This window comes from Candidatus Enterococcus moelleringii (assembly GCF_017377575.1).
In the GTDB taxonomy this organism is placed as follows: Bacteria; Bacillota; Bacilli; order Lactobacillales; family Enterococcaceae; genus Enterococcus_A; species Enterococcus_A moelleringii.
Map to the genome: position 1 here is coordinate 113,127 of NZ_JAFREM010000002.1, position 47,292 is coordinate 160,418.

General features: G+C 41.0%; 42 protein-coding genes and 1 pseudogene (1 of these 43 cut by a window edge). 25 read left to right on the forward strand and 18 right to left on the reverse strand.

The window, feature by feature from the left end; translation table 11 throughout:
* A protein-coding gene (locus tag JZO70_RS01045) for a sensor histidine kinase (RefSeq protein WP_207671669.1) crosses the window boundary here: on the forward strand, positions 1–787 show its 3' portion. The gene continues 101 nt to the left of window position 1, outside the view; the window shows 787 of its 888 coding nt (coding positions 102–888); its start codon lies beyond the left edge, outside the window; the stop codon is at positions 785–787.
* A gap of 46 nt (positions 788–833) precedes the next feature.
* On the opposite strand, the gene JZO70_RS01050 is transcribed toward JZO70_RS01045, so the two are convergent.
* Positions 834–1,370 (reverse strand): PadR family transcriptional regulator, encoded by a 537-nt coding sequence (locus JZO70_RS01050; protein ID WP_207671670.1) that lies wholly within the window; start codon positions 1,368–1,370, stop codon positions 834–836.
* A gap of 116 nt (positions 1,371–1,486) precedes the next feature.
* Here JZO70_RS01050 and JZO70_RS01055 point away from each other — a divergent pair, with 116 nt between their 5' ends.
* Both JZO70_RS01055 and JZO70_RS01060 read left to right on the forward strand, forming a co-directional pair.
* Entirely contained in the window at positions 1,487–2,863 is a 1,377-nt protein-coding gene (locus JZO70_RS01055; RefSeq protein ID WP_207671671.1) for an MATE family efflux transporter, read from the forward strand.
* Positions 2,864–2,966: 103 nt separating this feature from the next.
* Positions 2,967–4,124, forward strand: coding sequence for a Gfo/Idh/MocA family protein (locus JZO70_RS01060; RefSeq protein ID WP_207671672.1), 1,158 nt, complete (start codon positions 2,967–2,969; stop codon positions 4,122–4,124).
* Between the two features lie 44 nt (positions 4,125–4,168).
* Here the strand turns inward: JZO70_RS01060 and JZO70_RS01065 are convergent, their stop codons facing one another.
* The 3 genes from JZO70_RS01065 to JZO70_RS01075 are packed head-to-tail and all read right to left on the reverse strand — an operon-like array spanning position 4,169 to position 6,588.
* Positions 4,169–5,185, reverse strand: a complete 1,017-nt coding sequence (locus tag JZO70_RS01065) for a Gfo/Idh/MocA family protein (protein WP_207671673.1) — start codon at positions 5,183–5,185, stop codon at positions 4,169–4,171.
* Positions 5,186–5,195: 10 nt separating this feature from the next.
* Positions 5,196–5,681, reverse strand: coding sequence for a hypothetical protein (locus tag JZO70_RS01070; protein WP_207671674.1), 486 nt, complete (start codon positions 5,679–5,681; stop codon positions 5,196–5,198).
* A 10-nt stretch (positions 5,682–5,691) separates the two neighbouring features.
* Positions 5,692–6,588 carry a helix-turn-helix transcriptional regulator gene (locus tag JZO70_RS01075; RefSeq protein WP_207671675.1) on the reverse strand — a complete coding sequence of 299 codons (897 nt, stop codon included), beginning with the start codon at positions 6,586–6,588 and terminating at the stop codon, positions 5,692–5,694.
* Between the two features lie 182 nt (positions 6,589–6,770).
* On the opposite strand from JZO70_RS01075, the gene JZO70_RS01080 reads away from it, so the two are divergent.
* From JZO70_RS01080 to JZO70_RS01115, 8 genes are read left to right on the forward strand one after another with little or no spacing between them, the layout of a single operon-like run.
* Positions 6,771–7,232 (forward strand): hypothetical protein, encoded by a 462-nt coding sequence (locus tag JZO70_RS01080; RefSeq protein WP_207671676.1) that lies wholly within the window; start codon positions 6,771–6,773, stop codon positions 7,230–7,232.
* Positions 7,232–8,203 (forward strand): Gfo/Idh/MocA family protein, encoded by a 972-nt coding sequence (locus JZO70_RS01085; RefSeq protein WP_207671677.1) that lies wholly within the window; start codon positions 7,232–7,234, stop codon positions 8,201–8,203. The genes JZO70_RS01080 and JZO70_RS01085 overlap by 1 nt, the downstream gene beginning before the upstream one ends.
* Before the next feature lie 14 nt (positions 8,204–8,217).
* A complete protein-coding gene (locus JZO70_RS01090) occupies positions 8,218–9,081 on the forward strand; it encodes a sugar phosphate isomerase/epimerase family protein (protein WP_207671678.1) in 864 nt (287 codons plus the stop codon).
* Positions 9,082–9,095: 14 nt separating this feature from the next.
* Entirely contained in the window at positions 9,096–10,118 is a 1,023-nt protein-coding gene (locus tag JZO70_RS01095; RefSeq protein WP_207671679.1) for a Gfo/Idh/MocA family protein, read from the forward strand.
* A gap of 40 nt (positions 10,119–10,158) precedes the next feature.
* Positions 10,159–11,424 (forward strand): sugar ABC transporter substrate-binding protein, encoded by a 1,266-nt coding sequence (locus JZO70_RS01100; protein WP_207671680.1) that lies wholly within the window; start codon positions 10,159–10,161, stop codon positions 11,422–11,424.
* 18 nt (positions 11,425–11,442) lie between these two features.
* Entirely contained in the window at positions 11,443–12,390 is a 948-nt protein-coding gene (locus JZO70_RS01105) for a carbohydrate ABC transporter permease (protein WP_207671681.1), read from the forward strand.
* A 15-nt stretch (positions 12,391–12,405) separates the two neighbouring features.
* Positions 12,406–13,233: a carbohydrate ABC transporter permease gene (locus tag JZO70_RS01110; RefSeq protein ID WP_207671682.1), complete on the forward strand. Its 828-nt coding sequence runs from the start codon at positions 12,406–12,408 to the stop codon at positions 13,231–13,233.
* Between the two features lie 46 nt (positions 13,234–13,279).
* The gene (locus JZO70_RS01115; RefSeq protein ID WP_207671683.1) at positions 13,280–14,383 is read left to right on the forward strand and encodes an ABC transporter ATP-binding protein; all 1,104 of its coding nucleotides are present in this window, start codon (positions 13,280–13,282) and stop codon (positions 14,381–14,383) included.
* A gap of 83 nt (positions 14,384–14,466) precedes the next feature.
* On the opposite strand, the gene JZO70_RS01120 is transcribed toward JZO70_RS01115, so the two are convergent.
* The 4 genes from JZO70_RS01120 to JZO70_RS22665 all read right to left on the reverse strand — a co-directional run bounded on the left by JZO70_RS01120 (position 14,467) and on the right by JZO70_RS22665 (position 19,402).
* Positions 14,467–17,061 (reverse strand): ABC transporter permease, encoded by a 2,595-nt coding sequence (locus tag JZO70_RS01120; protein WP_207671684.1) that lies wholly within the window; start codon positions 17,059–17,061, stop codon positions 14,467–14,469.
* Between the two features lie 12 nt (positions 17,062–17,073).
* On the reverse strand, positions 17,074–17,736 hold the full coding sequence (locus tag JZO70_RS01125) for an ABC transporter ATP-binding protein (RefSeq protein ID WP_207671685.1): 663 nt from the start codon (positions 17,734–17,736) through the stop codon (positions 17,074–17,076).
* Positions 17,737–17,819: 83 nt separating this feature from the next.
* The gene (locus JZO70_RS01130) at positions 17,820–18,731 is read right to left on the reverse strand and encodes a sensor histidine kinase (protein ID WP_207671686.1); all 912 of its coding nucleotides are present in this window, start codon (positions 18,729–18,731) and stop codon (positions 17,820–17,822) included.
* Positions 18,728–19,402 (reverse strand): response regulator, encoded by a 675-nt coding sequence (locus JZO70_RS22665; RefSeq protein ID WP_207671687.1) that lies wholly within the window; start codon positions 19,400–19,402, stop codon positions 18,728–18,730. Before JZO70_RS22665 ends, JZO70_RS01130 begins: the two co-directional genes overlap by 4 nt.
* A gap of 165 nt (positions 19,403–19,567) precedes the next feature.
* Between JZO70_RS22665 and JZO70_RS01140 the strand changes: the two genes are divergently transcribed.
* The 3 genes from JZO70_RS01140 (at position 19,568) to JZO70_RS01150 (ending at position 22,341) form a co-directional block, all read left to right on the forward strand.
* Positions 19,568–20,728, forward strand: a complete 1,161-nt coding sequence (locus JZO70_RS01140) for an MFS transporter (protein WP_207671688.1) — start codon at positions 19,568–19,570, stop codon at positions 20,726–20,728.
* A 181-nt stretch (positions 20,729–20,909) separates the two neighbouring features.
* Entirely contained in the window at positions 20,910–21,641 is a 732-nt protein-coding gene (locus JZO70_RS01145; RefSeq protein ID WP_430748877.1) for a putative ABC transporter permease, read from the forward strand.
* A 31-nt stretch (positions 21,642–21,672) separates the two neighbouring features.
* Complete coding sequence (locus JZO70_RS01150) at positions 21,673–22,341, forward strand: TVP38/TMEM64 family protein (RefSeq protein WP_207671689.1); 669 nt, start codon at positions 21,673–21,675, stop codon at positions 22,339–22,341.
* A gap of 73 nt (positions 22,342–22,414) precedes the next feature.
* Here the strand turns inward: JZO70_RS01150 and JZO70_RS01155 are convergent, their stop codons facing one another.
* Together JZO70_RS01155 and JZO70_RS01160 are read right to left on the reverse strand one after the other, a co-directional pair.
* Positions 22,415–23,461 (reverse strand): hypothetical protein, encoded by a 1,047-nt coding sequence (locus JZO70_RS01155; protein ID WP_207671690.1) that lies wholly within the window; start codon positions 23,459–23,461, stop codon positions 22,415–22,417.
* A gap of 470 nt (positions 23,462–23,931) precedes the next feature.
* Entirely contained in the window at positions 23,932–24,150 is a 219-nt protein-coding gene (locus tag JZO70_RS01160) for a helix-turn-helix domain-containing protein (RefSeq protein ID WP_207671691.1), read from the reverse strand.
* A 97-nt stretch (positions 24,151–24,247) separates the two neighbouring features.
* Here JZO70_RS01160 and JZO70_RS01165 point away from each other — a divergent pair, with 97 nt between their 5' ends.
* A complete protein-coding gene (locus JZO70_RS01165; protein WP_207671692.1) occupies positions 24,248–24,565 on the forward strand; it encodes a hypothetical protein in 318 nt (105 codons plus the stop codon).
* A gap of 496 nt (positions 24,566–25,061) precedes the next feature.
* Here the strand turns inward: JZO70_RS01165 and JZO70_RS01170 are convergent, their stop codons facing one another.
* From JZO70_RS01170 to JZO70_RS01195, 6 genes are all read right to left on the reverse strand, one after another.
* Positions 25,062–28,889: an albumin-binding GA domain-containing protein gene (locus JZO70_RS01170; RefSeq protein ID WP_207671693.1), complete on the reverse strand. Its 3,828-nt coding sequence runs from the start codon at positions 28,887–28,889 to the stop codon at positions 25,062–25,064.
* Positions 28,890–29,020: 131 nt separating this feature from the next.
* The gene (locus tag JZO70_RS01175; RefSeq protein WP_207671694.1) at positions 29,021–30,013 is read right to left on the reverse strand and encodes a DUF4767 domain-containing protein; all 993 of its coding nucleotides are present in this window, start codon (positions 30,011–30,013) and stop codon (positions 29,021–29,023) included.
* 22 nt (positions 30,014–30,035) lie between these two features.
* The gene (locus tag JZO70_RS01180) at positions 30,036–30,698 is read right to left on the reverse strand and encodes a hypothetical protein (protein ID WP_207671695.1); all 663 of its coding nucleotides are present in this window, start codon (positions 30,696–30,698) and stop codon (positions 30,036–30,038) included.
* A 71-nt stretch (positions 30,699–30,769) separates the two neighbouring features.
* The gene (locus JZO70_RS01185; RefSeq protein ID WP_207671696.1) at positions 30,770–31,768 is read right to left on the reverse strand and encodes a helix-turn-helix transcriptional regulator; all 999 of its coding nucleotides are present in this window, start codon (positions 31,766–31,768) and stop codon (positions 30,770–30,772) included.
* The gene (locus JZO70_RS01190) at positions 31,743–32,354 is read right to left on the reverse strand and encodes a hypothetical protein (RefSeq protein ID WP_242703706.1); all 612 of its coding nucleotides are present in this window, start codon (positions 32,352–32,354) and stop codon (positions 31,743–31,745) included. Before JZO70_RS01190 ends, JZO70_RS01185 begins: the two co-directional genes overlap by 26 nt.
* A gap of 233 nt (positions 32,355–32,587) precedes the next feature.
* A complete protein-coding gene (locus JZO70_RS01195) occupies positions 32,588–33,430 on the reverse strand; it encodes an aldo/keto reductase (protein WP_207671697.1) in 843 nt (280 codons plus the stop codon).
* Positions 33,431–33,813: 383 nt separating this feature from the next.
* Between JZO70_RS01195 and JZO70_RS01200 the strand changes: the two genes are divergently transcribed.
* The 4 genes from JZO70_RS01200 to JZO70_RS01215 are packed head-to-tail and all read left to right on the forward strand — an operon-like array spanning position 33,814 to position 38,906.
* Positions 33,814–34,473, forward strand: a complete 660-nt coding sequence (locus tag JZO70_RS01200) for a TetR/AcrR family transcriptional regulator (RefSeq protein ID WP_207671698.1) — start codon at positions 33,814–33,816, stop codon at positions 34,471–34,473.
* 26 nt (positions 34,474–34,499) lie between these two features.
* Positions 34,500–36,848: an ATP-binding cassette domain-containing protein gene (locus JZO70_RS01205; protein ID WP_207671699.1), complete on the forward strand. Its 2,349-nt coding sequence runs from the start codon at positions 34,500–34,502 to the stop codon at positions 36,846–36,848.
* Between the two features lie 12 nt (positions 36,849–36,860).
* Positions 36,861–38,708 carry an ABC transporter ATP-binding protein gene (locus tag JZO70_RS01210; protein WP_207671700.1) on the forward strand — a complete coding sequence of 616 codons (1,848 nt, stop codon included), beginning with the start codon at positions 36,861–36,863 and terminating at the stop codon, positions 38,706–38,708.
* Positions 38,709–38,735: 27 nt separating this feature from the next.
* Complete coding sequence (locus JZO70_RS01215) at positions 38,736–38,906, forward strand: hypothetical protein (protein ID WP_207671701.1); 171 nt, start codon at positions 38,736–38,738, stop codon at positions 38,904–38,906.
* A gap of 161 nt (positions 38,907–39,067) precedes the next feature.
* Here the strand turns inward: JZO70_RS01215 and JZO70_RS01220 are convergent, their stop codons facing one another.
* Both JZO70_RS01220 and relB read right to left on the reverse strand, forming a co-directional pair.
* Positions 39,068–39,334, reverse strand: coding sequence for a type II toxin-antitoxin system RelE family toxin (locus JZO70_RS01220; protein ID WP_207671702.1), 267 nt, complete (start codon positions 39,332–39,334; stop codon positions 39,068–39,070).
* Positions 39,334–39,549 carry a type II toxin-antitoxin system RelB family antitoxin gene (gene relB / locus JZO70_RS01225; protein ID WP_207671703.1) on the reverse strand — a complete coding sequence of 72 codons (216 nt, stop codon included), beginning with the start codon at positions 39,547–39,549 and terminating at the stop codon, positions 39,334–39,336. Before relB ends, JZO70_RS01220 begins: the two co-directional genes overlap by 1 nt.
* Positions 39,550–39,698: 149 nt before the next feature.
* Between relB and JZO70_RS01230 the strand changes: the two are divergent.
* The 6 genes and pseudogenes from JZO70_RS01230 to cas3 all read left to right on the forward strand — a co-directional run.
* Positions 39,699–39,896: pseudogene (locus JZO70_RS01230) on the forward strand (ABC transporter ATP-binding protein); the annotation flags it as partial.
* Positions 39,897–40,475: 579 nt separating this feature from the next.
* Positions 40,476–41,222 (forward strand): CRISPR-associated endoribonuclease Cas6, encoded by a 747-nt coding sequence (gene cas6 / locus JZO70_RS01235; protein WP_207671704.1) that lies wholly within the window; start codon positions 40,476–40,478, stop codon positions 41,220–41,222.
* The gene (locus JZO70_RS01240; RefSeq protein ID WP_207671705.1) at positions 41,212–42,732 is read left to right on the forward strand and encodes a hypothetical protein; all 1,521 of its coding nucleotides are present in this window, start codon (positions 41,212–41,214) and stop codon (positions 42,730–42,732) included. Before cas6 ends, JZO70_RS01240 begins: the two co-directional genes overlap by 11 nt.
* A gap of 54 nt (positions 42,733–42,786) precedes the next feature.
* Complete coding sequence (gene cas7i / locus JZO70_RS01245; RefSeq protein ID WP_207671706.1) at positions 42,787–43,767, forward strand: type I-B CRISPR-associated protein Cas7/Cst2/DevR; 981 nt, start codon at positions 42,787–42,789, stop codon at positions 43,765–43,767.
* 12 nt (positions 43,768–43,779) lie between these two features.
* Positions 43,780–44,598: a CRISPR-associated protein Cas5 gene (gene cas5, locus JZO70_RS01250; protein ID WP_207671707.1), complete on the forward strand. Its 819-nt coding sequence runs from the start codon at positions 43,780–43,782 to the stop codon at positions 44,596–44,598.
* Between the two features lie 12 nt (positions 44,599–44,610).
* Positions 44,611–47,055, forward strand: a complete 2,445-nt coding sequence (gene cas3 / locus JZO70_RS01255) for a CRISPR-associated helicase Cas3' (protein WP_207671708.1) — start codon at positions 44,611–44,613, stop codon at positions 47,053–47,055.
* Positions 47,056–47,292: the final 237 nt, after the last annotated feature.

Consider the following 47,292-nt stretch of genomic DNA (forward strand, 5'->3'; position numbering starts at 1 on the left):
GGAACTGATGGAACATTTTGCCGAAGATACCAACGTTCTTTTGAGCACTTCTACTCGTGATGTTCACGTTCGACAGCTGACGGCTGAATTAAATCAGCAGTTGCGGCTGCTGCGGGAACAACGGCAGAAATATTTAACCGGTGATCGTGAGCTGAAGATGGCGGTGACCAATATCTCCCATGATTTGCGGACCCCGTTAACAGCGATCTTTGGGTATCTGGAACTGTTGGAGCAGGAAGAAAAGTCGCCGGCAGTCGCCGACTATTTGTCGGTGATTGAGAATCGGGCGGAAGTGTTGAAGCAGTTGACTGAGGAATTTTTCTACTATTCGGTAGCTTCGACCCCGGAAAAACAAGCGGTAAAAGAAAAAGTAGTTCTGAATCAGCTGCTGGAGGAAAGCTTGGCGGGGGCCTATGCGGAATTAATGGTGCATAATATTACACCGGTTGTCCAAATGCCGGAGCAAAAAGTCGTTCGCTGGCTGAATCCTTCTGCTGTTTCCCGAGTATTTGCTAATTTGATTGCGAATGCTGTGAAATACAGTGACGGTGATTTGGAGATTACTTTGACGGAAGCTGGGGAAATCACCTTCACCAATACAGCCAGCCAGCTGGATGACGTTCAAGCCGGTAAGCTGTTTGATCGTTTTTACACGGTGGAGACCGCCACTAAATCCACCGGCTTAGGTCTGACGATTACCCGCGCACTGGTGGAGCAGTTGGGCGGAAGCATTACTATGAGTTATGAAGATAAGCAGTTAAGTATTCGAGTAAAGTTGCCGGAATGAAATAGGAGCGAAGATTTACTATAAAGTAGATCTTTGCTCCTGTTTTTTATTGTTCGGCTTTAAAACCAGCTTTCACTTCTTGTATCCAACCTTCAATTGCTTCTGCCAAAACCATTTGCTGCTGAAGAACCGCCAACCCAGTTTTGGGAATCTCAGTGGCGTGTTCTTTGGCAGCCAAGTTTTCGGTCAGGTTTGCCTTTAGCTGAAGGACGTTGTGCTCGATATTTGCGATACACACTTTCTGCTCTTCAGGCGGCAGACTGCTGAGGTTGACCATGACAGCATTAAAGTCCAGAAAGATATGAATCGGCTGTTGAGAGATTTCCAGCATCAATGCTTCAAATTCTTTTTGTCCCTCAGCAGTCAAAGAGTAAATTGCTTTCTCAGCTTTGTTGCCTTCTTGAACAGATGAGCTGGTGAGATAACCCTTTTTCTCCAGCTGAATAACTTTTTTATAGATAGAAGGAGTACTGATCTTGACCCAACGGGAAATGTTGCGGTATTCCACTAATTTTTGAATATCATAGGCGCTCATCGCCTGTTGTTTGACCATGCCCAATACAATTAAATCGATCGTTGCCATAAAATCCTCTCTTTCTGTGCTTGACTACTACTATAAATTATAGTAGCATCTCTACATTGATATAATTTATAGTAATGTTGTTTAGATCAGGTGTCAATAGACGAGGAGTGAATGTAATGGAAAAACGCAACAAAAAGATGGAACTGCTGGCAAGTGTACCGGTGCCGAAAGCTCTTTTGGCAATGGGGATTCCAACGATGATCGGTATGATGATTAATGCTTTATACAACATTGTGGATGCTTATTTTGTGGGGGCTTTGGGAAGCAGTCAGATGGGTGCGATCTCGGTGGCTTTTCCGCTGGGGCAAGTAGTAGTAGGGTTAGGTCTGCTATTTGGGAATGGTGCGGCTTCCTATATTGCTCGTTTATTGGGAAATGGCGAAAAGGAGAAGGCCAATCAGGTTGCCAGTACAGCACTTTACAGCAGTTTGCTGGTGGGTGGAGTAATTATTTTACTAGCTGTTCTGCTTTTGAAGCCGATTCTGATAATTCTGGGGGCGACAGACAGTATCCTACCTTATGCGATGAGTTATGGACGTATTTATATTCTATTTTCTATCTTTAATGTTTTTAATGTGACGATGAATAATTTGGTTACAAGTGAAGGAGCAGCGAAAACGACGATGTCCGCTTTGCTGATTGGGGCACTGCTGAATATTGTTTTAGATCCGATTTTCATTTATACCTTTGGACTAGGTGTCGCTGGAGCAGCACTTGCAACAGCTATTTCACAGGTAGTTTCTACGTTGGTTTATTTACGCTATGTCTTCAGTAAGAAAAGTGTCTTTAGCTTCAGCCCGAAAGCTTACCATCCCTCTAAGGAAATCATGAGCGAGATTTTGAAGATTGGCATTCCAACCTTGATTTTTCAAGTCTTAACCAGTTTAGCAATCACTTTGACGAATCTGCAAGCAAAAACCTATGGCGATTCGGTAATTGCAGGAATGGGTGCAGTTACACGCATTATTTCTTTAGGCAGCATGATGATCTTTGGCTTCATTAAAGGCTTTCAGCCAATTGCCGGTTACAGCTATGGTGCGAAAAAGTATGATCGCTTGCAGGAAGCCATCAAGACTTCGGTTCAGTGGTCAACGATTTTTTGTGTGGTATTTGGGTTGATAATGGTCTTATTCCCGGGAGTGATTATTTCTCAATTTACCAATGGCGATCTGGAATTGATCCACGTTGGTCAGCGGGCGCTGCGTGCTAATGGACTTTCCTTTATGTTGTTTGGCTTCTATACAGTGTATTCTTCTTTGTTCTTAGCGTTAGGAAAAGCGAAAGAAGGCTTCTGGCTGGGAGCTTGTCGCCAAGGTGTTTGCTTGGTGCCGGTGATTTTGTTTTTACCGCTGGCCTTTGGGTTAAACGGCATTCTTTATGCTCAACCTGTTGCGGATGTTCTTTCGGCGGGAATTGCTCTGGTTATGGCGTTGCAGTTGCGGAAAGAGTTGTTGGTTGAAAAAAGGGGCGTGTCTTTGCCGGTAGAACGTTAAGTAACTAACTCTGTGAGAAATCAATTATAAAAAATCGACACCCCATTGCTTTTTTCGAATCCGTTTTCTAAAATGAAGCGTATACAAAATTTGGAGGTGCACTATGTCAATTGGTTTTGGAATTATTGGATTAGGCAATAGAGGCTACAAATATGCGTTGCATACCATTATGAAAAGTAAAGAGTGCCACATCGAAATGGTCTGTGACGCACATGGTAATCATTTTGATCAATTTCCGGGTATCTCTAATACAAAGGAGTTCACCGAAGTTTTAGAAAATCCCAAGGTAGATGCCGTTTTTATCGCTACACCTGATGATACTCATGCAGAAATTGTAATCCAAGCTGCTAAACACAAGAAGCATATTCTTTGTGAGAAACCATTGGAGATTAGCCGTGAGAAGGTACAAGAGATTCAAGTAGCCTTAAGAGATTTTGAGGGGGCTTTCGAAGTAGGCTATGTATTGCGTTACGCTCGATTATTTCAAAAGGTTAAGAGTTATCTGATTAGTGGTGCAATAGGAGATCTTCATATGATCAACGTGATGGATCATATTCCGTATGGTGGATATGCTTATTTCCATGATTGGCATAGAAAAAGAGAAACTTCTACTAGTTTATTATTACAAAAGGCTACTCACTCGTTAGACATAGTTAATTGGTATGTTGATGCTAAACCGCGAGAGATTGCTGCTTTTGGTAGACTCTCAACAATGGGAAAACCTGGAGCATTGAAAAAATTTGGTAAGGAAGTAGCAAGCGATCTACATTGTCGAACCTGTGTAATCAGTGATAGCTGTGAAGAGAGCATTCAAAACATTTTAAAAGAAAAGAAAATCAGCTGGTCTGAAAATTGGCCGGATAGCTGTGTTTTCAATAGTGAGATCGATGTTGATGATCATCAAACGGTCATGGTCCAGTATGAGAATGGAACACAGTTGGCCTATCAGCTTTGCTTGTTCGGGGCTTATTACAAACGAGAGTTCCATATTTTTGGCTCTGGTGGAGAATTAAGGTTTGATGATGTGTCTAACGAAATTACGATTTATGACCGATTGAGGAATGAAACTGTCACTTATAAAAATGATTACGCGGAAGAGCAAATGGAGCCGGGGGATGAAGAGCAGCTGCAGGATTTCATCTTGGCAGTTCAGACAGGTAAAAAGCCAATTTCTAATTTAGAATCCAGCATTACTGCAGCATTGTTGGCAATCGATGCTCAAGCATCTATTGACCAGAAAAAAATGATTAAAAGCGACTGAACATACTCCGCCCCCAAAAATCCTAACTTTTGGGGGCGGTAGTTTTAAGGTGTATGCTTTGAAACTAGCGGCTGATCTAACAATTCTTCAAATTCATGTCTATAAATTACTCTGTCCATTTTTAACGAAAGATAGGCTAAGGTAGCAATTTGAACGGTGTATAGGCCATCCAAACCGTTTACAGGTTCGGACTGATCTTGATTGATACATTCAATAAACGACTGAATCATTACAGAATCCATGCTGGGTTCAAAATTTAAATAACTGTAATTGTCGTCTCGAGTGTAAAAATCTACTTTTCGCCCGATTGCATCGACAAAAGTAAATCCTTTTTCACTAATAATCTCTAACGTAACATCTCCCCACACTGGGTAATTTAAGGGACGATTCCAAGAGGTGTCCAAACTTAAAATGGCTCCATTAGTGAAAACAATATTGATCAATCCGGCATCTTCGATTTCATTATTGGCTCGTCGTTGTGCTCGGGCAACAATCGAGGCAATTTCAAACTGGAATAGCCATCGAGATAAATCGATTAAGTGAACCATATGATCAAGAATAGCACCCCCTCCTGATAATTCTTTGTCTAAGAACCAACCGCCTGGATTCTTCCCTCGGTTTGTACAATTCATCGCAATAATATTGCCTAAATTCCCTTGACTGTATTCGTCTTGTAAATCCAAGATTGTTTTAGAAAACCGAATCGGATGTGCCACTAATAATTTAACTTTTGCTTCCCGACATGCAACGATCATATTTAGCGCGTCACGAGTGGTTAAGGCTAAAGGTTTTTCTACAATTACATGCTTTTTATGCAATGATGCTGCAAGAGTGTAGTCAAAATGGAGCGAGTTTTCTGAACAGATCAAAACCGAGTCAATATCAGTACATAGAATTTTTTCAAGGCTTTTAAAAAAAGGTAAATCATATTTTTTGGCGAATTGGCTGCCTCTCAGTAAATTGTGGTCGTAGATACCGATGATTTCAACCTTCTCTTTAATAAATTCCTCTGTATACGAATTTGCTTGCATATGTGCGCAGCCAATAATTCCAATTTTCATAGGCTCTCCTCTATTTCATCAGTATATTTTGTTTACTGCTTTGTTTGATACTTTGCAACAATTCATCCAGCCAAATATTATCTAAAACTGAACTGTAAAAGCAGGGATCATAAGGTCCAGAGATTAAGAAGTTTGAATAAAATGCACTATGTTGACCGCTATGGTATTCATAAATACCGTCACTGCCTGAAATTTCAAATTTTTTAATGTACGAATCGGAATCTGAAAAGGTGAAGTCCAAGAAAATATTGCTTAGAGAGTCATTTAGAAACTGCAAAGAGATTAAGAAAACAGTTTCTTCGGCATTGCTTGAAGCATAAAGACTTTTAATTTGATTTTGATGTAAAGAGCGCACGAAGCTCAAATTTTCCTTAATGATCTCCTCTTTTTTAATTTCTGAATTACAGCTTGTGGAGATTGTGATCCGAGTAAAATCAATTTCCCCTAGTTCTCCCTGTTCGGCTAAGGATAATGCGTGAATATTTTCTGCGTGCATAGTATGCCTCCTAACTTAATTCATTCATTTTCTGATCAACGGCTTCTTTTGATTGCTTATACTTAGTCGGACTTAATCCAGTATATTTTTTGAAAGTATTCGAGAAATGATGAATGCTGTCATAACCCAATTCTAATCCGATTTCTGTGAAGCTTTTTTCATTTGATAAAATTAGTTCCTTCGCTTTTTCAATTTTGAGGATTTTATAGTAATTAATCATGCTGTAGCCTGTGTATTCTTTGAACACTTTTTTTATGTGGGAAGCGCTTATATAAAAATGGTTAGCAAATTCTTCTATAGTGATATTTTTGTCTAGATTTTCTTCCATATAAGCCATTATTTGAGAGATTAAGTCATGTTTATGGATTTTTGGTGACACATGCTCCTTTTTAGCAGTAAGTCGTCTATGGTCTTGAATCATAGAATAAACTAACTCTGAAAAATGCAGGTACAAAATTTGTTCATCAATAGGGTCTGCATCTCGAATGAGTTGCCGAAGATTAAACGCGTTTTCTGACATCTGTGGATAAACCAACGCTGCTCTATAGAAAATGGCGCGAACCAGATGTTTTTGATGCTCAGACAAATGTAGAATTTGTTTGTTTAAAGGATCTAATGGTGAATATCCTGTAAATGAGTCAAAGGTAATCATTGTCACTTGTGTTGTTTCTTTTTGGGAAGTCGCAAAGGAATGCTGTTCACCATTGGGAAGTATAATGCAGTCTCCAGCTTCTAGATACAGGCTTTCTTTTCCGATGAAAAGGGTAATGGTACCAGAATTAATCGAATAGAAAATCCAGTGATAAAGTTTGTTTATTTGATGCTTCGTATCAGGCTTAAATGAGAACAAGGATAAGTCACTAATCTCTTTAATCGGAAGAAGCTTGATATCGGGATCCAGTTCCAATAAAGTCACCTCGCAAATGACGTTTTTTTTATTATTTCATATTTTCTAAGGTTAAAAAGTATTTCTGAAGCAGAATGTCTTTTTTTGCAAGTGAAGAATATTTTTTTCTAAATCTTATCTGCATAGACATCTAGTATTCTAATTGTAATCAATGAAAACGCATACTTCAAGGGGTGGTATACTTGCAATTTAAAAAAAAGCTCATAGAAGCTTGTAAAAAAAGCTCAATTGATAAAGTGAATTTTCTACGTTTGAGCTGTTATCAGTTAGCCGGCGAAGATGATATCGAGAGGATTGCTCAACAAGGACTGCAATTTCTTTTGGATATCAAAAGGGCAACTGATCCTCAAGTAACAATACAACGGATAATTCCACAAAGAAATGCGCAGGCTGTTTTGATTGCAGGTTGTTTTAGTGATGGGTCATTATTCAATCTTTCATTAGCTTTGCTGGATTCAAAACAAGAGGCGTTGTTTAGAGTTGAAGTTGTCGGAGATCTGGGTATGGTGCAATATGATTCTTCTTCAGATAGTGCTTTTACTATTTATGGTTATCCCTTCAATTTCTTTAGTACAGAAGAAATTGACGAACAGATTAAGGCGCTGTTTAAACAGTTAGCAATTTCGAAAGAGAGGGTTTCTTGATGCGGGTTGGAATTTTAGGAGTCGCGCACATCCATGCAGCCAGTTATGTGTCTGAATTAAAGAGGGCAGAAATCTCGATTACCGGTGTTTATGACAGGAATTCTGAAAAGGCCGAACGATTTTGCTTTGAAGAGGGTTTGCGGAATTTAGAAAACCCAAAAGCCGTTTTTGATAGCGGCTGTGATACGGTTTTAATTTGTTCAGAAAATGTTTTTCACAAAGAATTGGCTTTACAAGCAGCGTCAGCCAAAAAGCACATCATTGTTGAAAAACCGATGGCTTTAAGCGCTAAAGACTGCGAGGAGATGATTGCTGCAGCGAAAGAAAACCAGGTAAAACTGATGGTGGCACACCCTGTTCGTTTCAGCCAAACGATTCAAGATATCAAGCCGGTAATTGAAGCGAAAGAGTTAGGGGAATTACTTGCCATCAATTCTTCCAATCATGGAAAAAATCCTGGTGAATGGTTCATACAACCAGATTTGTCTGGCGGAGGCGCTTTGATTGATCATACTGTTCATATTTTAGATCTGGTCAATTATTTATTTGGTTTAGAAGTAAAAGAGATTTCAGCTTTTATCAGTAAAACGGATGAGACGCTAGCGGTCGAAGATACAGGTTTGGTCCTGTTGAGCTTTGAAGGTGAAGTCATCATGTCCTTGGATACTTCGTGGAATCGCCCGGAAACCTATCCGATTTGGGGAGATGCGATTTTAGAACTGGTTTTTGAGAAAGGGTACTTAGTCGTCGATGGTTTTGGGAGGAAAATGAATCTATTCGATGATCAACGTCAAATTGTGGAAAGCTTCTATTATGAAGAAAATATGGATCGGTTGATGATGGAAGCATTCATTGACGCGATTGACCATGATTTATCAGCTCCTGTATCGGGTGAAGATGGGTTATACACCGTGCGAATAACTGAAGGTGCTTTTGAAGCTGCTCGTTTGGAAAAAACAATCAAAATCTAAAAGGAGGAATTTTTTTGAAGAAAGGAATGAATGTTTGGTCTTTGCCTAGCGACTTGTCTTTAGAAGAGCAGTTTAGAGTTACGAAAGAGGCAGGCTTCGACACGATCGAATTGAACGTGACAGAAGCTGAAATTTCGGAGACTATTGTCTCCAAAGATTTAGCATTGGCCGAAAAGTTAGATTTAACTTTAGAAGCTAGTGAAGATGATTTAGCGAATATTAAAAGATTGTCTGAAAAATATCAGCTGCCAATCGAAAGCCTGTCTACTGCTCTGCATTGGAAATATCCATTGAATGCTGAAAAAGAATCAGATCGCGAAAAGGGAAAATACATCGTTAAGAAAATGATCGATTTTTGTCAGTATTTAGGCGGGGATACAATCTTAGTCGTTCCTGGCGTTGTTAGTGCAGGTCGCCCATATGACGAGTGCTACAGCTTTGCCAAAAGTGCGCTGGAAGAATTAGCTCCTTATGCTCAAGAACGTCAAGTGGTGATTGGCATCGAAAATGTTTGGAATAAATTTTTGTTGTCTCCGTTAGAAATGCGGCAATTAATCGATGAAATTGATAGTCCATACGTTGGAGCCTATTTTGATGTAGGGAATATTTTACAATATGGATTTCCAGAGCAATGGATCAGCATCTTAGGTAAACGTATTGCAAAAATTCATGTAAAAGATTTTAAGACATCAATTGGCAGTATTCAAGGCTTTACTAATTTATTGCAAGGCAATGTGGATTGGCAGGCAGTCGTGACAGCTTTAAATGACATTGGATATAAAGGCCCGCTGACTTGTGAGTTATCTCCTTATACAACAAACGGTAAGCAATTGGCCACAGATACTTCTGCAGCTTTGGAATACATTACAAAACTATAATTGGAGGAATTTAGATGTTAAAAGTTGGTTTAGTTGGCTTAGGGTTTATGGGGAGTTCACATTTAGGAATTTATAAACGCTTGATGGATGAAGGTTACCCGCTTGAATTAGTTGCTATTTGCGATGTAGATGAAAAAAAGAGAACCGGTGAATTAACTCAAGGAAATATTGATGTCAGTGATAAAAGTATTGATTTTTCTCAATTCAATTTCTATACCGATATGGAAGAAATGATCGACAAAGAAAATTTGGACTATGTGGATCTTTGTCTGCCAACTTACTTGCATGCACCATACAGCATCAAGGCAATGGAAAAAGGTTTACATGTCTTTTGTGAAAAACCAATGGCGATTTCTTCTGCTGCTTGTCAGGAAATGATTGATGCTAAAACTAAGTATGATCGTTACTTAATGATCGGCCAAACGTTACGCTTTTTCCCATCCTACCGCTATATCAAAGATACTTTAGACAGCGGCCGCTATGGAAAACTGAACGAAGTTGCTTTGTTTAGAGGCGGAACAACTCCTCTATGGTCTTGGGACAACTGGCTATTGGATAATGCTCGTTCTGGCGGTTGTTTATTAGATCAGCATATTCATGATGTCGATACGATCAATTGGCTGCTGGGTACACCTAAATCGGTTAACAGCATTGGGAAAGTGTATTTTGAAGGCAGTGGCTATGATATGGTTTCTACCAATTATGAATTTGATGATGTAGTAGTAAATGCACAGGATAATTGGACGATAAATAATAATGATTTTGGTTTTGAAATGCGTTTCCGTTTTTCATTCCAAGAAGGCACGATTATTTTGGAAAAAGGTAAACTAGTTGATTATCCTAACAACGAAGACTCCTTTGAACCTGATATTGACTCAGAGAGCGGCTACTATATCGAAATTAAGCATTTTGCGCAATCAATAATCGACGGTAAAGATCCGCAGGAGGCCGCACCGTTAGCAAGCACAATGGAAACAATTCGTATTGCAGAAGCGGAAGTAGCATCGGCAGATCAGAAAAAGACAGTCACTTTGTAAAAAGAAATTGATTTTCTAAAAAATAAAAGGAGATAGACAGATGAATAAAAAACTATTGGTGGGTATCACAGGTATTTTAGCTGTGGGTGTTTTAGGTGCATGTGGTGGAGGTTCAACTACGAATGATTCAGGCGGCGAAGCTCAGAACGGTGATCAAGTAACTATTTCTTATGGCCTTTGGGATAAACAGCAAGCACCGGTTTTTGAAGAAATTGCGGCCGATTTTGAAAAAGAAAATCCAGATATTAAGGTAGAATTCCAGGTTACACCTTGGGCTCAGTATTGGACAAAGCTTGAGACAGCGGTAACTGGTGAAAATGCACCTGACGTGTTTTGGATGAATATCCCTCGTGCAATCGACTACATCGACAATGGGGTTCTAGAACCTTTAGACGACATTGAATTTGATAAAGATAAAATTCCGTCTCAATACCAAGAATCTTATACTCAAGAAGGTAATTTGTACGGTATACCGAAGGATTATGATACCAACGCTTTGTGGTACAACAAAAAAATGTTTGATGAAGCAGGGATTGATTATCCAGATGAATCTTGGGATTGGGCGAAACTGCAAGAAGTAGCAAAACAGTTAACGAAAGAAGATGAAGGCGTTTATGGTCTAGCTACTCCTCCACAATGGGAAACTGGCTACTATCAGACTATCTATCAAAATGATGGTCGTCCTTTCAGTGAAGATGGAAAAAAATCTGGCTTTACTGACAAAGCAACCATTGAAGGTGTTCAATACTGGTATGATTTTGTCGAAAATGGTGGAGGCACACCGGTTGAAGTAACTGGGAATACAAATGCAACCGACTTGCTGATTTCTGGAAAAGTAGCAATGATCATTGATGGCTCGTATCAAGCGCCGGTAGTGTTCGAAGATGAATACGGTAGCGCAAATGTTGATGTAGCACCTCTGCCAAAAGGCAAGGAACGAGCAACGACCTCCAACTCTTTAGCAAATGTTGTTTATGCAGGTTCAAAAAATAAAGATGCAGCTAAAAAATGGGTAGAATTCTTGTCTAAAGAAGAACAAATGAAACATGTAGCTGAATCTGGTACTGTTATCCCGTCTTATGAAGGAACAGCAGATGCTTGGGTACAAGCATATCCAGAAAAAAATCTACAAGTATTTGTTGATGCAGTAGATTATGCAATTCCATTTTCTAATTACAAAAATTCTTCGGCAGCAACTGCGGCAGAACAGGATATTATGAATGAAGTTTGGGCTGGAAACAAGACAGTTGAAGAAGGCTGTAAAGAAATTGCTGAGAAAGCCGATGAAATTTTAGCGAGAAAATAATTATTAGGAGGAATTCGCATGGAGTTGAAACAAGCAAATAAAGTAAGCGAATCTCGGAAAAAATCTCCTAATATTATTTTTAAAAAGTACAAAAAGGATCAGGTAATTACAGCGGGGCTATTTATAGCCCCACTGTTTCTCGGAATTATTGTTTTCTACTTGATTCCTTTGTTTCAAAGTATTTTTTATTCTTTTACTAAGTGGGGGATGTTCGGCGGATATGAAGTGGTCGGTCTCGAAAACTATCAACGCTTGCTGGGAGATACTGAATTAATACAAGCCCTTAAGAATACGTTACTTTATGCCGTGTTTACCGTTCCAGTGGCAATCATCATCTCCGTTTTTATCGCTGTATTGTTAAATTCAAAAATCAAAGGAAAAAGTTTTTACCGAGTGATTTACTTTTTGCCAGCTGTAACAATGACTTCGGCCGTTGGTATGATTTGGCGCTGGATGTTTAATTCTGATTTTGGGATTATTAATCAGGTGTTGAGTTTGGTAGGGATTCAAGGACCTGATTGGCTGAATAGTTCTCGCTGGGCGATTGTAGCATTAATTATCGTGGGTGTCTGGAGTTCTTTGGGAACTTCTATTGTCATCTTTTTATCAGGATTGCAAGGTATTCCAAGCACCTATTACGAAGCTGCAGAAATTGACGGTGCAGGTCCGGTCAAAAAATTCTTTAGTATTACTGTTCCGTTGCTAAGCCCTACCGTATTTTTCCAATCAATAACGACCTTAATAACTGCTTTGCAGGTTTATGACTTAATTTATATGATGTATTCTCAAACGAACCCGGCATTGCGAAGTGTTCAGTCAGTCGCGTATCTATTTTATCGAAATTCTTTTGTCTTTAATGATAAAGGATACGGTGCTGCAATTGTAGTTGTTCTACTGGTGATTACATTGCTTATTACGATTGTAGAGTTTGCTCTACAGAAAAAATGGGTTCATTATTCATATTAGAGAGGAGTCAACAAGATGCAAAAAAGTCGAACTACCAACAAAATACTTGTCCATCTATTGTTGATTCTTGGATCAGTGATGATGGTCTTCCCGTTCATTTGGATGATTTTAACCTCGCTAAAAACTAGAAGCGAAGCAATTAAAGTGCCGCCAACAATTTTGCCTGAGGTACCGCAATGGGAGAATTACCGGCGAATTTTCGAGATTTTCCCTTTCGGTAATTTCTATTTCAATACGTTTGTTTCCACACTAATGATTGTCGTTGTTCAAACATTGCTTTGCGCATTGGCGGCGTATGCCTTTGCTCGCTTGGAATTTCCTTTTCGCAATTTCCTGTTTGTCTTGCTGCTGTCTATTTTGATGGTTCCAGGTCAAATTTTCTTGATTCCACAATATTTAGTTATTCAGAAATTAGGCTTGTTAAATACAATTCCAGCTTTATTCCTACCAGGTCTTTTTTCAGCATTTGGAACATTTTTATTGCGACAATTCTTTATGACGATACCAAAAGAGGTCGAAGAGGCAGCGATCATTGATGGCTGCTCTCGGGTTCGAATCTTCTTCACCATTATTTTGCCGCTATCTAAATCTGCTTTGATTTCTCAAGGGATTTTTGCCTTGTTATTCGGGTGGAATTCACTACTTTGGCCGTTAATCATCAATACTTCTACCGAAAAAATGACATTGACTGCTGGATTAGCAACCTTGAACGGACAATATGGAACAACTGATTTTCCGTTAATTATGGCTGGATCGTTTTTAGCTTGTATACCATTGATTATTGTATTCTTAATCTTCCAAAAACAATTTATCGAAGGTATTGCTATGTCTGGAGGAAAATAATTGCTGAAGGTTGATAATAAAGAAAACAAGAGAAGGATGTAGTGCCATGACACAACTTACGTTAAATCACATTTATAAAAAATATGATAATGCTGAAGACTATTCAGTGACCGATTTTAACCTAGAAATCGATGACAAAGAATTTATCGTTTTCGTGGGCCCTTCCGGGTGCGGAAAATCTACTACCTTGCGAATGGTTGCAGGACTGGAAGATATTACTGATGGGGAATTGAAAATAGGGGACAAAGTGGTTAATGATTTGCCGCCAAAGGATCGAGATATTGCAATGGTCTTTCAGAACTACGCGTTATATCCCCATATGACTGTCTATGATAATATGGCGTTTGGCTTAAAGTTGCGAAAATATGAATCTGAGGAAATCAAACGCAGGGTGGAAGATGCCGCGAAAGTACTAGGCTTGTCTGAGTATTTGAAACGAAAACCTGCTGCTTTATCTGGTGGCCAACGTCAGCGGGTGGCATTGGGTCGAGCAATCGTTCGAGACGCTCAAGTCTTTTTAATGGATGAACCATTATCCAATTTGGATGCGAAATTACGGGTGTCGATGCGGGCGGAAATAGCTAAGCTGCACCAACGTTTGGGAACTACGACAATCTATGTGACGCATGATCAAACGGAAGCGATGACAATGGCCGATCGAATCGTAATTATGAAGGATGGGCTTGTTCAGCAAATCGGTACCCCTCAAGAAGTTTACGATACTCCGGTGAATATTTTTGTGGCTGGTTTTATCGGCTCGCCAGCAATGAATTTCTTTGATGTTAAATTGCAGCAAGGAATTATTAGTAACAATCATGGTCTGAGTTTGAAGATCTCTGACGGCGAAAACAAGCTTTTAGTTGAAAAAGGTTATGAAGGAAAGAATATCTGCTTTGGTATTCGACCAGAAGACATTCATAGTGAACAAATAGCGATTGATTCGTCAGATGGTGCTGTGGTAACAGCAGAGGTGATGGTTTCTGAGCTTTTAGGAGCGGAATCACTGTTGTACACAAAAATTGGTGATACTGAATTTGTATCCAAGGTTGATGCAAGAGATTTTCATAAACCTGGTGAGAATGTCCAGTTAGCCTTTAACTTGAGTAAAGGGCATTTCTTTGATAAAGAAACTGAGTTGGTCATTAAGTAAAAAACGTTTTGAAGAAATTTTTGCTAGTTTAGTGAAAAAATCTTCAAAACGTTTTTTTCTAACGCTTTTTTACTGATTGCTAGTTACTCCACCTTATCCAGCTCTTCCAAAATATTTGAATGGTGCAAGTCCTTTGCCAGCAGCAGGCTGATAATAATGCAAAAGCCTAAAGTCAGAAGGACTAACACTAGGGTCTGAACCACGGGATACTCATAGCTTTTGCCTAGCAAATAAATCTGCGCCTGCTGATACTGAAGGCGGGTGACCGGGAGTGAAAGCAGGATCGCTGACGCAGCTGAAGTCATGCCGAAGATTAGATTTTCGAAAATAATCATCTGTTTGGTCTCGGCCACTGTCAGGCCTAAAGCTTTCAGCAAAAACAGTTCACTTTTGCGGGTTTCGATCCGGTATTTAAAGGTTTTGCTGAGATTCATGACCACCAGTACCAACACGACGGCGGCGATGCCGATGACATAGACCATTTCTTTGCGATAAATGGAATGCAGCTGTTCTTTTTCCTCAATCATGCTGCGGGCGGTCACCTGCTGATTTTCCACCGCTAGGGCGATCAGTTCTTTTTCGATTTGCGCCTGTTGCTGTTTAGTAGTTCCTTCTGCGGCCGTAAGATTGATGGTTTCAAAGGTTGGTTCCGGCACGACTTTTTGAAAGTTTTCCTGACTGGTGATTAGCAGCGGATAGGCTTGCTCCAGCAGGGAGACCTCAGGCATATAGGGATAATAGGCAATCGCTGCAATTGTTAGTTTTTTCTCCGTGTAGGAGCCGGTATCGGACATCTGCCAATAAGCGTCATCGGCAGTTTTTAAATCACTCGGATATTTTATGGTCAATTGGTCGCCAATCTGATAGTCCATCACAGTCTGGCCCTTTTTGAAGAAGCCGGTCATGCCTTTCGACTGCCCGTATTGACTAGTGGTAGGCATTGCCACAATGATTTCATTTTCTTTCAGTCCAGCGGGATCAAAGTCGCCGCTGACGAGATAGCGGCGCAGCTGATTTAAGGCAGCGTGATTGTAGCCTTTGTATTTTGTGTGAAAAACCGCGTCGCTCTGCTGCTGGCCGGTAAGGGAGAAGCCGTAGTCCCGTTGCACGTAGTGGTTTCTCGAATCGAAAAATTCCGTGTTGCGAGTGACGCCGGTGTCCACTACCTTAACTGGCAGGGCGGCCTGGGTTTCGATCTGGGTCACGTTTTTAAGCCGAGCAATCTTTTCAAAGGTGCTCTGGCGGATGCCGAAGCTGGTATCTTGATCATTGTAAGTGCTCATCAGATAATCGCTGTTGTGAAAATTAGTGGTCAGGCGGATTTGCTGATTTTCCTTCGCCAAAATTGCTTGGTAGCTTAAGCTGATAAACAAGGTGCAGGCCATCACCAGCGACAGGACCACAAACAGGGACGTTTTGATGTCGCGGAACACATATTTTAATCCGATCTGCTGGCTGATTCCCAGCAGCTTGCCTTTATCCTTCAAATGAATAATTTGCAGGGACTTTTCTGACGAATCCTTTTCACCAAAAATGATTTCGGTAATCGAGCCGTCGTTGACTTTGCGGGAGCCGATCAAACCAATCAGCAAAACCGACCCTAGCAAACCGATCAAACAAAGCACAATCGGCAGCACTGGAATCACTAAATCGAAGGGATCAGCTTGGCCCCAAAAGTAGATTTGATTTTCCAAGTCCTTTGATAGATAGGCCACGCCGTAGGAAAACAGCCAGCCTAGCAGGACCCCCAGCGGCAAACTGACGAAAAATAGCAGTAGTAATTCGCTTAAAATAATGCGGCGGACCTGTCTTTCAGTCAATCCTAGAGCCCGCAGAACGCCGAAATGCTCTTTTCTCACCATTAGCGCAATGCGATGAATGCCGTAAATGACCAAGGCGCAGACAACGATCAGCAAAATGCCCATCTGAACATCCAGCGCCAACAGCTCATCGGTATTTTCCCGCCAGACATTTTGTTGGATTTGTTTATCCTTTAACTGCAGCTTGGACTGAATCTCGTCGATTTGCTTGTTGCCGCCTTTGAAGGTCACGGTGGCAATTAGGGAATCATCTTGGACAGCAGACAAATCTAAGGCGGTGGTCATTGAGACCAGGCCGGCTCGTTTGTTAAAGGTTAAGTCATTGATAATCCCCACTAAGGTAAAGGTTTGCGGCCTGGTTTCGTTAGAATCAGCGGAATCCCGTACCGGCAAGCTGAAGCTTTGACCGACTAACGGATTGACCCCCAGATTCAGCAATGCCCATTTTTCCGCTACTACCTCCTGATTGTTTCGGGGCATTCGGCCTGACAGCAGAGTAGAGACGGCTAAAATATCCGATTCGTTGGCGGCCCACAGCCGGCCTTCTTGGTGATCAGGCGTTTCGATGGTTTTAGAAAACATCTGGCTGACCCCCAGGTGTTGAATACCTTCAATTTCCTCCAGCTGCTGGACCTGTTCCGCCGAAAGGCCGCTGAGTTCGTAATCAATCGCGGTATAGATAAACAAATTTTGCTTGGCGGTAATACGGTGATTGGTGTGCAGCAGCGTCAGCATGCTGAAAATTAAGCCCACCGCTAAAACGAGACTGAAAATCAGCGCCACGGTATTTTTCCGATAGCTGGTGATAAAGCGCCAGGTTAAGCTCGTCAGCGGGCGGCGGGTAGATAGTTTGCTCATAGCGCAGCCCTCCTAGACAATTTCTCCATCTTCTAAACGAATGATCCGATCGGCTAGCTGCGCCACTTCTTCATCGTGGGTAATGATGACCATGGTTTGTTTGAAGCGCCGGCTGGTGACCTTCAACAGACTCAAGACATCTTGACTAGTTTTGGAATCCAAGTTTCCGGTAGGTTCGTCGGCAAAAAGAATTGCCGGTTTATTGGCCAAAGCGCGAGCAATTGCCACCCGCTGCTGCTGTCCACCAGATAATTGATTCGGGTAGGCCTTGATTTTTTCGGTCAGTCCCAAAAGCTGGATCACTTCATTGATGTAGGCCTCATCCACCTGTTTTTTGTCCAGTAAAACTGGAATCGTGATGTTTTCCCAAACATTCAAGATCGGAACCAAATTAAATTTCTGGAAAACAAAGCCGATATTGCGCCGCCGGAAAATAGTCAGCTCTTCATCTGGCAGGCCTTCCAGATTGGCATCGTGAATGATGACTTCTCCTTTAGTGGCCTGATCCAGCCCGCCTAAAATGTGCAGCAGGGTGGATTTGCCGCTGCCGGAGGTTCCCACGATCGCCAAAAATTCTCCGTTGTCGATTTCTAAATTAATGCCTCGCAAGGCGTGAACGGCGGTATCCCCTTGGCCGAAAGTCCGTTCCACCCCAATTGTTTTTACCATCTTCATTTCCGTCACCTCCGAAAAAAACATTGTCTCTTTACACTACCGATACTAGCAACAAAAAGTGTCCAGCTGGTAACTGAAATGTATCAGTTTTGATAGATTTCATTGGGTAGGTAAACGGCAAAGGTGCTGCCCGCGCCAACTTGGGAAGTTACCTTGATATACCCGCCTTGGGCTTCAATAATTTGGCGGGCTAAGTAGAGACCAACCCCCACCCCAGCTTGTTCCGCGACGGCTTCGCTGCGATAGAAGCGCTGGAAAATTTGATTAATTTCTTCTTCAGCAATACCGATCCCCTGATCCTTAACTTCAATTTTGGTAAACAGCTGATAGCTCTCCGCGGAAAGGTCAATCCGACTGCCGCGGGGGCTGTATTTAATGGCGTTGTCTAAGATGTTGCCTAGGGCTTCACTGGTCCACTTCCGATCAAGCTGGGCCGCTGCTGCGGTAGGAGTGATAGATAATTCGATCCCTTTGGCGTCAGCGGTTGATTGGAATTGTCCGGCTAAAGCCTGCAGCAGGGGAGCGACGGCTTGCTGCTTAGTTACTGGCGCGATTGTGCCGCTTTCTAAACGGGACATTTTCACCAAGGATTGAATCAGGAAATCCAGTTTTTGACTTTGCTGACTGATTAGCCGAATTTCCTCTGTAGGGACCGCCTGTTTTTCCTCCAATAGCTGGGAGTAAAGCAAAATGTTGGCGATTGGCGTGACACATTGGTGGGAAATATCGGAAATCAAGGTTTGGATAATTTGCTTTTGTTCCTGCAGCTGTTCCGCGGAAAGCTGGGAATTTTTTAAATAGTTGTAGAAATCATTTTCTAACGAAGCATAGCTGCTTTCTTCAAATTTGTGAATCGTCAGCTGGCCCTTTTTTGCTTCCTCCAGCATGGTGTGCAAAGACTGCATCAGCCTTTTTTCTCGCTGATGAAAGTAAGACCAAACAAAGGCCAGGAGCAGGAGGGAGCCGACAATTATAGTAGGAATTAACCAATTCATCCGGAACCACCCCACGAATAGCCTAAGCCGTAGACGGTTTTTATGTAGGTGGGCTGGCTGGGATCAGGCTCGATTTTGCCCCGCAACCGCTTGATGGCAACTGTTAAGGCGTGGGCGTCCACGTACTGGGTATCGCCGGACCAGATTTTATCGATTAAATCGCTGCGCTTTAAGGTGGCTCCCCGGTTGTTCAACAGGAGGTGCAGCAGCCGCTGTTCAGTTTTGCTTAATTCAATTGCTTCTCCGGCGACGCTGAAGCGCATCTTATCAAAGTCGAATTGCATGTTGTCGATAGTAAAGGAATTGCTTTTAGTATTTTGGCGCAATTGGACCGCCGCGCGAGCTCGTAAAATCATTAAACTGAAGGGCTTAGTGATATAGTCGTTGGCCCCGGCTTCCAGGCCGATAATCGTATCGCTTTCCATATTATTAGCGGTAATAATGATGATGGGCGTATCGGAAACGGCACGAACCGCCTTTAAAAAGTCTAAGCCGTAGCCGTCGGGTAAATTCAGGTCCAGCAAAATAAGATCCAAAGCAACCGTCTTGCTGATTTCTTGGGCTTCCTTGATTTTATAGCATTGAAAAAAGCGGTAGTCGGGATTTTCTAAGGCTAATTTGATGCCGTCATTCAGCTGACGATCGTCCTCTAAGATTAAGATATTTTTCACGGAGGCACCTCCAGGATGTAGGATACTTCTAGCATATCATATCCATTTAACGGTCACGAGAGGCTTTTTTAGAACCCAAAATTTTGTTGCCCTGAAACCCATCCCAGATGATAAACTGAATAGAAGCTTTAATTCGTCAAAAAACGGGGATTTTGGAGGAGCAGAATGTTTAATTTATTGTTGGTTATTATTTACTTGGCATTTATCAGCTTAGGACTGCCGGATTCGCTGGTGGGTTCGGCTTGGCCGATTATGCACGAGGATTTGCAGGTGCCCTTGTCGGCAGTGGGAATTGTGACGATGATTATTGCTGGGGGAACGATTGTGTCCAGCTTGTTTTCCGATCGCTTGACGCGAAAATTCGGCACCGGCTGGGTGACGGCGATCAGTGTACTGACGACGGCCTTGGCGTTGTTTGGGTTTTCGACGGCTTCGGCTTTTTGGATGCTGTGCTTGTGGGCCATTCCGTACGGGTTTGGTGCGGGAGCGGTGGATGCGGCCTTGAACAATTACGTGGCGCTGCATTATGCATCTCGCCATATGAATTGGCTGCATTGCTTTTGGGGTGTGGGCGCCTCCATCAGTCCCTACATCATGGGCTTCAGTCTGGCCCGATATCAGAGCTGGAATCGGGGGTATCTGTTGGTGGCGGGGTTGCAGATTGCGCTAACTATTTTTTTGTTTTTCAGCCTTCCGCTTTGGAACAAGGGAAAAACTGATACCGGTAATGAAGCCGTAAGAGGTCCGGCTTTGTCGCTGCCGCAGATTTTAAAAATTAAAGGCGTGCCTTTTATTCTGGTTACCTTCTTTGGTTATTGTGCGTTGGAAATGACCACCGGTTTGTGGGCCAGCACGTATTTGGTTCAATTCCGTGGGATTGAGGTGGAAACGGCGGCGCGCTTTGCTTCATTGTTTTACTTAGGGATTACCTTTGGGCGGTTTGTCTGCGGCTTTATTTCCGATCGGCTAGGGGATAAGCAGCTGATTCGGTTGGGACTTTGCCTGCTAAGTGGCGGGATTTTGTTGATTTTGCTGCCGTTGCCGCTGGATATCTTTGCGTTAAGCGGGTTGGTGTTGACGGGGATTGGCTGTGCGCCGATTTATCCAGCGATTATTCACGCAACGCCGGCGAACTTTGGGGAAGAAAATTCTCAGGCCGTGATCGGGGTGGAGATGGCTAGTGCCTATTTGGGTACAACCTTTATGCCGCCGCTGTTTGGTTTAATGGCTGAGAAGATTAGTTTAGGCTTGTATCCTGTCTATTTGCTGCTGCTGGCATTATTGATGCTGGTGATGTCAGAAAAGCTGAATCGGTTGAAGGGGTAGCGTGTGATTTTTCTGTTGAGAAGGTTCCTGGCGGAATTATCAGTTGGGGGTGCAGCTTTAGATCCATGAGTGTCAGTTAAATATGAGTTGAGCCTAGTGGAGGATTTTCCTCACTAGGTTTTTTGATTTTGTGTCAAACATGGCTATCCTTATCCAGAATAATGCATCTTTGTTATACTAGATGAAGAGAAAGGGGTGCTATTATTTGGATAAATTATTCATGACGTTTATCGTCTATTCCTTTATCGGATGGGTATGGGAAAGTATTTATTGCTCCATCAAGGCTCGCCATTTTGTTTATCGCGGCTTTTTGCTGGGGCCTTATTGTCCGGTTTACGGCTTTGGGGTGGCGGCGGTGCTGCTTTTGGTGCCTGAACATGCGGGGACGCTGCTGAATCTGTACTTTAACATTGTCGTGATCGTGACGATCATCGAGTTTGTCACCAGCTGGCTGCTGGAAAAAATGTTTAATATGAAGCTGTGGGATTATACCCACGTTCCGCTGAATATTGAAGGCCGAGTGGCTGTGCCGGTGTCGTTGTTTTGGGGCGTGGGGTGTTTGCTGCTGATAAAAATCATCAACCCGGTGATTCAAGACGGCATCCACGATTTCGTGGCCAGCACAAATAACCTGGGGCCGATCGTTTTGGCGGTTTTGTTTTTAACCGATGTCCTATCCACCTTATTCTTTACCGTTACTACGAAAAAAGAAGTGGAAGCAGTGGTGGATACTTCTGATCCTGAGAATGCGGCGATTAAAGAGTTTCGCTTGAAGCATTTGATCAGCAACCACAAATCTTCAAACAACCGGAATCGGGTGCTGCAATTAATCGAAAGCAAGCCGAAACAGCTGAAGCATCATAACTTAATGCGAATTGTCAAAAACTACCCGAACTTGAAATTCCACAAGTAGGGAGTTGTCGCTAGATTAAAAGAGGTGAAAAATGGACAAACGTGTTCTGAAAAAAGTGTTGTTGGTACTGGGTGTTGTTCTGCTGCTCCTGCTGTTTTATTGGCTGTATCGTGAATTCCATACCGAAATCCAGCTATTATTGAATCCGAAGGCTAGTCGCGCATTGCTGATGAAGGAAGTTCGTTCCCACGGCTTCCTGACAGCCGGCGGACTGATTCTGTTGACCGCGCTCATGTGTGCCTTGCCAGGCTTGCCGACTTCGGTGATCGGTGTCCTGGTGGGCGTCTGTTACGGCCCAATCATCGGAAGCTGCGTCAATATTGTAGGAAATGCCAGCGGCAATCTGCTGTCTATGACGGCGCTGAAGCATCTGAACCTTGGCAGTCACAAACAAAGCAGCAGCAAATGGGTCAAACGCATTTCGCAAATGAAGCATCCGAAAACGGGGCTGATGATCGCGTACATGATCCCAGTGATCCCTTCGTTTGTCGTTAATGTAACGGCAAATTCATTAAAGCTTTCCATCAGAGAAGTCTTTTTGTCAGTTGTGATCGGTGTGCTGCCTTCGTCGATTCTCTACGCATTCGGCGGCGAGGCCCTGTTCCATGGCTACACTAAAACGGCACTGATCCTGGTAGCCAGCGTGATTATACTCGTCCTGTTGGTGAAATTTATCAAACGAGATCATCATTTGGAATAAGCAAGCTGAGTCGTTAAGCCCGCAACATGGCGCTTAGCGGCTTTTTTGGTTTAGCGAAGCTGGAAGTGCCAGACTATTTCCGCTTCTTCCCCTTCTTCTTCTTGCTTTTGTTCCCGTTCTTTTTCTTGTTCCCATTCTTTTTGTTTTTCTGCGTTTTGCTGTTCTTGTCTGTTTTGGATCGATGCCCCTGCAGTGATTTAAGCAGCTCGGATTTCGTTTTTTTCTTAGACTGCTTCTCATCATCGGCTGCCTTTTCGTGATTCTTTTTCTCCGGCGGAACTGAGAGTTCTGACAGCTCTTGCTGCGTTAATTCGCCAGAGGAAGTGGATTTCTTCGCATCAGTGGTTTCCTCGTCCGCTTTAGTCATTGTTTTTTTAGTCGATTCAACCGTTTCCATTTCTTTTTCTGGTCGCACTTCTTCCGTTTCCTTTGGCTCGTACAACGGATCATCTTCTTTTCGGATATCGAAGGAGCGATGCTTCTCATCGATAGAATAATCCAGCCAGACTACTCGCGTAAATTGGCGCAGGCCATCCTTTTGGAAAATAGTCAGCTCTCCTAAAATATTTAAAATTGCATGAGCCTCCTGTGGTGACAGGTGGGTGACGACATTGCTGAGGTTCCAGTTGTGGAGCTTGCCGCTTTCCTCTGCAAAGGCTGCTTTCAAATTGTGCTTCTTGTCTACAGTTTGTTCTTTTGAGTGTAAAAGTGGAATCAATTTATCTATATGCAAACGATAATGCTCGTTAATTTTCGAACGTTCTTGAGGAGTTTTATATAAATGGGACAGTAATTTCTCCCAATCTTCATCAGTGAAATAAGGTTTGAAGTACACGCAAAGATGGCGCACGGAAGTCAGATTATCACCGTTTAAAAAACAATTGCGGATCAAATCTTCAGCAAGACCTGAAAAGTTTAGCGGACTAAATGCATTGCGAACTAAAACGGCCGCTGCGCATTGAATAAGATAGGACTCATTGGGATGATCTGAGAAAAAGTCCTCAAAACGTTGAGTTAAGCTATCTACACCCATTGTGAATACTTGCCTCTTTTGAAGCTTGATACTCCCCTTTTCTTTAGTCCCTACATTCGTTGCCGCTTTCATTTCTGCATTTGCCATCTTGATTTCTCCTCGCTCGTCAAATTATTCAATAACAGAGTACCCGAAAACTGCTAACGAGTGCAAGAGAATTTTTTGTTTTTATTTTTAATCGTGAAATAAAAAAATCGAAAAAGATTCTTTTTCTTTATTCTTTTTTAAAGAAAAAAATAAATTAAAATCACTGCGTTATTTTAATAGACATAAGAATAGGAAGGACTAGGACTTATGATAACCCTTTCGTTTTTTCAGAAAGAGTGCCAAATCCGCTAGATGAAATGGAATTACATTGGATTAGTTATAATGGCGAAAAAATTCCCTGAAAAATTACCGATATATTATTAAGAAATTATTAAGAGAGGGGTGAGATAAGGTTTTTCAATATAACAGTTTCTTATGAATTGACCGAAGAAGTTCGAATTAGTTAGCAGACTATGCGTTTTTTGCATATTGATTTTTATGCGAAAAACGCATAGAATGAAGACAGGAGTTTATTGCTTAGGATAAGGTCTTTTTTCATTTGTCAGATTAAGCAAGTAGTCCACACTAGTGGAATAATAATTGGCTAAGATTATCAAAGATTGACTAGGGATGTCCAACTTTCCTGTTTCATAACGGGAATATGTTGTTTGACTAACATTTAACTGCTTAGCTAATTGCTCTTGACTCAAATCAGCATCCTCGCGAAGATCGCGAATTCTATAATACATAAAATCACCTCAGGGCAATTTTATAGTATGCATTTTTCGCATAGGTGAATCTATGCGAAAAACGCATAAAAAGATTAATAATTAGGAGGCAACACTCATGAAAAGTGCAGGATCGAAGCAGCAAGGAAAAGTTCTGGTAAAAAAGAATCAACCTCTTAAAGCAATTTCTCAGCAGGATATCAATGAGTTGAAGGACCGTTTGGAGCAACTGGCTTCCTGGCAAGAGCCATTGAAACAAACGCTAGACTTTTTTGATAGCTCTAAGATGCCGTTGAATAAGAAAAAAATTATTAGAGAATTTCATGCTCAAGCTAAGGTGTTCCAAACTTTCTATGCTGATTTTTTGGTGAGTGTGGATGAGTTGGAGAGGCAGGTGGAGAAGATGGCTAGGGCTGAGAAGGTGAGAGGTGGTTAGGGTGGAAATGGAGATAGTTAGAAGTATTCAAAATTAACTTATTCCTCAGTAGTGGATTTTAGAGGATCATATAGTGTGATAATGTATATTCTTTCTTTTGTAATCTATCACCTCTCCAATGTATAAAAAGAGTTAAGATCTGAGTATTCAAACAAAGTAAAAACTCTTAGACGAAGTACCAAGGATTGGAAAAAAATACCAAGCATACGATGCTTACGTTTGCTGAAATGAATCTGAAAAAAATATCCACCTGCTATGGTGAACGGCAAAAGGCCTTTTATTTTTTCGCTCAAAACCCTAAGTGCATAAAAAATCGGGATCAAGTCGCCCTTGATTCCGATTTATCTATAGTCTGAATGCTTAGATTTTGAATGTCTAAGCATTTTTATTCTGAATTTGATCATAAAAATAAATCAGTTACAAGCTGTTGACTGGCAATCAACAACTTGTAACTGATCAGTGAAACTATTTATGGAGTGAATTTAGAAAACGTTGATTATTTAGCTTGACCAGCTAAGAATACAAAGTATAATTTTCCATCTGAACCAATGAAGTAAGAAACACTGTAGTGAGTGATTTCAAAATCTCTTAAGTTTGCGTCATGTCCTGGGCTATTTTTCCAAATATCAAATACCTTTTTAGCTAATGATTCACCAGAAAGATATCTCCAATCAGAAATACCTCCTGCAATATTTTCAATAATCCCGTTAAATGGTGATGTTCCACCATTAACATCTAAAACTGCTGTTGCCCAACCATTACCATTAGGTCTTATATGAGAGAATTTTGTTTCAATCTCTTTAGCTCGTAAATCTGCCGCTTTATCTAAAATTGAATTTGTATTAATAGTAGATACTCCAGATTCATCTCGATAATCATTTAACATTTGAGTAAATGTATCTTTAAATTGTTTTGCTTCTTGTTCACTATTAGCAACAGTTTGAGCATTAGGATCTTTCTTATTATTTTGCATTTCCATGAAAATTCTGAAGTCAGCCATGATTGCATTAATCTCTTCGATCGATGTTGCTCGATTTACTTGTGAAAGATATCCAACTCCATTCATTCCAAGGCCGGCTCTTTGAATTTCATCAAGCGCTTCTCGTTTTACTTCTTCCAAAGTTTTTTCTGTTTCAGGTTTATTTGCTTCATTTTGAGCATTTGCTGCGGTAACTGCTGTATTAACTTGAGAAACAGTTGTTGCTGCATTTACTTGGTTGATAAACTGGTTTTTCTCAGTTGTTGATAGATATTCCAATCCATTAATTTGAGTAATTGCATTTGTTTTAGCTTCAGCTAATTCTTTTGCAGCTTGTTCATCTTTGTCATTTTGATCAGAAAGGTCTTGAGCATTAGCTACGATTTGATTGACATCATTAACTGTAGTTGCTGCATTGACCTGATCAATAAAGCTTTGTTTTTGATCTTTTAGGTTAAGTGCTTCGATCGTTGTTAATGCTTGATCTTTAGCTTCTTGTAATTCTCTAGCAGTCTGTTCTTCTTGATCAACTCGATCATTTTCATCTGAAACTGCTTGAGCTTCTGCGACGATTTGATTGATTTGAGCGATTGTTGTAGCAGCGTTCAATCGGTTGATAAATTCATCTTTTCGATCTTTTAGATTCATTGAATTACAAGTTGAGGTTGCCTGAGTTCTAGCATTTGCTAACTCTTGAGCATCTTGATTGTTTTGATCTGATATAAGTTGAGCATCAGCTACGATTTCATCTACCTGCGTAACAGATGTTGCTGCATTGACTTGATCAATAAAACTTTGCTTTTGCTCTTTCAAATTCATACCTTCAAGTTGAGTTAACGCATTTTGCTTAGCTTCTGCTAATTCTCTAGCATCCTGTTCATCTTGATCATTAGCATCAGAAACATTTTGTGCTTCTGTTAATACTCGCTCAATAACCGAAACTGATTGGGCAGCATTTACTTGGTCAACGAAGCTTTGTTTTTGCTCTTTTAGATTTAACGTATCGAGTTTGGCTAATGCTTCGGTTTTTGCTTGAGCCAGCTCCTGTGCATCCTGTTCATCAGCATCATTTTGATCAGAAATGGCTTGGGCATTAGCAACAATTTGATTGACTTGTTCGACAGAGGTGGCTGCACTGACTTGCGTTTTGAACGAATTTAACTGGTCTTTCAAATTCATCCCTTCAAGTTTAGCAACAGCTTCTTCTTTTGCCTGAGCCAGCTTTCTAGCGTCTTCTTCTTTGGCGTTGTTTTCATCGGAAATGGCTTTCGCGTTAGCTACAATCGTATTCACTCGATCAATGGTTGAAGCATTTTCAACCTGATCAACAAATTGAGCTTTCTCATCATCTGACAAATTGAACAAAGCAATTTCTTCTTTGGCTTTGGTTTTCGCTGCTTGTAATTGGTCTTTTGCATCGTTCTCATCCGAAATGGCTGTTGCTTGGTTTACAATCTGAGTTACTTCATCAATTGTTGCAGCAGCTTCGACTTGAGAGATGAATGCTTGTTTTTCATCATCCGAAATATTCATTCCGTTGATTTGATCTTTTGCAGTTGTTTTAGCTGACGCTAAGTTTGCTAAATCATTTGCTTCATTTTGAGCAGCTTGTAAAGCTTGATTGACTGCTTCGACCGAAGTAGCATCATTGATTTGAGTTTGGTAAGCTGCTTTTGATTCGTCTGGTAAGGTCAGGCTTTCTAATTGAGCAAGCGCAGTTGTTTTCGCTTCTTGCAAGGCCTTCGCTGCTTGTTCTTCATCGTACTGAGCTTTCAATTCAGCATTTTTAGCTTGGGCTTCGGCAACCACACTATCAATTTCACCTTTAGATAGAGAAGAGTTGATTCTAGCAACATAGCCGTCAACCAATTCCTGTGTTAAGTATTCCAAAGGTTTTAACTGATTAATCGCATTTGCACGATCTACTTTTAATTCAATTGCTGCAATTTGCTGCTTCACATCTTCAATCTGAGCTTTTAGATCATCGACAACTTTTTGTTTTTCTGCAACAATTTGTTCTAGTTCAGCAATCGATTGCTGCGGACGATTTTGCTTCGCAGTTTCTAATTCAGCAATTTTGGCTACTTCTGCTGAAGTGTCGCAATTAGCTAACTCCGCTTGCTTAGCTGCTATTTGACCGTCAACAGCTGCAACTTGGTTTTGTTTCTCAGTTACGACTGCTTGGGCTTGGTTAACTTGATTGCTTGTGCCGTCGTAAGCAGCTTGTGCCGTTTGCAATGCAGCTTCTGCATTAGCTATTTGTTCAGCGTCACCAGTCTCTTGGATGGCATTGAGCGCAGCTTGAGCAGCGGTGACAGCAGCTTGCGCTTCCTGTTGTGTTGCCAAGGCAGCATCCAGGGTTCCTTGTGCTGTTGCTAGTTCTGCATCCGCAGCGGCTTTTTGTGTATTAAGTGTAGCAATCTCATTTTCGATAGTCGCTTTATTGGTTTCTTTTTCAGCAACTGTATTTTGCAACGCAGCAATTTCTGCATCGTAATCAATGTTTTCCTCAGCTTTAGCTGCATCCAGATTTTGTTGGGCAGTTGCCAATTCTTGTTCAGCAACGACTAATTTGGCTTCCAATTCTGCTAAAAGAGCTTTCAGCTTTTCCAGTTCTGTCTGATTATCAGGCTGCTCAGGAACAACCGGTTTTTCAGGATCGGTTGGTGTCGTTGGCTCAGTCGGCTTTTCAGGATTACTTGGTGTTTCTGGATTAACAGGTGTCTCTGGTGTTCCCGGATTAGTAGGACTGGTAGTTGAACCGGTAGTTGATCCATTGCCATTCGTAGTACCACCTGTATTTGGAACCTGTGGTCTAGCTGCTTGTGTACTTGATGAACCGTTTGATGCTGGTGCAGCAACTGTATTTTGCGGTGTGTCAGAAGCTTGACCTGCAACCGGTAGATCTGGATTTTGCTTCTGATCATCGGTAACTACCGTATCTCCGATTACGTTCCCTTGTGGATCGGTAACCGTTACGTGATTGCCATCCCAAGAGATCACGGTTCCAACTGGCAAGGTGTATTGTTCGCCATCTTTGAAGCCATTGTCATACAGTAATTGCATAGGGTCCTTAATATTTATCGCTAACCCAATGTTATAAACCGTATCTCCTTCAATCATCGTAAGCGACTTCTGACCCTCCGTGATTCGGCTAGCAATTTGTTCAACGGTATTAGGTACCCATGCAGCAGCATCCACTGATACGCTGTCCATCATCATACCGCCAAATAAAAGCGTGCCGAAGACCATTCCTTTGACTAACCACCCATGTTTTCCTTTGACCATTTTTGCTCGATATTTCTTTTCCGATGCAAAAACATTATTGAAAATACTACTTTTCATTTAGCTAACCCCCTATAAATTTATTGTGAAACTATTCTTAACTCATTAATTATAAAATATGACCTGTTCATAAAATGACCACTTATGAAATGGTCGAAAAAAGCCTAGCGAAAAATCGCTAAGCTTATAGTTTATCTTGGTACGACTACGTCTTTAGGTATACCGGTACTTCGTTTATTCAGGTCTTCGATCGTAAATGATTCCCACATAATTCGGACTGTGCCGTCAGCATTTGGTGTAAGAGTATATTCTTCAAAGCCCTTAGCTCCAGAATACTGCCTCAGCATAACGCTGCCATTGTCTAGAATAAGATAATTTCCTCCGTCAGATATGCCGGGGATATCCCCTTTGTTTACCAAATGACCTGATGCATCTGAAAAAGGGAGCTGTTCTCTTAATAGTAAACTTTTCGCTTCTTCATAACTTATAGGCGCAGCAGCTGCTTCAGGTTGCTCACTTATTTGGACGGGAGAATTATTGACAATTTGAGCAAAGCCATTTTTCAGGTCCTGATTTTCGGTGTCTTTAAACTTAGCAGCTCGGGTTTCATAGTAGCCGGTTAATTCGCAAATTAGGACGCGGGGTTCACCATTATAAAAGGCAAATAAATAGCAGTGCTTGCCCATACCAGGTTCTCCCGTATCAAAATCTGAATATACGGCGACTGCTTGATAGCCTTGCCCGCTTTCACCATCTTCTGACCAGCTCATTTCGGTTTGCTGCTCATTTACAAAGAAAGCGACTTCTCCTGAGAGTATATGATCGGGGACTTGAAAAACGTAGTGCTTCACACTATTGCCTTTTCCGTAGGCTCGATACTCTTGACCCATTGTCTGTCCCCAGCTTGCCATAAACTGATCCAGTTGTTGGGCTTTTTCTGGATTCCATAAAGTAGTTTGCACTGGTTCAGTGCTAGATTCTTGAGTTGTACTGCTTGAAGAGGACGTTACATTACTTGCTTGTCCCGTGTTTTCCTCTGTAGTGCTGCTTTCTGCAACCGCCTGACTGGAACTTGTTGAATGGTTCTCAGCTGTCTTTTGAGCTTCTTTTTTAGGGGAACAACCAGATAAAAAGACAGCGCCTAAAATAGTTAAATACATCATCTTCTTCTTAATTTTCATCATCTCCGTTTCAAGTGTGAGTGTGTTAGAATTTTTCAAATTGTGAAAGGCCGGTAACATTTTCGTTGAATAATAAATGAGGATTCTCGAAAGTGAGATGCCCATTTGGGTAAATATAGATACCTGTTGTTACCACGTTTTCGGGGCTGGTAAAGCGTATTTGAATATAATTAGCCGCAAACCCGGCATCTTGCTTAGCATAGTCATCGTAGTTGTCTACATAATGTGGAAAGCCTTCTAGGGTTTGTTTAACGCCATTTTCCGAAATTTGATACGTTCCGTTGCTTTCGAGAACTACACCATTGGTATCATTTTTGTCGGAGGACATTTTTAGCGAAAAGGTTCCGTCCTCTCTGAAGCTGATTTCAGAAATCTCATGATAGAAGGTCATGCCTTCAGCTAATGAATTGGAGTAGGTCCACTCACCAAGCAGTTTAGATTTGAAGTCATCTATCACTAGTTGGTAGTATTTTTCTGTAGAACTGGACTCTTGGGTAGCGCTGCTTATTTGCATACTAGATGATTCTTCGATATAAGAAGTACTGGATGAACTGCTTTCTTGAGTAGATGAAGAAGATGTAACACTAGTAGAACTACTTTCAACTGGTACTTCATTAGCTTCTTCTGTATTGCAGCCGGCAAGTACTAGAATGGCTAAAGCTAATGGGCAAATATATCGTTTTTTCATAGTGATCCTCCTTTAGGTTGTGTCATTTTCCAGATAAATCAAGTATACAAAAAGAAGTGATCATAATATGATCACTTCGGGGTTAATTCATAGCCATAATAATTTAAGGTACCAATCATATCCTGAATAATATAGTCCTTCACATGCTTCGGCGAAATGACTTTTACCATATCCCCTTGGCCCAGCAACCACATTTTCACACCGTAACCATCATTGGCCTGCACTTCAATCCGGAAGCTCCCGTCTTCATTTTCCTTGGTGATTTTTGAATCAGGAAAACGATCCAATACATAAACCGGGTCCCAGTAAAAATCCAGCACCAAAGTAATCGGATTTCCTAAAAAGGGGAGTTGGCCCGTTTGATTACGCAGCGCACCGCTTTCACAGCGGTCTTTATAAAGGGTCTTGTTTCGCGAGGAAACAATTCGCAGATTCACCATATTGTTAATTCGGAATTTATTCAAAGCAGCGAAATCCCGGTCATCCTGGGCTGTGTGAGAAGCAGACAGCATAAAGAAATACAAATCAGAAAAATGAATGGCATTAGGGATGCGCCGAAAGGTTCTCGTTTCTCCACACTTCGTATATTCAAATTCGATCATAGCGCCATTAGTGATAGCATCGCAAAGCAAAGTAATTCGATCGAGAATATCTATTTCCGGCACCCCATGATAATAGAGTTCTTCGTTGGCAATAAATTGCCGCAGCCTTTTCTTATCCTCTGATAGATCATGGAATTTATCGATAAATCGCGTCATTTCTTTAGTGTTGAAGGCTCGGCTGGCAAAAAGTATTTTTAGCACAGCCAGCAATTCATCATCACTCAGAAAATTATTCTTTAGATAATCCGGCAGCTGATAAGCTCCTTTTCCTTCGCGGCTCAAGGTGCCTAGATAAGGAAGGTAAGCAGGAGAGCTGCTGTTTTCTTCCAAAACTTCTTCGATAATAGCCATATCTCGTTGAATCGTGCTGCCTTGTTTTTGATATTCTTCCATTAATTCCTTCTTCGTCAAAGTGGTACCATTTAACAATTGGATAAATATTTTAAGAATTCTCTTTTGGCCATTCATTGCAATCCCCCTCGTAATAAAAAGAAGCTAAAAGCCGTTGCGTTTGCGAGCGGCTGTTTATCCAAGAAATCAAAAGACAGGAAATGATTTTATCAAAGATCCCATCGGTAACTGCACCCCAGTAGGCAGCAGTAATCATTTTTTTGCCCGAGGCTCGGAGGGAAAAGACAAGCAGGTCTGTCACCGATTTTTGCAGGCCGCCAAATCCACCATATAATAGTAAGCGAATCGGGGCACTTGCCAAGGAACCGATTAGAACCAGTAAGACTCCAGTTATAATTGCCTGGTAATAGGTAAATCCGTTTTTAGCACACAAATTCGCTGTGATGGCGATTACAACACTAACTAAACCAAAAGGCAAAGCCAGCGGACCATGAATAACTCCCAATAATAAATTAGTGCACAAGCCAGTAAGGATTCCATATCTCATTTTGAAATTCACAGAAATAAAAATTGTCCCTAACGCATCTAAAAAGAGAAAGGGAATATGCGTAAAAGTGACAATTGAACCCAGAATGACATTGAGACAGACAGCCATTGCGCATAGAATGAAAATTCTCAGCGAGTTCTGTTGTTTGATTACCAAAAAACCACCCCCTAGAACTTTAGTATACAATATTAAGTGTGCGTATTATGACTGTTTTCTTTCATGAAGCGTACTTTTGGGTATTTTACTTATTCGATTTCACATGATTTATTCCTATATTTTGAATAACATTTTGCTGCAAAAAGTAGCCTAATCATACTAGGTTTCCAATCAACAAAACTACAAAAGAAGCTGACAGCTGCTCAAATCTACTGCAGCTGTCAGCTTCTATTTTATCTTCTACTCATCGTCCCCTTCAAAAACTCTTCATCGTTGGGATCGCCGGAACCTCGTTGGTTTTTATCAATAGAAGCGATCATGGACATTTCTTCATCCGTCAAGCTGAAGTCAAAGACATTGATATTTTGTGCGATGCGTTCGGCGTGAACGGATTTAGGAATCACGATGATGTCTCGTTGCAAGTGCCAGCGCAGAATGACTTGGGCTACGGATTTGTCATGGGCTTCAGCGATTTTTACCAAAACAGGATCTTCTAACACATTGCTTTTTCCTTGGCCAAGCGGGCCCCAAGCTTCATGAGCGATATCCATACTCTTCAAGTATTCGTTCAATTCTTTATGTTGGAAATAAGGATGAGTTTCTACTTGATCGACAGCCGGTTTGATTTTGGCGGTGGTCATCAATTTTTCCATATGGGGTTTTTCGAAATTGGACACACCAATGGATTTGATCAGGCCGTCATTGTACAAGCTTTCCATCGCCCGCCATTTTTCATTGTAGCCTTCGCTAGGCCAATGAATTAAATAGAGATCCAAGTAGTCCGTTTGCAGCTTCTTCAAGGACTCATGGAAAGCGGTGATTGTTTCGTCGTAGGTAGTATTGTTGTTCCAGACTTTTGACGTAATGAATAATTCTTCTCGCGGCACATCACTTTCAGCCAGCGCTTCCCCAAGCCATTCTTCGTTGTGATAGATCGTTGCGGTATCAAAGTGACGATAGCCGACTTTCAATGCTTCTGCCACGGCTGACTTCAAGTCGCCGGCATCTTGAACCTTGAAAACACCTAGACCTAATTGCGGGATCGTTTGACCATTGTTTAGTTTCAACTGTTCCATTTGCGAAAACCTCCTATATAATTCGTTACATCTAAAAGTATAACGCAGCCACGGCTGTGCTGTAATCATTTAGCTTGAACCTTCTCAAATAAATTTCCCAACAGCTGAATCGAATAAAAGAATTCTTATCATGAGCGACGTGAATTGCTCGATCTTGCTTCAATTTTTAAGGAATCGTTAACAAACCTATTTGCGGGAAAACCGTACCATCATTGGATTAGCAGCTCTTTTTCCACTTGCATAAGACAAGAATGAAAGACAGTAAAACTTTTTCTGAAATTACCAAACAAAGTACTTGTATTCGTTAGTAAAAGGCGTATAATGACAAGTTGTCACATGACAGAGTGTCATCGGAAATTATTTATAAGTTAGGGGGTAAGATTATGCCTAAAGAAACCTTTTATCATTTGGCGGAAGATAAAAAGCAGCGAATCATGGATGCCGCCAAAAAAGAGTTTTCTAGAGTGCCATTAGGGGACGCTTCGATTGCCCGAATCATCAAGGATGCAGAGATTCCTAGAGGCAGCTTCTATCAGTACTTTGAAGACAAAGAGGATTTGTATTTCTACTATTTTCAAAGTATGCGGCGGAATTTTCAACAGGAATTGAACTTGGCGATTGAACAAGCAAACGGAGACCTGTTTGAAGGCTTTGAGTTTTATTTTTCAAAAATGGTCAGGGAAGTATTGCAGGGAACGAACGCCGCGTTTTATAAAAATCTGTTTATCAGTATGGATTATCGTTCGTTTCATAAAGTTGCGCCCCATTTTGGGAAAAGGCCCCAGGCGCCATGTCCGCCAGATCAGCAGCATAAAGAAGATCTGCAGGAATTTTACGATCGAGTGGATCTATCGCTATTGAAGGTAGCCGATCAGAAAGAGCTGCAGCTTTTGGTGAAAATGCTGATGCACACGGTGTTCTCGACGATTGCCGAGGGCTATCGCCACATGCAGGAAAACGACGACCACTCAATTGATGAGGTCATGGCAGAGTTTACTTTGAAATTAAATTGGCTGAAAAACGGCGCCACAAAAAGCCGGTAAACAAATAGACAAGGAAGGTAACAAACGTGAAACTATTTAAATATTTACGCAAATATTGGTATGCCATCCTCGCGGCGCTGATTCTCTTAGTTGTTCAGGCCCATAGCGAGTTGACATTGCCAAGCATTACATCCGATATCGTGGATGTCGGGATTCAACAAGGGGGCTTGGAAACAGCTACCCCAGAGAGTATTCGGGAATCTACTCTTTCAGCCATCGAGCTCTTCATGACCGATGATGAAAAAGATACGATTAAAGAAAACTACAAAAAAACCACCGAAACAGTCGACGGAAAAGACGTGACTGTTTATGAATTGCAGCATAAAAGCGAAGCAAACAAAGAAAAGTTAGCTAAAATCTTTGAACTGCCAATGTTTATGCTGGCTACCTCTCAATCCAAAGAATCAAAAGATGGAGCGGCAGCGAAAGAAATTTTAGATGAGTATAAGCAATTAGGCACCGAGGGCCAGCAAGCCCAAGAATTAGGCAAAGAAGCCCAAGAAGCAGGAGCCGCAGCACAAGCGGCAGCAGCCTCTGGTGATTTAGCTACCGCGCAAGAAAAAGGTGCGGAAGCGACTCAAAAAGGCGAACAAGCCCAATCGATCGGGGATTCGATTAAGCAAACGCAAAACGAATTACCTGAAAAAGTTGAAGCTGCTCGTAAAGAAACCAAAGAAGGCTTAGGGGATGTCGGTCAAGATTCCATGAAGACCGTCGGCATCCAATTAACCTTAGCTGAATACAAGGCACTAGATAAAGATACGAAACAAATTCAAATGGACTATATGTTCAAACGAGGAAGCGAAATGCTTGTTCTGACGTTGATCGCAGCCGTAGCAGCCATTTTAGTTGGCTTAATTGCTTCGCTGGTTTCTTCTTCAGTCGGTAAAAATTTGCGGGTGGGTCAATTTGACAAAATCCTGCAATTCTCAAATACGGAGATGGAGACTTTCTCGCCAGCATCCTTAATTACTCGCAGCACCAATGATATCCAACAAATTCAAATGGGATTAGTTATGACTATCCGACTAGTTTTATACGCACCAATTTTAGGAATCGGCGGTGTGTATGAAGTGTTTAAAACCGGTACCGGTATGGGCTGGATTATCGCATTAGCTGTCGGCTTAGTTTTACTGTTAGTGTTGACTCTATTAGGCTTTACCATGCCAAAATTCAAGAGTCTGCAAAAATTAGTCGATCGCGTGAACTTAGTTTCCCGTGAAATTATCACTGGTCTACCAGTTATTCGGGCCTTTTCTCGGGGAAAATACGAAGAAAACCGCTTCGATGTTGCCAATACTAACTTGATGAAAACCCAAATGTTTGTCAACCGCAGCATGTCCATCATGATGCCGATTATGATGCTCTTGATGAACGGAATTTCCGTCTTGATTGTCTGGGTTGGCGGTCACAATATTGACACTGGCCAATTGCAGGTTGGGGACATGATGGCCTTCATTACCTACACGATGCAAATTGTCATGGCCTTCATGATGCTGTCAATGGTTTCAATCATCCTGCCTCGTGCCAACGTATCAGCTGGTCGGGTGGATGAAGTGTTAGAAACCGAACCAAGCATCATCGATCCTGAACAACCACAGGACGATCATGATTTCAAAGGTCAAGTGAAATTCGAAGGTGTGACCTTCCGTTATCCAGATGCTGGTGAAGATGTGCTGCATCATATCAACTTCACAGCCAATCCGGGAGAAACCACGGCCTTAATCGGGTCAACTGGTTCTGGGAAATCCACCGTGGTGAACTTGATTCCGCGACTGTTTGATGTAAGCAGCGGCCGCATCACGATTGATGGTGTGGACATTCGCCAAATGAGCTTGCACAAGCTGCATGACCTGATCGGTTTTGTTCCGCAAAAAGGTGTGCTGTTCTCTGGAAACATTGAATCAAATATCAAATTCGGGAACGTCGAAGGCATTTCCGATGAACAAATGAAAAAAGCCGCGCAAATTGCTCAGGCGGAAGAATTTATTGACGGCAATGAATTAGGCTACGAACGGGAGATTTCCCAAGGCGGAACCAACGTCTCCGGGGGACAAAAACAACGCTTGTCCATCGCCAGAGCTTTAGCCAAAGATCCAAAGGTTTTGATCTTTGATGATTCACTGTCTGCCCTAGACAACAAGACCGACATTGCGTTGCGTCGTGCATTGGCTGAACGAGTTAAAGGCATTACACAAATCATTGTGGCCCAAAAGATTTCAACCATCCTTCATGCCGATAACATTATCGTGCTGAACGAAGGTCGAATCGTAGCACAAGGAACCCACGATGAACTGATGGAAACATCACCCGTTTACCAAGAAATCGCTTCTTCACAGTTGAGTAACGCCGAATTAGGCTTAGAAGCAGAATAGGAGGGGAAGAAAATGGCAGAAACAAAACAACAACGTCCGCAAGGCGGACATGGACCAATGGGCCGCGGAATGGGTCCTGGCGAAAAAGCCAAAGACTTTAAAGGCACCATTAAAAAACTAGTCTCTTATATGGCAAACTATAAGATCCCCGTCTTATTCGTGATGATCTTTGCGGCGGCATCGACTGTTTTTAATATTTGGGGACCAAAAATCTTATCTAAAGCAATCACTGAATTGTTCAATGGCTTGGTTGAAAAATATCAAGGCACTGGCGATATCAATTTTGATAAAATCGGACACATCCTGCTCTTCATGCTGGGACTTTACTTAGTCGCCTCCGTTTTCGGAATCATGCAAGGCTGGATCATGTCAACGATCACGCAAAAAATTACCTATCGCATGCGGAAAGAAATTTCTGAAAAAATCAACCGCATGCCAATGAACTACTTTGAAAGCCGGACAACCGGTGAAGTCCTATCCCGTATCACCAATGACGTGGATACCTTAGGACAATCACTGAACCAATCGATCACGCAGCTGATTACATCGACCTTCACGATTATCGGGGTTATTATCATGATGCTATCGATTTCGGTACAGATGACCGGTATTTCCGTTTTAATCATACCGATCTCGTTGGTTTTGATCACGATCGTTATTAAGTTCTCGCAAAAGCACTTTAAGACCCAACAAAAATACTTAGGTATGATTAATGGTCAAGTAGAAGAAACCGTCGGCGGCTACAACATTGTGCATCTCTTCAATGATGAAGAAAATGCCCTAGCCGAATTCAAAAAGCAAAATGACGTACTATTCAAATCCGCTTGGAAATCGCAATTCCTTTCTGGATTAATGCAACCAATTATGAACTTCGTTGGGAACTTAGGTTATGTAGCCGTAGCGATTATTGGTGGGATTTTAGCCTACAACGGTACCATCACAGTAGGGGATATCCAAGCCTTTATCCAATACGTCCGCAACCTGACCCAACCAATTGCTCAGCTGGCACAAGTATCCAACATGCTGCAATCCATGGCAGCTGCCGCTGAACGTGTATTTGAATTCTTAGGCGAGGACGAAGAAGCTCAAACCGTCGAAAACCCAGTCAAAATCGGCAAGGTCAACGGCGAAGTTGATTTCGAACACGTCAAATTCGGTTATACACCGGATAAGATTATTATCAATGACTTCAGCAGTCATGTGGAACCAGGCCAAACGGTCGCCATCGTTGGACCAACCGGTGCTGGTAAGACCACAATGGTGAAACTATTGATGCGCTTTTACGACGTCAATACCGGCGCCATCAAAATTGATGGTCACGACATTCGCGATTTCAACCGCGCAGATTTACGGGAAAACATCGGTATGGTACTCCAAGATACTTGGTTGTTCAAAGGCACCATCATGGACAATCTCCGTTACGGAAGACTAGATGCCACCGACGAAGAAGTTTACGCCGCAGCCAAAGCTGCTCACGTAAACCACTTCATCGAAACCTTACCTGGCGGTTACAATATGGAATTGAACGAAGAATCATCCAACATCTCGCAAGGACAAAAACAACTGCTGACGATTGCTCGCGCTATCTTAGCAGACAAACCAATCCTGATCTTGGATGAAGCAACCTCTTCTGTCGATACTCGAACTGAAGTATTAATCCAACAAGCCATGAACAACCTAATGGCCGGCCGGACCTCCTTTGTTATCGCTCACCGTCTATCTACGATTAAGGATGCAGATAAGATCCTTTATATGCAAGACGGCGATATCAAGGAACAAGGAACACACGAAGAACTACTAGCCAAAGGCGGCTATTACGCTGCACTGTATAATTCGCAGTTTGATGAGTTGGCGGGGTAGGGGATAGATAACGGGAACACCAGTGGGATGTTGAGAGACGTTCTGCTGGTGGTTTTTTGTGGTGGATTAACAGTCGTTTTTCTTCCTAACGTAATTAATCGAGAAAATCATTTGAATAATGGCATCAACGCAATGAATCAGGAGCTGAGCAAAAGGCAGATGAACTTCCAGGGGCCATCATTGCCTGTGGGGGAATAATTAATGAACACAAAGAAGCTAGTCTGATTTTTCGTCAAACTAGCTTACTTCATTTAGTAAAACTTATTCAAATACAGAACTTACACATCCGATAGATACTGTGGGAACTAATAGCAGAGACAGTCTAGAAAACTGTTACTTATCCAGTATGATAAAAGCTATTAACGCTTGTAAATATCATTTCGTTTACCGGTTTTAAGAACAAGCACGACAAATTCATTATCGATAATATCAACAATCATACGAAAACTCCCCACCCGATAACGCCAAAGTGTTTTCTTATCACCCTCAAGAGCTTTTCCCCATTGTCGAGGATTTTCGGTTCCTTCAATATGCGTGTCTAACCATTTAACTAACCGTTTTTGTATCAGGCTGTCTAACTTCTTAAATTCCTTATATGCTTTTTTATCGAAACTCCAAGTATACATTAGTCAGGAAATACCTCTTTCAATACGTCTTCCCGAGCAACACGTTCATTTTTTTCATTCAAAATGTTGATACCAGCTTCATAATCAAGAGTATCTTCAACCTGTTCCATAATTGCGTTACGCATAAATTCAGAAACACTTACTCCTTCAAATGCAGCCAGAGATTTCACTTTTTTATAATCTTCTTCAGGTATGCGGATTGTAGTAGTAGTCATAATGGTTCCACTCCTTATATATTCAATATAGATATTATAGCATGAGCGACTACGTTTGTATTCATATTGTGATACGGTCTAAAGTTTTCTTATACGTCCGCAACCTGACTCAACCAATCGCTCCGCTGGCGCAAGTATCCAACATGCTGCAAGCCATGAACAACCTAATGGCCGGCCGGACCTCCTTCGTTACCACTCACCGTCTATCGACCATTAAGGATGCCGATAAGATCCTTTACATGCAAGACGGCGATATCAAGGAACAAGGAACACACGAAGAACTGCTAGCCAAAGGCGGCTACTACGCTGCGCTGTATAACTCACAGTTTGATGAGTTGGCGGGGTAGGGGATAGTTAATGGGAACACCAGTGGAATGTCGTTAAGACGTTCTGCTGGTAGGTTTTTGTGATAGAGCAACCGCGGAATTTGATTTACTAATTTAAAATTGCATGCAAAACACCCCATCAGAAAAGTATTCTTTCTTTGATGGGGTATATTTTGGTTAGATCAAGTTACATCCAAAAATTTCCAGTTGCGGAAGAATAAATGTAGATTACATTGTTTTAGATTAATGGTAGGATTTGGAACGTAAATTTAATTATTTATACTTCACTTATTTTAGATTAACGTACACTTACTTGAATTATACCAAAGTGGATTCAGCAGCTCAAATTACTCGATATTAATCATAAATATAATTCGGCCTTGATATCCGAAAAGAGTTCGTTTAATATATTAATTGGACTAAGAAAGCGTTATCAATGTGTAGTTGGTAAGAAAAAGATATAAAAATAGGTATCTTTTCTGACAGACAGCAATTTTTATTAGAGAGTAAAGAAGACCAAAAGGAGTATAACAAAAGTAGTCTAATTAATAGTCTGTATGTAAGAAATATTTATCGAGTTCGAAAAAAGGAGGGAAAAAAGTGCGATTACAAATTATTTGTTCTTTAGAGAACGAAAGTATACCAATCAATTATCGTAAGAGTTGCTTAAGTCTAATTAAGACAGCGATTGAGAAACAAGATCAACGAAAATTCCATGAGTTCTTTGATCAAAACACACAAAAATATTATACATGGAGTGTCTACTTAAAAAATGCTGTGTTCGGTAAAGAGGAGATTCTCGTGCCCAACAAAGAACTGATCTTTAATTTTTCAACAGGTGATGCGGAAACGGCGGTACTTTTTCAAAATGCTTTTGCTAATCTTCTTGATGAAGAAGTTCCATTCGCTAGAAACAAAGTGACTGTTCAGTCTGTTATTCCTGTCAGTCAACCAATGATTCGGGGACAAGCAGCGATTTTTCGCACAGCAAGTCCTATCATCGCGAGAGAACATGATCGAGAAACGATGAAAGATTGGTTCCATTCAGTCAGTCAAAATGAAGCAGCTTTTTTAGAAACACTGAAAGCTAATACATTGTACAAATGGGAAGATTTTTATGGGGATAGTTTAAAACAAGATTTAGAAGCACTTGTCTTCAAGCCGATTAAAATGAAAAAGACAGTAGTTCAACATTACGAGAAATACATTGAGGCTAGTATTGGGACTTTTAGGCTAGAAGGGAAACCCTATTTGTTGAACTTATTCCTGAGTAGTGGCTGGAGCTCGTTATCGGGTTCGGGATTTGGAATGCTAGATTTAGTCGAGGAGGTAGCTCATGCAGATTAATATTTTGAAAAATGGTGAGTTGGTTCGCGATACGGGCATCCTTTATTTCTATCGAATGTTGCGGGAGATTGATGAGGACAATCGTATTCAGCCAAAGTTGCATCGTAACCACCTGAGCTTTGAGATGCCAGCAGAGTTCGACATGAAGAAAGCTCTTTTTACACAAATTGTGACTGAACTTTATCGTGCATTTGTCCGGGACCTAATAGTAGAAAAACTGTCAGATGATCTGCTGAATAAACTAGAAGTTGCTCCTAAAGAACATTTAATAGAACTTCTCGAGGCAGCAAAGGTTTCTCCGGATAAGATCAAGAAGATCGTTGCAAAGAGTCAAAAAATATACTTCCCTTATTTGCGAAACAGTGGAAAATTTGGCGCAAATGCGGGTACTGTTGCTAATTTCCATCAAAATTTAAAAGAGTTGCTTCAGCTTTTTCTCGATAGTTTGTTGAAACAACGGGAGCACCTGGAATTATATGGTGAAGGAAGTAACTGTTCCGTTTGCCAAGAAAATACCGCACCGCTTTATGATATCACCCATAAATATGCCATCGAAACTATTGAGAAAATGAAACCAAATAAAAGAATAGTCCGAACTGATTCAAAGTATTTGTATACCTTTAAAGGTAGCGAAAACAATACGTTTTCAAACTATGGCCGGGTGAATCAATATTCATCCGTCTGCTTTGAATGCGAGTTTTTCAATTTGCTATTTTTACTTTATGTGAAAGTGGAAAAGCCGCAATATTTAGTCATGACAGACAGCCTGGAGATCACTTACCTTCTGCAACGTAAAATTCAAATGAAGAAAAATGTTTATACTACACAAGCATTTTATTATCAGGTTGCGGGTCTTGGGAGGTCGTCAAAAGTTCGATTGTATCGAATTACAACAGATGCCAATCAAGGCATTCTCTTACAAACAGAAGAGATTATTGAGTATGAGCGCTTAAAAGTCCAACTGATTTTAATGGATTTAGTGGATAAATTCAGCTTTCCAGATCAATTGAAAAATAGGAATGAGCTAATCAACCAACTAAAAAAACATATTTTGAATGACAATTATGATGGCGCTTACCGCTTGCTATTGGATAATATCGGAATCGATGATGAGACACGTCTCGCACACAACTATAAGCTGTTGGGAAATTTTATTACTGAGACAATGAATAGCTTAGAAATAAGGAGGAAAGAAACAATGATGAATGAAATGAAAAATCGTGGGAAGATATACTGGCACTTTGGCAATAGTTTCTCACGAATAGAAAATAAGAAAAATTTAGGTTTCCGCTTAACTCAATTACTAAGAAGCGATAATCGTACCAGAATGCATGAAGATTTGCTACATCTCTATTTTACCACCACAGAAAAAGGGAATGATGAAAGCTTCAGTAACTTTCCGAATTGGTTAGCGGAAGATATTCTTTGTTCTTCTACTAAGGAATACCATTATTATGTAGGACAAATTATTCAGGGATTACTTACAGTAAAAAAAGAAAATAAAATTTAGAAACTGAAATACTGAAGGATACATTTAAAATGAAGAATATGGAGGAGTTTAAACATGCAAAAAATTTCTTGTATCACGCTAACCGTTTTGACAGAGAGTCCAATTGCCCTATCGAATGACCAAGGTTTTGGAAACTACACGCCAATAAAAAAATTCTATTTTAAGGATGGCATTCATGCGATGACATCGGTAGCTACTTTTACTTATGAGTTGCGGAAATGTCTATTTGAAAATTTTGGGTGGAAATTAAATGATCTGACAATTAAGTCGAGCAACTCCTATTTCAATAATGTTGAAGATTTGACAGAAAAAAATTTAGAGGCTGATGTCTTTGGTTTTTTGTTACCAAATGATGGTGTCTCCAAGACATCACCGTTGAGAGTGATTCCTTTCGTTTCAGCGACAACCTACAGAGGAGATACACAGCTAATAACAAATCGAGGCTTCCTAAATTTGGATTTAGAACGGAATCGATTTAATGAAAAGGGAGAAGAAATTCCTGATGAAGCAGTTCCCTCAACACAAGCCTTAGCAAATGAAGAAGTTTTCGGTGACTATTATGCTTATACGGTGACGATTGAATTGGATCGTATCGGCATGAGTGAAGTAGCAAAAGGAGGCGATGGGAAATATCATTATGTATCACCGTCCGAGCGCAACTACATGCCCGATGAGTTAAGGATTCAAGCGGTTCAAGATATCTTAAATGCACTGACTATCTTAACGCGCGACATTAAGCACCAACGTGTTTTATTGAAACCGCTAGCAGTTTTCGGAGGTGCTTTCGATAAAGTGATTCCTTATTTCTGGGATGCGGTTTGCTTAAATGAGGTGCAAGGAGAGACAGGATTGAAACTGGATTTATCAGTGATTGAAGAAGTAGAGGCGGCTTATCAATTACAGGGCACAATCAAAGCGGCAGATAAAAATCTGTTAGTGGATAAAGAAGCAATCTCAACTATGCCAGTTCAAGCAATCCAACAACTGGCAGAGCGCTTAACCATTAAAAATAATGATTGGTATCTAAAAGATTAGGAGCTGATAAAAATGACAAAGGCACTAAGGTTTCAACTTTATCAGCCAACTGCTCATTTTCGCGATTATCGATTTTCTCAGGATAATTATCTTGGGACATTACCATTACCGAGTCCAACGACCGTAATTGGGATGCTGGCTTATTTATGTGATGAACGGTTTGAAGAAGAATTGCAAGTGGCTATCTCAGGTGTGTCTGCTGCAAAAGAAACCCATTTTTTACGTGGAGAGATTGGTACTTTTTGGAAAGAATATCAGACTTTTTTAAAGCAAAAAAAACTAAAAGATTGGACGGATAGTAAAAATTATCGTCATTTCAAAGACAATATAGTTAAAAATCGAATCATGAATGTAGAAGTCTTACGGGAGCTAGAGTTGACGATTTTTGTGACTGGCAGTGAAGCAACACTCCAAAGAATTCATCAGCACTTATTACACCCACAGAGGTATCTTTCGTTGGGGCGAAAAGAGGACTTTGCTTTGTTAGGGAAAATTGATCGGAGTACCGACACAAATAAATTCGTGCCAGTAAAGCCTGTCCTTTTGGATGTGGAGATCAATCAAGGAATGCCGCTAATTGAATTGCTGCAGCAAAAAATCAAATTGGATAAATGCTATCTACCAGTTTCAGAGAATACTTCAGATAAAATTTTGGATGCCGGTCCGATATTCCGTTTGCCGCACACGTACCGCGATATCAAAGCCGAAAAAGTTGATCGTGAATACCAGGTAAAAACGTATGTCTATTTGGATGAAGGGCTGTATCCAGAGAATCAGGCATTAGCATATTGTAACTATCAAGAACAGAAGGAATATTTTGTATGGATGTGAGGTGATGGATAAGTGAAGAAACGATATTTACTAGCAAAATCGTCGACAAAAGTTACTGGAAAACTCAAAAATGGTCGGACTTTAGCCGAGCACACGCAGGATTTACTGAAATGCTACGATCAGATCATTACACCAGAGATTACGCTCTCGGAAAATAAGAAGTTGATGATTCGTCTGGGTTGTGTTTGGCATGACTTAGGAAAAATGAATAGTAAAATCCAAAACAACATCTACCGCAGCATGGCGAAAAATGCTGAAGAGGAAGATGAAAGGTTGGAGATTGAAGCTGCTTTGATCCCCTGCTCGAATCCGGAAAAAGAGGAAGTCAAACACAACTTGCTAAGTCCTGCTTTTTTCTACTCTGAATTGCAAAAAAGGACAGATCTTAGTTGGCAGGAAAAGCAGGTACTATTGAAGGCTGTGATGTACCATCATGGCAGTTTTGGTAAATATTATGATGTGCGACAGACAGCGGTGGAAGAGGCGATTTTTTATGATATCTATCAAGATATTTTGAGTCAAAAGGATTGTTTTGTTTTTGAAGATATTGAAGCAGTGCTGACGAATGAATTGTTAGCGAAGCTACCTAAAGATGTAACAGAGTTGAATTTTGAATATTATAAGGATTTTCAAAAGCCTTTTGATCTACTTGTACAGCAAAATGATACTAACTTAGCTGAAGACGAACCCTCATCGAAAAAAGAGAAATTCAACCAAATGTACATCGAAGTGAAAGGCTTCGTCAATTTGATGGATCATTTGGCATCCAGTCAAGAAGGTCAAGATTTCAAGTATTATTTTACCAGGGAGGAACAAGCTGAAACAGATCAAAAGCTGCTCTCGTTTATTCAACAACGAACTGGCGATGCGCAAGCTAAATTCAACGCATTACAAGAAGAAATTCTGCAGTTTGAAGACCAACCGCTGGTGGTAACCGAAGCCTTCACGAGTGCCGGGAAAACCGTTTGCTCGGATCGTTTGACGGCAGCGAAAAAGCTTTATCTCGTTCCCAATCGCATTAGCGCCATGAGTTTTTATCAAGAAGCGGTAGAAAAGTATGGTCAAAAAAATGTTGGGGTGCTACATGGAACGTTGCACCTTTATCAATCCAAAGCTGAAGAAGAAGCTTCTGAGATTTCATTATCGGCAAATGATATCGAATTGGCACGTAATTTTGCGAAACCTTACCTGCTAGCGACGGTGGATCAAATTGCCATGACTTTGTTCAAATATCCCGCCTACGAAAAAGTTCTAGCGGTGTTGAAGGATGCGCGGGTTTGCGTGGATGAAATTCATTTGTTAAGTCCAAGGATGTTCTTAGCCTTTGTCTACCTGATGGAGTATGCGATGAAGCATTTAGATACGCGCTTTCATCTAATGACTGCTACGCTGCCATCATCCTATAAAAAAAGACTAAACAATTTGCTTAAGTATGATGGGATTCACCAAGCAGATACGGTTAAACGTGGGGAGAAAACGATTCAGCTTTCTCTAAATCACGATTCATCTGAGATTGTAGCTATCAGTAAGCAAGCACTGAGTAACAATCAGCAAGTCCTAATTATTTTAAATGATGTGGATAGTGTGATTCGCTGCTATAAACAGTTAAAAGAGGCCTTGCCCGAGGACACAGCAATCCAGTGTATACATGGCCGCTTTAAAGAAAACGATTCGAAAGGTCTGTACAGTCGAATCACACGACAAGAAGGACAGATTTGGTTGACCACTCAAGTTGTCGAAATTGCTTTAGACATCGATTTTCCAATAGTCATTTCCGATTTAGCACCAATGGATTCACTTATTCAGCGGATGGGTCGTAATAATCGTCGGGGAAAACTAGAAAAGGGCGGTCTTTTCTATCTACTAAAACCCAAAGCTTACAGTGTGTATGACCAAGTTCTACTTGATGAGACAAACAAATTGCTAACAAAAGAGCAAAAGAATAGAAAGAAAAGCAAGAAAAAAGAAGTATGGCTGTTAGACATGGTCGATCGCAAAGACTTATTGACGAACTATTACGAACAAAAAAATGTTAATAAATTCTTTGACACAGAATTCCAGCAAGCAGAAAAAGAAATCCGTAAAATATTTGGCTTAACAAGTAAACAACCTTTAAACGGTGAAAAGCTTATTTTAGAAGAAGAGCCATATCAAAATATTGCCGACAGCAAGAAAGAAGCCGCAAAATATTTCAGAAACAGCGCAATGCAGATCAAGGTCTATTTGGAAGAAGACGTCCAAGCCGCTGAACAAACGGGCAAAGACATAACCGGTGAGGGGATCTCCATTTCTGGCAGAAGATATTACCAGCTATTGTCTAGAAACGCGATAGTCGAAAAAAGCTATCGAAAAGTCTTATTACAGGGCAGCTATATCTATGATTCCAAATTTGGATTAGAGTTCTTAACAAAGACGGTTGTACCAATCTCGGAAGTTTCTGAAGATGACGAGAACTGACATGTTAGAATGGAGTGGCAATTTTCAAGGTTCTCATTAATCTGTCGACCGTCAATAGTAGTGAAAATAGCCAGTTACGACAGATGGATGAAATCCTTATGTGGCAAGGGGGCATCAAATTTCCGATGTTATTTTTGGTTTGAAATCATGTGGATTTTGATAGATCGACAGAAATGGCCTTTGGAGCGTTGGTATAATAGGGATAAAATGATACGGGGGTCTTAATCTAAACATAGT

Bases quoted from the DNA above. Each gene is read 5' to 3' on its own strand.
- JZO70_RS01050 (WP_207671670.1), bottom strand. From the start codon at position 1,370: ATGGCAACGATCGATTTAATTGTATTGGGCATGGTCAAACAACAGGCG.
- JZO70_RS01055 (WP_207671671.1), top strand. From the start codon at position 1,487: ATGGAAAAACGCAACAAAAAGATGGAACTGCTGGCAAGTGTACCGGTG.
- JZO70_RS01060 (WP_207671672.1), top strand. From the start codon at position 2,967: ATGTCAATTGGTTTTGGAATTATTGGATTAGGCAATAGAGGCTACAAA.
- JZO70_RS01065 (WP_207671673.1), bottom strand. From the start codon at position 5,185: ATGAAAATTGGAATTATTGGCTGCGCACATATGCAAGCAAATTCGTAT.
- JZO70_RS01070 (WP_207671674.1), bottom strand. From the start codon at position 5,681: ATGCACGCAGAAAATATTCACGCATTATCCTTAGCCGAACAGGGAGAA.
- JZO70_RS01085 (WP_207671677.1), top strand. From the start codon at position 7,232: ATGCGGGTTGGAATTTTAGGAGTCGCGCACATCCATGCAGCCAGTTAT.
- JZO70_RS01095 (WP_207671679.1), top strand. From the start codon at position 9,096: ATGTTAAAAGTTGGTTTAGTTGGCTTAGGGTTTATGGGGAGTTCACAT.
- JZO70_RS01100 (WP_207671680.1), top strand. From the start codon at position 10,159: ATGAATAAAAAACTATTGGTGGGTATCACAGGTATTTTAGCTGTGGGT.
- JZO70_RS01105 (WP_207671681.1), top strand. From the start codon at position 11,443: ATGGAGTTGAAACAAGCAAATAAAGTAAGCGAATCTCGGAAAAAATCT.
- JZO70_RS01110 (WP_207671682.1), top strand. From the start codon at position 12,406: ATGCAAAAAAGTCGAACTACCAACAAAATACTTGTCCATCTATTGTTG.
- JZO70_RS01115 (WP_207671683.1), top strand. From the start codon at position 13,280: ATGACACAACTTACGTTAAATCACATTTATAAAAAATATGATAATGCT.
- JZO70_RS01120 (WP_207671684.1), bottom strand. From the start codon at position 17,061: ATGAGCAAACTATCTACCCGCCGCCCGCTGACGAGCTTAACCTGGCGC.
- JZO70_RS01125 (WP_207671685.1), bottom strand. From the start codon at position 17,736: ATGAAGATGGTAAAAACAATTGGGGTGGAACGGACTTTCGGCCAAGGG.
- JZO70_RS01130 (WP_207671686.1), bottom strand. From the start codon at position 18,731: ATGAATTGGTTAATTCCTACTATAATTGTCGGCTCCCTCCTGCTCCTG.
- JZO70_RS01140 (WP_207671688.1), top strand. From the start codon at position 19,568: ATGTTTAATTTATTGTTGGTTATTATTTACTTGGCATTTATCAGCTTA.
- JZO70_RS01145 (WP_430748877.1), top strand. From the start codon at position 20,910: ATGAAGAGAAAGGGGTGCTATTATTTGGATAAATTATTCATGACGTTT.
- JZO70_RS01150 (WP_207671689.1), top strand. From the start codon at position 21,673: ATGGACAAACGTGTTCTGAAAAAAGTGTTGTTGGTACTGGGTGTTGTT.
- JZO70_RS01155 (WP_207671690.1), bottom strand. From the start codon at position 23,461: ATGGCAAATGCAGAAATGAAAGCGGCAACGAATGTAGGGACTAAAGAA.
- JZO70_RS01160 (WP_207671691.1), bottom strand. From the start codon at position 24,150: ATGTATTATAGAATTCGCGATCTTCGCGAGGATGCTGATTTGAGTCAA.
- JZO70_RS01165 (WP_207671692.1), top strand. From the start codon at position 24,248: ATGAAAAGTGCAGGATCGAAGCAGCAAGGAAAAGTTCTGGTAAAAAAG.
- JZO70_RS01170 (WP_207671693.1), bottom strand. From the start codon at position 28,889: ATGAAAAGTAGTATTTTCAATAATGTTTTTGCATCGGAAAAGAAATAT.
- JZO70_RS01175 (WP_207671694.1), bottom strand. From the start codon at position 30,013: ATGATGAAAATTAAGAAGAAGATGATGTATTTAACTATTTTAGGCGCT.
- JZO70_RS01180 (WP_207671695.1), bottom strand. From the start codon at position 30,698: ATGAAAAAACGATATATTTGCCCATTAGCTTTAGCCATTCTAGTACTT.
- JZO70_RS01185 (WP_207671696.1), bottom strand. From the start codon at position 31,768: ATGAATGGCCAAAAGAGAATTCTTAAAATATTTATCCAATTGTTAAAT.
- JZO70_RS01195 (WP_207671697.1), bottom strand. From the start codon at position 33,430: ATGGAACAGTTGAAACTAAACAATGGTCAAACGATCCCGCAATTAGGT.
- JZO70_RS01200 (WP_207671698.1), top strand. From the start codon at position 33,814: ATGCCTAAAGAAACCTTTTATCATTTGGCGGAAGATAAAAAGCAGCGA.
- JZO70_RS01210 (WP_207671700.1), top strand. From the start codon at position 36,861: ATGGCAGAAACAAAACAACAACGTCCGCAAGGCGGACATGGACCAATG.
- JZO70_RS01215 (WP_207671701.1), top strand. From the start codon at position 38,736: ATGTTGAGAGACGTTCTGCTGGTGGTTTTTTGTGGTGGATTAACAGTC.
- JZO70_RS01220 (WP_207671702.1), bottom strand. From the start codon at position 39,334: ATGTATACTTGGAGTTTCGATAAAAAAGCATATAAGGAATTTAAGAAG.
- relB (WP_207671703.1), bottom strand. From the start codon at position 39,549: ATGACTACTACTACAATCCGCATACCTGAAGAAGATTATAAAAAAGTG.
- JZO70_RS01240 (WP_207671705.1), top strand. From the start codon at position 41,212: ATGCAGATTAATATTTTGAAAAATGGTGAGTTGGTTCGCGATACGGGC.
- cas7i (WP_207671706.1), top strand. From the start codon at position 42,787: ATGCAAAAAATTTCTTGTATCACGCTAACCGTTTTGACAGAGAGTCCA.
- cas5 (WP_207671707.1), top strand. From the start codon at position 43,780: ATGACAAAGGCACTAAGGTTTCAACTTTATCAGCCAACTGCTCATTTT.